Source organism: Okeania sp. SIO2B3 (assembly GCF_010672525.1).
Classification (GTDB): Bacteria; Cyanobacteriota; Cyanobacteriia; order Cyanobacteriales; family Microcoleaceae; genus Okeania.
Map to the genome: position 1 here is coordinate 1 of NZ_JAAHGH010000010.1, position 57671 is coordinate 57671.

The 57671-nt window shown below is 36.0% G+C and carries 43 protein-coding genes and 2 pseudogenes (1 of these 45 running past the window's edge); 18 read left to right on the forward strand and 27 right to left on the reverse strand.

Annotated elements, in window-relative coordinates; genetic code table 11:
* Nucleotides 1-383 precede the first annotated feature (383 nt).
* Nucleotides 384-536, reverse strand: coding sequence for a hypothetical protein (locus tag F6K15_RS11660; RefSeq protein ID WP_293060937.1), 153 nt, complete (start codon nucleotides 534-536; stop codon nucleotides 384-386).
* A 25-nt stretch (nucleotides 537-561) separates the two neighbouring features.
* On the opposite strand from F6K15_RS11660, the gene F6K15_RS11665 reads away from it, so the two are divergent.
* Both F6K15_RS11665 and F6K15_RS11670 read left to right on the forward strand, forming a co-directional pair.
* Nucleotides 562-711, forward strand: coding sequence for a hypothetical protein (locus F6K15_RS11665; RefSeq protein WP_293060939.1), 150 nt, complete (start codon nucleotides 562-564; stop codon nucleotides 709-711).
* 96 nt (nucleotides 712-807) lie between these two features.
* On the forward strand, nucleotides 808-966 hold the full coding sequence (locus F6K15_RS11670; RefSeq protein WP_293060941.1) for a hypothetical protein: 159 nt from the start codon (nucleotides 808-810) through the stop codon (nucleotides 964-966).
* A 280-nt stretch (nucleotides 967-1246) separates the two neighbouring features.
* On the opposite strand, the gene F6K15_RS11675 is transcribed toward F6K15_RS11670, so the two are convergent.
* The 9 genes from F6K15_RS11675 to F6K15_RS11715 form a co-directional block, all read right to left on the reverse strand.
* Entirely contained in the window at nucleotides 1247-1468 is a 222-nt protein-coding gene (locus F6K15_RS11675; RefSeq protein WP_293060942.1) for a hypothetical protein, read from the reverse strand.
* Between the two features lie 113 nt (nucleotides 1469-1581).
* Complete coding sequence (locus tag F6K15_RS11680) at nucleotides 1582-2052, reverse strand: hypothetical protein (RefSeq protein ID WP_293060943.1); 471 nt, start codon at nucleotides 2050-2052, stop codon at nucleotides 1582-1584.
* A gap of 143 nt (nucleotides 2053-2195) precedes the next feature.
* A complete protein-coding gene (locus tag F6K15_RS11685) occupies nucleotides 2196-2810 on the reverse strand; it encodes a hypothetical protein (RefSeq protein WP_293060944.1) in 615 nt (204 codons plus the stop codon).
* A 444-nt stretch (nucleotides 2811-3254) separates the two neighbouring features.
* Entirely contained in the window at nucleotides 3255-4661 is a 1407-nt protein-coding gene (locus F6K15_RS11690) for a cell wall metabolism sensor histidine kinase WalK (RefSeq protein ID WP_293060946.1), read from the reverse strand.
* Nucleotides 4662-4858: 197 nt separating this feature from the next.
* A complete protein-coding gene (locus tag F6K15_RS11695; protein WP_293060947.1) occupies nucleotides 4859-5536 on the reverse strand; it encodes a response regulator transcription factor in 678 nt (225 codons plus the stop codon).
* A 317-nt stretch (nucleotides 5537-5853) separates the two neighbouring features.
* On the reverse strand, nucleotides 5854-6642 hold the full coding sequence (locus F6K15_RS11700; protein ID WP_293060949.1) for a DUF3598 family protein: 789 nt from the start codon (nucleotides 6640-6642) through the stop codon (nucleotides 5854-5856).
* A gap of 409 nt (nucleotides 6643-7051) precedes the next feature.
* Entirely contained in the window at nucleotides 7052-7441 is a 390-nt protein-coding gene (locus tag F6K15_RS11705) for a DUF2752 domain-containing protein (RefSeq protein WP_293060950.1), read from the reverse strand.
* 295 nt (nucleotides 7442-7736) lie between these two features.
* Complete coding sequence (locus F6K15_RS11710) at nucleotides 7737-8627, reverse strand: alpha/beta hydrolase (RefSeq protein WP_293060951.1); 891 nt, start codon at nucleotides 8625-8627, stop codon at nucleotides 7737-7739.
* 494 nt (nucleotides 8628-9121) lie between these two features.
* The gene (locus F6K15_RS11715) at nucleotides 9122-10156 is read right to left on the reverse strand and encodes an SMP-30/gluconolactonase/LRE family protein (RefSeq protein ID WP_293060952.1); all 1035 of its coding nucleotides are present in this window, start codon (nucleotides 10154-10156) and stop codon (nucleotides 9122-9124) included.
* Between the two features lie 619 nt (nucleotides 10157-10775).
* Here F6K15_RS11715 and F6K15_RS11720 point away from each other — a divergent pair.
* Nucleotides 10776-12155 carry an aminopeptidase P family protein gene (locus F6K15_RS11720; protein ID WP_293060954.1) on the forward strand — a complete coding sequence of 460 codons (1380 nt, stop codon included), beginning with the start codon at nucleotides 10776-10778 and terminating at the stop codon, nucleotides 12153-12155.
* Between the two features lie 558 nt (nucleotides 12156-12713).
* On the opposite strand, the gene F6K15_RS11725 is transcribed toward F6K15_RS11720, so the two are convergent.
* A complete protein-coding gene (locus tag F6K15_RS11725; protein WP_293060956.1) occupies nucleotides 12714-14336 on the reverse strand; it encodes a DUF642 domain-containing protein in 1623 nt (540 codons plus the stop codon).
* A gap of 149 nt (nucleotides 14337-14485) precedes the next feature.
* Nucleotides 14486-14710: pseudogene (locus F6K15_RS11730) on the reverse strand (DDE transposase family protein); the annotation flags it as partial.
* Nucleotides 14711-15013: 303 nt separating this feature from the next.
* Between F6K15_RS11730 and F6K15_RS11735 the strand changes: the two are divergent.
* Complete coding sequence (locus tag F6K15_RS11735) at nucleotides 15014-18625, forward strand: response regulator (RefSeq protein WP_293060958.1); 3612 nt, start codon at nucleotides 15014-15016, stop codon at nucleotides 18623-18625.
* An 882-nt stretch (nucleotides 18626-19507) separates the two neighbouring features.
* Here F6K15_RS11735 and F6K15_RS11740 read toward each other — a convergent pair.
* Nucleotides 19508-20830, reverse strand: coding sequence for a pentapeptide repeat-containing protein (locus F6K15_RS11740; protein WP_293060960.1), 1323 nt, complete (start codon nucleotides 20828-20830; stop codon nucleotides 19508-19510).
* 850 nt (nucleotides 20831-21680) lie between these two features.
* The gene (locus F6K15_RS11745) at nucleotides 21681-22502 is read right to left on the reverse strand and encodes a pentapeptide repeat-containing protein (protein ID WP_293060961.1); all 822 of its coding nucleotides are present in this window, start codon (nucleotides 22500-22502) and stop codon (nucleotides 21681-21683) included.
* Between the two features lie 712 nt (nucleotides 22503-23214).
* Here F6K15_RS11745 and F6K15_RS11750 point away from each other — a divergent pair.
* Nucleotides 23215-23738, forward strand: a pseudogene (locus F6K15_RS11750) (RNA-guided endonuclease InsQ/TnpB family protein); the annotation flags it as partial.
* Nucleotides 23739-23785: 47 nt separating this feature from the next.
* On the opposite strand, the gene F6K15_RS11755 reads toward F6K15_RS11750, so the two are convergent.
* The 3 genes from F6K15_RS11755 to F6K15_RS11765 form a co-directional block, all read right to left on the reverse strand.
* Complete coding sequence (locus tag F6K15_RS11755; protein WP_293060963.1) at nucleotides 23786-24961, reverse strand: pentapeptide repeat-containing protein; 1176 nt, start codon at nucleotides 24959-24961, stop codon at nucleotides 23786-23788.
* 643 nt (nucleotides 24962-25604) lie between these two features.
* Complete coding sequence (locus F6K15_RS11760; protein WP_293060964.1) at nucleotides 25605-26996, reverse strand: hypothetical protein; 1392 nt, start codon at nucleotides 26994-26996, stop codon at nucleotides 25605-25607.
* 702 nt (nucleotides 26997-27698) lie between these two features.
* Nucleotides 27699-28454, reverse strand: a complete 756-nt coding sequence (locus tag F6K15_RS11765; RefSeq protein ID WP_293060966.1) for a WecB/TagA/CpsF family glycosyltransferase — start codon at nucleotides 28452-28454, stop codon at nucleotides 27699-27701.
* A 221-nt stretch (nucleotides 28455-28675) separates the two neighbouring features.
* Here F6K15_RS11765 and F6K15_RS11770 point away from each other — a divergent pair, with 221 nt between their 5' ends.
* The 3 genes from F6K15_RS11770 to F6K15_RS11780 all read left to right on the forward strand — a co-directional run bounded on the left by F6K15_RS11770 (nucleotide 28676) and on the right by F6K15_RS11780 (nucleotide 33659).
* On the forward strand, nucleotides 28676-30259 hold the full coding sequence (locus tag F6K15_RS11770; protein WP_293060968.1) for a serine/threonine-protein kinase: 1584 nt from the start codon (nucleotides 28676-28678) through the stop codon (nucleotides 30257-30259).
* A gap of 1243 nt (nucleotides 30260-31502) precedes the next feature.
* The gene (locus F6K15_RS11775; protein WP_293060970.1) at nucleotides 31503-31820 is read left to right on the forward strand and encodes a DUF6825 family protein; all 318 of its coding nucleotides are present in this window, start codon (nucleotides 31503-31505) and stop codon (nucleotides 31818-31820) included.
* A 78-nt stretch (nucleotides 31821-31898) separates the two neighbouring features.
* Nucleotides 31899-33659 carry an ABC1 kinase family protein gene (locus F6K15_RS11780; protein ID WP_375341061.1) on the forward strand — a complete coding sequence of 587 codons (1761 nt, stop codon included), beginning with the start codon at nucleotides 31899-31901 and terminating at the stop codon, nucleotides 33657-33659.
* 82 nt (nucleotides 33660-33741) lie between these two features.
* Here F6K15_RS11780 and F6K15_RS11785 read toward each other — a convergent pair whose 3' ends face one another.
* The 4 genes from F6K15_RS11785 to F6K15_RS11800 form a co-directional block, all read right to left on the reverse strand.
* Nucleotides 33742-34998 carry a transposase gene (locus F6K15_RS11785; RefSeq protein WP_293060971.1) on the reverse strand — a complete coding sequence of 419 codons (1257 nt, stop codon included), beginning with the start codon at nucleotides 34996-34998 and terminating at the stop codon, nucleotides 33742-33744.
* 188 nt (nucleotides 34999-35186) lie between these two features.
* Entirely contained in the window at nucleotides 35187-37094 is a 1908-nt protein-coding gene (locus F6K15_RS11790; protein WP_293060972.1) for a bifunctional serine/threonine-protein kinase/formylglycine-generating enzyme family protein, read from the reverse strand.
* A gap of 583 nt (nucleotides 37095-37677) precedes the next feature.
* Complete coding sequence (locus F6K15_RS11795; RefSeq protein WP_293060974.1) at nucleotides 37678-38148, reverse strand: transposase; 471 nt, start codon at nucleotides 38146-38148, stop codon at nucleotides 37678-37680.
* Between the two features lie 344 nt (nucleotides 38149-38492).
* A complete protein-coding gene (locus F6K15_RS11800) occupies nucleotides 38493-38714 on the reverse strand; it encodes a hypothetical protein (protein ID WP_293060976.1) in 222 nt (73 codons plus the stop codon).
* A 273-nt stretch (nucleotides 38715-38987) separates the two neighbouring features.
* Here F6K15_RS11800 and glgX point away from each other — a divergent pair, with 273 nt between their 5' ends.
* From glgX to F6K15_RS11820, 4 genes are all read left to right on the forward strand, one after another.
* Nucleotides 38988-41111: a glycogen debranching protein GlgX gene (gene glgX / locus F6K15_RS11805; protein ID WP_293060978.1), complete on the forward strand. Its 2124-nt coding sequence runs from the start codon at nucleotides 38988-38990 to the stop codon at nucleotides 41109-41111.
* A gap of 462 nt (nucleotides 41112-41573) precedes the next feature.
* Complete coding sequence (locus F6K15_RS11810) at nucleotides 41574-42203, forward strand: hypothetical protein (protein WP_293060980.1); 630 nt, start codon at nucleotides 41574-41576, stop codon at nucleotides 42201-42203.
* 72 nt (nucleotides 42204-42275) lie between these two features.
* Nucleotides 42276-43163, forward strand: a complete 888-nt coding sequence (locus tag F6K15_RS11815) for a VWA domain-containing protein (RefSeq protein WP_293060982.1) — start codon at nucleotides 42276-42278, stop codon at nucleotides 43161-43163.
* A gap of 430 nt (nucleotides 43164-43593) precedes the next feature.
* Nucleotides 43594-44910, forward strand: a complete 1317-nt coding sequence (locus tag F6K15_RS11820) for a transposase (RefSeq protein WP_293060984.1) — start codon at nucleotides 43594-43596, stop codon at nucleotides 44908-44910.
* A 232-nt stretch (nucleotides 44911-45142) separates the two neighbouring features.
* Here F6K15_RS11820 and F6K15_RS11825 read toward each other — a convergent pair whose 3' ends face one another.
* Entirely contained in the window at nucleotides 45143-45685 is a 543-nt protein-coding gene (locus tag F6K15_RS11825; protein WP_293060986.1) for a DNA-binding protein, read from the reverse strand.
* Between the two features lie 170 nt (nucleotides 45686-45855).
* Between F6K15_RS11825 and treZ the strand changes: the two genes are divergently transcribed.
* The 4 genes from treZ to treY all read left to right on the forward strand — a co-directional run bounded on the left by treZ (nucleotide 45856) and on the right by treY (nucleotide 52958).
* Nucleotides 45856-47712 (forward strand): malto-oligosyltrehalose trehalohydrolase, encoded by a 1857-nt coding sequence (gene treZ, locus F6K15_RS11830; RefSeq protein WP_293060988.1) that lies wholly within the window; start codon nucleotides 45856-45858, stop codon nucleotides 47710-47712.
* A 221-nt stretch (nucleotides 47713-47933) separates the two neighbouring features.
* Nucleotides 47934-48200: a helix-turn-helix domain-containing protein gene (locus tag F6K15_RS11835; protein WP_293060990.1), complete on the forward strand. Its 267-nt coding sequence runs from the start codon at nucleotides 47934-47936 to the stop codon at nucleotides 48198-48200.
* Between the two features lie 164 nt (nucleotides 48201-48364).
* A complete protein-coding gene (locus tag F6K15_RS11840) occupies nucleotides 48365-49234 on the forward strand; it encodes a hypothetical protein (RefSeq protein ID WP_293060991.1) in 870 nt (289 codons plus the stop codon).
* An 865-nt stretch (nucleotides 49235-50099) separates the two neighbouring features.
* On the forward strand, nucleotides 50100-52958 hold the full coding sequence (gene treY / locus F6K15_RS11845; RefSeq protein WP_293060992.1) for a malto-oligosyltrehalose synthase: 2859 nt from the start codon (nucleotides 50100-50102) through the stop codon (nucleotides 52956-52958).
* Between the two features lie 442 nt (nucleotides 52959-53400).
* Here treY and F6K15_RS11850 read toward each other — a convergent pair whose 3' ends face one another.
* From F6K15_RS11850 to F6K15_RS11870, 5 genes are all read right to left on the reverse strand, one after another.
* A complete protein-coding gene (locus tag F6K15_RS11850) occupies nucleotides 53401-53850 on the reverse strand; it encodes a hypothetical protein (RefSeq protein ID WP_293060994.1) in 450 nt (149 codons plus the stop codon).
* Between the two features lie 141 nt (nucleotides 53851-53991).
* Nucleotides 53992-54555: a bifunctional adenosylcobinamide kinase/adenosylcobinamide-phosphate guanylyltransferase gene (gene cobU / locus F6K15_RS11855; RefSeq protein WP_293060995.1), complete on the reverse strand. Its 564-nt coding sequence runs from the start codon at nucleotides 54553-54555 to the stop codon at nucleotides 53992-53994.
* A gap of 308 nt (nucleotides 54556-54863) precedes the next feature.
* The gene (locus F6K15_RS38310; protein WP_363267793.1) at nucleotides 54864-55043 is read right to left on the reverse strand and encodes a transposase; all 180 of its coding nucleotides are present in this window, start codon (nucleotides 55041-55043) and stop codon (nucleotides 54864-54866) included.
* On the reverse strand, nucleotides 55024-55395 hold the full coding sequence (locus tag F6K15_RS11865) for a transposase (RefSeq protein ID WP_293060999.1): 372 nt from the start codon (nucleotides 55393-55395) through the stop codon (nucleotides 55024-55026). The genes F6K15_RS38310 and F6K15_RS11865 overlap by 20 nt, the downstream gene beginning before the upstream one ends.
* 174 nt (nucleotides 55396-55569) lie before the next feature.
* The gene (locus tag F6K15_RS11870) at nucleotides 55570-55887 is read right to left on the reverse strand and encodes a helix-turn-helix domain-containing protein (RefSeq protein ID WP_293061001.1); all 318 of its coding nucleotides are present in this window, start codon (nucleotides 55885-55887) and stop codon (nucleotides 55570-55572) included.
* A gap of 169 nt (nucleotides 55888-56056) precedes the next feature.
* Between F6K15_RS11870 and F6K15_RS11875 the strand changes: the two genes are divergently transcribed.
* Together F6K15_RS11875 and F6K15_RS11880 are read left to right on the forward strand one after the other, a co-directional pair.
* Nucleotides 56057-56974, forward strand: a complete 918-nt coding sequence (locus F6K15_RS11875; RefSeq protein ID WP_293061003.1) for a glycosyltransferase family 2 protein — start codon at nucleotides 56057-56059, stop codon at nucleotides 56972-56974.
* 242 nt (nucleotides 56975-57216) lie between these two features.
* A protein-coding gene (locus tag F6K15_RS11880) for a glycosyltransferase family 2 protein (protein ID WP_293061005.1) crosses the window boundary here: on the forward strand, nucleotides 57217-57671 show its start. Its footprint extends 496 nt past the window's final position; only the first 455 of its 951 coding nucleotides appear in the window; its start codon is at nucleotides 57217-57219; the stop codon falls past the right edge of the window.

Here is a 57671-nt window from a genome sequence, read left to right on the forward strand (position 1 = left end):
CATGACTTATTAATAAATATTAATTCTATCAAAGCAATTCAAAGATTTTACAAAGAACAAGAAACTGAAATTATTCAATTATTAGTTGATGAAAAATTTGTAAACTCTGTTCGGGAATTTCCTGAGAGCTGATTTATAAACTGAGTTAAAACTCCTTTCTAGCATGGGTTTGCGGAAAATTATGCCCTAGGGGCTTAGATAGTGTCGAACCCTTACACTGTAAAGCATTTATCCTCTTAATATTTACTTTATAAATCAGCTCTGAGATGGGCTATGAATATGACTTAGAAAATAAAATTTTAAAATTAAACTTTGAAACACGAACTCAAATTGGTAAAAGACTGGAATATCATTTTTTCAACAACATATAAACCGCCTGATGACTAACTAATTGTTTGGGCATTTTGCCAGGAACGGGTGAAATTGTCTGGGTGAAATTCCCAAGAAACTTCCACGCCTGGAAGTTGCGGTAAGGGGTAGCTCCCCAAGTCGCCTGGTCCAGCACTTTTACAAATTAAGGCTGTTAAATTAGCCACAATCCAAAGCAAAGATGCTCTAATTTTGGCTGCTCAGTCTGGAGTTAATGTAGACTTACCAAGTGCTGGAACATCTCAAAAAGCTCAAGGATTTAAAACTTTAATTGCCTTTAAAGTTATTTCTTTAGCCCTTAGAAGATTATGGCCAATGCTTAAAAAGGCCAATTGTGCTTAAAAGGCGATCGCTACAATTGACCCGGAAGGTTTAGGAGGTAAGTATAATTTTGTCTCCTTTTCTTCCCAGAGTGAAGATAATATTCAATGTGTAGATGTGGAATTATCAGCAGCTCAAATTCAGCAACTTGAGAAAGTAAGTCAAATTGAACTCGGTTTTCCTCATGATTTCTTTAACGCAGATATGCCCAGAAACTTTGTTTACAATGGTACATTTGACAAAATTGAAAATCATCGTTATTCACAATTAAAATAGATATTTTGGGAAAAGAGGGAGTAGGTAACAGGGAACCCATATGGGATTTATTTAAAAATATAGGGGGAGTGTAGGGAGGATGGGGAGTAAAGGATATGGTCTGACCCTACGCTGCATTAATCACAAATCACGCACTGATACATCCTCCTTTCGGGCCACACTTACTCCCCATGCTGAAAACTTAGGCAATGCCAGATTTTTCTTTCTGCTTTTCCTAGGTCATGCTGTGCCAACAGTTCCCGCTGCCTTCTTCCTTCTGCGATAACAAGTTTTTGAGCGGTTAGCGATCGCCTTTTAATTCGGGTTTTTCGTTTTCTTCAAGAGTTAAAGAATTAAACGCACCACCATTATATTTACCACTGCCACTGACTCGCAGGTATGCTATAGGAAATGTTGCTAACATCAAAAGTAATAACCCGACACAAATTGAGACATATTTGTGCAAATTTTGCCTTTGTCGTACAGTCAGAACTTTTTGTTTGTATTCACTAGCTTGTAACATTGTGTTGTACCTCCAAACAATCATTCAATTCAAAAGTCAAAATTCAAAAGTAATCTTTCTCGACATTCCCCTCCTGGGAGGGGTTAGGGGTGGGTTTCCATCTCCCCATCTCCCTATTTAGGCATTAATGGCAGATATGGAAATAGAGGATGCCAATTCATTACTGTTGCAGCAACAAGAAATGTAAACAGGAAGAAAAAGATAGTTGAAAACTGAACCTGTTCATGTTTCCAAAGTTGACTAAGGAGGAACCAGCTAAATAACCAAGCGATTAACATTACTGTTTCTTTCCCTGAGTAACTACCAATTTCACCGTATAAGGGGTCGGGGTTGTGACTACCAGGAATCCAATCACCTAAACTCCAAACTTTTGTTTCCCAAACTTTAAATAGACTGCAAAAATGCTGGTTAACCATTAATGCAAAACAACTGAAAGCTGCACTCACAAGTGCTGCTGCTGCGGGTCCGGATACAGTTGGATTAGATTTTGCTCCGGTTGCCAAACCTTGAGGAAATTGTTTTAGTTGATTCCAAAATTTGACGTAAAATGGTAAATCCTGAAATTCATGATCGAAAATTTGCATTAGTGTTCTCCTAATTTGGATGAATATACTGCTACGGGCAAGCTAGAAGTCAAAAGTCAAAAGTCAAAAGTAATCTCTGACTTACTTTCAGCATTATGATTTTTTCTCCTCCTGTCTCCTGACTCCTGTCTCCTGACTCCTCTTTACAAAGAGTGCATTCTGGCAACATTTAAACCACTTACCAAACCGCCAATACCAAAGAACATCATTGCCATCAATGCTAAACAAGTTCCGGTAAGAACAGGACGATTTTGTGGCTCTAAAATTGAGTCGCCATATTTCCACAAAACCCAGGTACAGGCAGCACCTAAAGGAAGGGTAAACAGAACAGTGAATTCATGATATTCCATAAATAGGTAATGTACTAAAGGGGTATTTTCCCGCAACCAAGCTCTTGCACCGTTGGCAGGAGCACGATAGCGCATATATACCCAATTTCCTGAAGCAATAGCGAAAAATGACAAACAGGTTGACCAAAAGGTAAGGGTACGCATTTGAGGGAGAATTTTCCGAACTCCTCGTAATAGGGGAAATGCTAGATGTCCTGCATAAGAGATAACAACTGTTGCTAATAGGGCGGCAAAACCATGTATTGCTCCCATATAACGTTGCCACGGACTCGGACTCAACAAGTTCACTAGAGGTAGAAACATAAATAACCCTGCTGAGAGGAAACTCAACCCATAAACACAGGTGGTGGCAATATCCATAGGTCGAGGAAGTGGTGATTCTTGAGAGTGTTGAGACTGTGTAATCATAGAATCTTTCTTGACGCTAATTTAGACTTGATTCTTAGATTAGTTATCAAAAGTAAAAAACTAGGGAAAATATCGTGTTATTATTATTTTTTTAAGGTTTGAGATTTTAAGTAAAAAACTGCAACAAAACTTATAATATCAAAACTTATAATATCAAAACTTATAATATCAAATCCGTTGGCTTTGGAGTAATATAATTCTGTCGATCTTCATACAATAGGTAAGGGCGAATGCCATTTGCGTTCCGCAAAGCTCCGCTTTATATGTCGCGGAGCGTTAACGGAGTTATGCGACAGCAAAACGCCCCTACATATGGTGTTTTCAAGGGTTTTGTATGCGTAAGTCCTGTAAATCTCAAAAGTGCTGTAGGATAGATATTTTAAGGGGCTAAAGCCCAACTACAAACAAAACTCTTGATTCCATCTTCTCCACTCCCTCACTCCCCTACTCCCTTACTCCCCTACTCCTTAAAATTGGAAGTTTTACCCAAAAACAACTTCCTACACCAATTTTACTGGTTACTTCAATTTTGCCTCCATGAACCTGAATTAAGGTTTGAGCGATCGCCATGCCTAACCCTGTTCCTTCTTGTCGTTCAATTCTAGCACGATCGCTCCTCCACAAACGTTCAAATATTTGGGGTAACTCTTCTGGAGCAATGCCAATTCCTGTATCTTCTACTGCAATAATTGCTGTTTCATGATCGGCAAACAAAGAAACTGTGACTTTCCCCTCTTTAGGGGTATATTGCATGGCATTGTCAATTAAATTAGAAAATACCCGTTGTAGTTGCTGTCCATCTCCCAAAACCCAGATATCTGAATCAAGATTTGAATTAAGCTCAATATCTTTTTGTTCTGCTTCACTACGAGCAAATTCAATAGTGTCTTCGAGAATTTCATCTAAGGGAAGGGGAATTTTTTCCAGACTCATCAACGCAACTGAACCATCTAGACGTGCTAATAACAATAAATCTTCTACCAAATGTGTCATGCGATAACTAGCATCAGCAATAGCATCTACTTTATTTTTATCTGCTGGATCGATACGTTCGGGATGGCTTTGTAATACAGAAATGGAACTTTTAATTACCGTCAGCGGACTCCTTAATTCGTGAGACGCATCAGCGGTAAATTGTTTCAGTATCTCAAAACTTTGGGCAATGGGTTGTAAAGATTTGTTGGTTAACCAAATTGCACCCCATGCAGTTAAGCTGACTGCCACCACCCCACCAATTATTAATCCCCATCGCAGTCTTTCTAACTGAATATCCAACACTTCAGTAACATGACTAGCGCGGATATAACCCGATAGTCTTTCACTCTCGCTTTTAGGGAGCGTGTAAAATACTGGCAGAACCAAACTACGAATTTTATTTCGTTCTAGAATATTACCGGAACGCTCTAAATTATCTGATAGAGACCAGGTGACATCCAGATCGCCTTCTCGAATTATCAATTTTTGCTTTTCATCGAACCATTCTACCCCTTGAGCATAATAAAATAGACGGTGTTTGGAAACTGCAAGAGTTTCGTGGCGGTTGTATCCTGCCATTAGGTCGGCAAGCTTTGGATAAGTTTTTGGATAATTACTTTGGTAATGTTCTTCTGGTAGTTGGTCTTTGTCATATTCTCCCTCTTCGTGTTCATTAGATTCATGTTTAACAATTTCCAAGGTTTGAGATGCTGCTTCTGCTAATTGGAGTAAGTAGTCATTAAATTGTTGGTTGAGGTCATAAGTTACCCAACGTTCCACGACTAAAAATGATATGCCTAAAGTTGTTATCATTATCCCCAAATAGAAGCGCATCAGACGCCATCGCACCGTTCTTAACTGTTTAAAATTAGACATTTTTACCATTTTGAAAAAAGAATGTTACGAATAATAAGCGCGATCTAAAGACTTTACAGGAGATGTCCCATTAACAAAAAAGAGAATTTCCTAGCTCAAAAATGGTCTTGAAGCCATTCATTCTGACTCCTGGCTCCTGACTCCTGACTCCTAAGAAATATCCTAGCTATTTGTAGGAAAAATTTATCAATTTGGTATTAGACATTAGGATTAAGTCGATAACCGACACCATAAATATTTTCAATAAAATTAGCAGGTGCCCCCGCATTTTTCAATTTTGAGCGCAACCCACGCACATGAGCTTTAATGGTTTCTTCTTCTGGCGGGTCTTCAAATTCCCAGAGGTTATCCAGAATAGCACGACGACTGAGAATGCGACTAGTACTGCGGAGTAATAATTCTAGCAAAGCATATTCTTTGGGAGTCAGTTGTAATAATTGGTGGTTATACTTGACTTCATAATGATTAGGGTCGAAACGGAGTCGTTCCCATTCTAAAATAGGAGGTAGTGTTGTTTCTTTACGTCGTAACAATGCTCGAATTCTGGCTAATAACTCTTTGAGGTCAAAGGGTTTGACAACATAATCATCCGCTCCTATATCTAATCCTAAAACTCGGTCATCCCTAGTATCTTTACCTGTCAGCATTAAAATTAACGTCCGGTCTCCCGAATTTCGTAACTGTTGGCAAAGAGTAATTCCATCTAATTTAGGTAAAATTAGGTCGAGGACAATTAAATCGTAAGTAAAAGTTTTGGCCAGTTCTAAACCTTCTGTTCCATCTTGAGCAGTTTCCACAACATAATTGCGATCGCGCAATGCCTCCGATAGTGCATCGGCAACTTGTTTATCATCTTCAACTAAAAGAATTTTCATATTGGCGTTGCTGAATTAGTGTATGGTATTAATCTTAATTGTTTAGTGCTGTAGATTGCTGAAGCGCATTTAGATTATTGGTGCGGGGGCGGGTTCACCAGGTCCTGGGTAAAACCATTAACTTAACGCGGAACCCGCCCCTACTATTGCTATTGCACCATTTTAGATGTGCCACTCCACTACTGGACTAGAAATAATATCAAATCCGTTTGCTTGCTAGTGTTATAAGAAACCTGGTTTAAATGGGGTAGCAGAGGTACTGATAACTGATAACTGATAACTGATAACTGAAAAGACCTACCACTATTTTTTTTAGTTTAATTTTTTCGGTCAAAAACTTCATAAATTAACTGAATAAATTTACCATCTTGATTATATTTAATTGTCATTCGTTTATACTTATTTTCTATCACCATCTTACCTACTACAAGTTCAAATTCTTCTCCTATGTTTACCTTTTCAGGAACATTAATAACTATACCATCAGGCAGAAAAAATGTTTGATTTTTACCTGCAGTTGGATCTAACTCAAGTTCTGTAAGTTCTGGTTCTTGAGAAATTTGTAAATCAGGAATCATAGACTGTTTTTGTCCCACCCAATTTCCCGATATATTCTTTAATTCTGCTCCTGGTTTTTGGTCTGGATAACTATTAAGATGTTCGCGAATTTGTGTAAATCCTGCTAGTTCTCCATTCTCTCCATACATAGAAGCAACGCTAGTCCGAAAATTTTGATGCTGGAAAAATAATTCACAACCAAAACGATTCCCTATTTTTAATTGTAGACACATCCAAGTTTTGGCTTCTTTACTGAAAGATAATGTCCTCATTGATTCAAATGCTGGATGAATAATTCCATCTGGTTGATTAGCAATTTCTTTCTCAATTTGCCATTGTTTTTCTTCGGTACTACCATCAGCATAAGTGTAATTATTGTGGTGAGTAATTATTGTTTTATCCTGATTAGCTGAGAATTTTCTGATACCTTGAAAAGATTTTATAACTTCTAAATCTGGAGAATATCTAGTCCAAATACCATACCAAGCTGTTCCTTCTGGGGTATGATTTCCGAATAGGTTAGTCCAATTTTGTTCTTGTAGATTCATTGCTAATTAATTGTTTTATTTGACTAGAAAAATTATATCAAATAGCAAATTACTTCTAGCAAATTACTTCCCTTGAAATAATTTTATTAATAAAGAATATTCAGTATTTAATCATTGATGAAGCTTCTCCAATGCAATTAAGCTGAAGTAGTGGGAGCAGTGCCATAAGTATCAGGAGCTAAGATTGCAATATCAACCCTCAACCATTACTATTCACCACTAATTAATACAGAAAAACCCATTTTCAAATATGGCAATAAAAAAATGGGAGGCTTTAGACCACGATTTTTCGGTAAAGTTTTTTAACCAGCTAAATTATTCGTAGCATTCTTTTTTATATTTCATCTTCACTATCTCTCCATCTCCCCACATTCTCCTCCTGGGAGGGGTTAGGGGTGGGTCTCCACACTTAACTAATAACCTCAAATAACCAATTTCCCAGGGTGGAATGAATCAAAAAATTATAAATTTCTCCTGTTTTCCACAACTCTTGTAGTCGTGTTCCATGATAACCAAATAAAACTAGAAAACAAAAAATTTGAAAATGATGATTTTGAATTAAAGGTACATAAAATGTTCGGATTTTCCGATTATTTATTAATTCTAAAACAATATGTAAAATTGCAATAACAAACGCAGCAAAAAATATAGGCCCAAATAAATGATAAGCGATCGCCTGACTAAAATTTCCTCGTGCAACTGCCGTTAGGGAGCGGGTCAACCCCCATCCAGGGCAAGGAATACCTACATAACGTAACAGTGGACATCCGATAAAAGGTATTTTCAGCCCAAAATTCAAAAAGTAGCTGCCAATAATAGGAAGAAGAGCGATCGCCAGATAAACATATCGCTTAAAGTTGGTAACATCATACCAACTGCTGAATTAACTACTGAAAATTCACTCAGATATAACATTTGTTTTGATTGATTAAGGTTAACAACACTGCCTCAGTTTTTTCTGGTTTTTCCAGCCATTTTGGCAGTTAATTAGGTGGTAGTCGAAATTAATAGTAAAGAAATATTAATTGGGAATTGGGAGTTGTTAAAAACCCTCAATATGGCCTTGATCAAGACTGTTCACTACCACCTAATTGTTAATCACCTAATAAATCATTTTTTATGAAAAAAGCTTCAATATTTTCATAAACTTTCAGATTTTGACTATAACTAAATTTTCCATGTCCACCCCCTGAAATAGTTAATAATTGATTCGGTACATTAGCTTGATTAAGTGCTTCGTGAAATTTCACGGCATGATTATATGGCACACTTAAATCAGCATCGCCGTGAACAGTGAAAATTGGTGGGAGTTGAGAATGTACATAATTAATAGGAGAAATATTCTTGGCAATTTCCAAGCGATCGCTCTGGTTGCCCATCCATTCCAGAGCATAATCTCGAACATTAGGCCCCTCAAGTAAATCTTTAACATCTGTAATGCCATACCAATTGACGACTGCAGCTACTTTCAATTCCTGATCAGCAGAGGTAGGTAACATAGCAGTTGTCATAGCTAAATGGCCTCCAGCAGAAAAACCACTAACAATGATTTTTTCAGGATCGAAATTATACTTCTGGGCATTTTTTGTCGTCCAACCTAAAGCAGACTGACAGTCTGTTACTGCTGCGGGTGCTAAGGACTGTGCTGCCAAACGATACCCCACATTCACAATGGAAAAACCCATTTTCAAATATGGCAATAAAAAAAGTAGTTCCACTTCTTTTGGACGGTCTACCCATCCTCCACCATGAATAAAAATAACTACTGGGTGAGGTTTGTTTTTGAGAGACTGGTAAATATCTAATTTTAAATCGTAATTATTGACAGTCAAATATGTAATCTGTTTATGAATACGATAGTTGTTAAAAAATGCCACGATTTCAGCAGCAGAATTTGACCATATTTTCCAAGTAATTCTTGGTAAAAAGTTATAGCCGAGAAATATTGCTTGATATGATGTTTTAGATAGATAATTATTTAACATCTCTGAAAAAGAGGGAGTAGGGAGTAGGGGGAAAATAATTGATAATTTCTGTACAATTGATTTTATTTTTGATGATCACCAGATGTTTATTTAACATTAATCTGGCTGTGAATATTTAATTTTTCTAAGGGTAGATAGTAATCAAATATAGCATTGCTATTCAGAAATGGTTTAAATATAGCATTAATACTTATGAATTGGTATCATAAAACATAAGATTATTCCCTCTCTGCTAGATATAGCAACTGCCAGGTTGATATTTGACAATTAGTGCGAGCATCTTGCTCGCGTCATAAATCATCATAATTACCCGATGTCCTAACTATAGTGGCGACTGCTATAACTAATTGCCTAGATAATGAAACATCTTTTTCCTTCTTCCACCAAGTTTAATACCAATTCACTTTAGAGATGTGACAAATAGTTTTATCCTATAAGATTTGAAATAATCTCCTGAAATTACTGTAGTGTCAAAGTTTTGAGCCTGTAAAATCTTACTTTTGACTTTTGAATTCTGACTTTTGAATTCCCTGAAAGGGTCTAACTCCGGCAATTTTAAGAGTAATTCGATAGAGACTTTTACTAGCTGTTAAATAAAGAGTTTTATAATCATTATTTCCCCATGCTAAATTAGCAACTTTTTCTGGTACGGTAATAATTCCTAATAACTTTCCTGATGGAGTAAAAACCCAAACTCCTCCGGGCCCAGTGCTATAAACATTTCCTTGCAAATCTACTTTCATTCCATCAGGTACACCTCGTTTATTTGAGTCTTTTAATTCAGCAAAAATCATTCCATTTTCTAGAGTTCCATCGGACTTAATATCAAAAACACGAATATGACTTTTTTCAGAATCATTAACATAAAGTTTAGTTTCATCAGGTGATAAAGCAATACCATTAGGACGAGTAAAATCATCAACTAATAAAGTTAAATTACCATCTGGTGCAATCTTATAAACACCATAAAAACCTAATTCTTCCTGTTCTGATTTAATTCCATAAGGAGGGTCTGTAAAATAAATACTGCCATCTGATTTAACAACTAAATCATTAGGACTATTCAGAAGTTTACCGTTATATTCATCAGCAAGTGTAATTATTTTGCCATCTTTTTCAGTTCTCGATACCCGACGATTATTATGTTCGCCAGTAATTAATCTTCCTTGTAAATCAAGTGTATTACCATTAGCCTTCCCAGAAGGACGACGAAATACTTTGACTTCTTGATTAGGTTGCCATTGATAAATTGTATTTTCTGGAATATCACTAAATAGTAAAAAACCGTCAGGATGCCAGACAGGTCCCTCGATAAATTTGAAACCTTCTACTACTTTTTCTACTTGTGCATTTTCCCCAATAATATCCTGTAAATTTTCTACTGAGTTAGCTTCAGCTAATTGGAAATAATTATTTTGATAGACAAGATTATTATTATTTTTAGCTTCAGATATACTATCATTAAATATAGTAACTACTGTTGTTAATAAGAAGATTGACGTAATCATTAAAATTTTTATAATTGACATTTTTGATTTCTAGTTGATTTTGCTTTTTGCTGTATTGACTAGGGGGAAATATCAGAGAATTGACCTTTCCTAGTAATAATATAGTGGCGTGACACCCCTAAAAAGTAATAGTAGGGGCGGGTTCCGCGTTAAATTAATGGTGTTCAAATTATCTTATTAACCCGCCCCCACCCCAAGAATATAATGCTTGCTCAACATTAAATTTAGATAAACCCGCCCCATCCCCCTGTGTCAGTCCAGTAGTATAGTAAATTTTTAACCTGCTACAATAGTAAATTAGATATTTTTTCAAATTATCTATCATTTGTGATACCCATCATCAAAAATCATACTTCAAAAAGGAAATTAGAAAATTTTGCCAATAATTGACTTCTCTGACCTCCTAAAAACTATTTATTTATATCATTCTTGGCTTTCTCTTAATTTATTCTTCCTTCTTCCTTTTGAAGCTGGTACAATAGTAAATTTGAAGCTGGTACAATAGTAAATTAGAGATTTTTTCAAATTATCTATCATTTGTGATACCAATCATCAAAAATCATACCGCAAAAAGGAAACTAGAAAATTTTGATTTATATCCTTCTTCCTTCTTCCTTCTTACTCTATATAAATAACTATCATGCACATTCCTAACTTACAAACTTCTCTAGCAACAACACTTCGTAACCGAAGACAAAAATTAGCCAAATTAATCAATTTTCCCGTCATACTTTGGTCAGGAATTCCTAGTCCCCGCAACTTTCCAGCTAATACTTTTCCCTTCCGTCCTAGCAGTCATTTTCTCTATTTTGCCGGACTACCTATTGAAGATGCTGCTATACATTTAGATGGAGAAAAATTAGAACTATTTATGGATAATGCACCACCTAGTAGTCAACTTTGGCATGGAGAAGTACCCACACGCGATCGCCTAGCTGAAATTATTGGTGCTGATGCAGCTTTTCCTATGCAAGAATTGAAATCTCGCGCCACAAATGCTGCAACTATTTATGTGCAAAATTATCCTACTCAAAACACACAATTTCAGACTCTAAATAGACATATTTCTCCACCTAATAAACCCAAAGAAATTGACTTAGAATTAACAAAAGCTATTATCTCTTTAAGACTTAGTCACGATGCCACAGCTTTAACAGAAATCAAACAAGCAGTAGCAGTAACTGTAGAAGCTCATAAAGCTGGAATGGCAAGCACCAAAAATGCTAAATTCGAGTCTAATATCCGAGCCGCAATGGAGAGTATTATTATCTCCCATAATATGACTTGTGCTTATACAAGTATTGTGACTGTACATGGAGAAGTTTTGCACAATGGACAATATCATCACCCCCTACAAACAGGAGATTTACTATTAGCAGATGTGGGAGCAGAAACAAATTTAGGTTGGGCAAGTGATGTGACTCGAACTTGGCCTGTTTATGGTAAATTTTCTCCCACCCAACGAGATATTTATGATGTAGTTTTAGCTGCCCATGATACTTGTATTACTCAAATAAAACCTGGTATTGAATATTTAGATATTCATCTATTAGCAGCTCAAATTATTGCAGAAGGATTAGTCAATTTAGGAATTTTAAAAGGTCAAGCAGAAGACTTAGTAGAAATGGATGCTCATGCCTTATTTTTTCCTCATGGAATCGGTCATATATTAGGTTTAGATGTTCACGATATGGAAGATTTAGGAGATTTAGCTGGATACGAAATAGGTAGGGAGCGTAGTAGTCGTTTTGGTTTAGGTTTTCTACGATTAAATCGTCCATTAATTCCCGGAATGTTAGTCACAATTGAACCTGGTTTTTATCAAGTACCAGGCATTTTAAATGACAAAGAAATGCGTCAAAAATATCAAGATATTGTGAATTGGGAAAAGCTAGAAAAATTTGATGATGTTCGAGGTATTAGAATTGAGGATGATGTTTTAGTAACTCCAAATGGTGCTGATGTTTTGACTCAAGAATTGCCTAGCGATATTGATTCAATTGAAAGTTTGGTAAGATAATTGGATATTTTTGAGACTAATATAGAAATTCTTATAGAACCCCTGAGTGGTATCTTTGCACGAGATATGTGCTTTTGCTCCCAGTACTCAGTCCTGGTGAAGTCAGGAAATTCAGGAACGAGAATAGGGAAAACCTGTAGGGGCGAATGGCCATTCGCCCCCTACGAATCCTGAGGACTCCGTCATTTATTTATAAGTATTCAACCGGACATGATATCACATGACTAAAGTTCCAAGAGCGATCGCACTTTTTTGGACATTAAAAGTAAGAAGCGATCGCCTAGTTTTAATCTGGGCGATCGCTTTTCTAGTTGACTTTATTGTTTATCGTTTGTTCTAAATGTTATCCATTGATTTTTGAGAAACAAGACACACCAGAGGTAAAAAGTAGTATAGCTATAAGCATTCAGCATTTCCTACGGAATGCTCCGCAAACATCATTCAGCTAGATTCAAAACTTTTAACTGTAATGTTTTGAAGTTTCTTAGCTTTCCTAATCTTAATACCTAGTGCATAAATTTATCCCAAAAAAAACTTGGGATAAATAACACTCAAAACCTAGTTCTCTAACAAACTCACTGCATCAATGTAAGTACCAGCAGCATCAGATATCTCATCAAGATTGTCAAAACTTAAGGTAGTGGTGGTGCTAGTAGCTTTGAGGTTATCATAGGTATAGGTTTGCCATTCGGTTTCCGTTGCTGTTTTATTTAGATTCGCAACTACAGTATCTCCCCAATACACATTCAACTTGTTCTCAGAAGCATTAGGGTTAGCTTTGAATGCAAAGGAAAGTGTGTAGGTCTTACCCACCTCAGTAGTAATATCTTGAGCAATTTTGGTAGTTGAATAACTGTCAAGTTCTACAACTTGTGACCCATCTTTGGGAGCGGTTATACCTCTCTTATTAATTTCGATCGCATACCCCTGAACTTTTTCCCACCCTGGAATTGATTGTTCAAAACTATAGAAACCTTCTAATTCAGGTTCTTCAAAGCTGCCATTCTCTACCAAGTTTTCCTTCTCGACTTCTCCTCCATTACAAGTTGCTATTTTGCTTAAGCTAACTTGATTCAATATCGGACCATAAGTTGCATTTGGGCCGTAGTTAATGAATGACAACCAAGCATTAGTTTCCTTCTCGACCTTAATTTGGCGCTTAACAGTTACAAATTCTTCCTTTTGGCCGTCTGCAATAAATTTCTCATCGAAAACATCTCCCAATTGGACTGTGTACCTACTTAAGTAGGATTTAGGAGTACCACCCATCTCAAAGGAGAGTTCATAGATCCCTGGAGTCAAGGTGAATTTCTCTTTGGTGGAGATAGTTGATATTCCACCTCCACTTAAATCAATATAAGTTCCTGGCCCATAGTAATCGTACAAAGAAGTACTATCTTCTTTTTGGCCTAGGATATCGATAAAGCCTCCATTTGAACTCACCTTCAAGCTCCCTACTTTCCAATTTGCCAAATTATTGACCGTTAATTTCAAAGGTTCTTGGTCAAAGGTTTCCTTAAAAATAACTTCAGGTTCAACTGATGTAGTGTCGCAACAAAGGTTAGATTGATTAGGCGGAGGACAAATACTCGAATCAGGAAGTTTGTTGAAACTTACTTTATTCAATATCGGGCCGAAAGTTCCATCTGGACCATAGTTAATGAATGACAACCAAGCATTAGTATCGGTATCAACCTTAATTTGGCGGCTAATAGTGCTAAATATTCTATCATCGCCGTCTACAAGAAAATCCTCATGGAAAATATTCCCTACTTCAACTGCGTACCTACTTATATAGCCAGGACTGCCACCGATCTCAAAGGAAAGTTGATAAGTACCAGGGGTCAAGATGAATGTTCTTTTAGTGTTAATTGTTGAAATTCCACCTCCACTCAAATCTAGATAATGGCCTAGTCCATAGTAACCATAGAGATTATAACCATTCTGATTTGCGTCTTTGGGTTCATCTTGACCTTGGATATCGGCGATCGCTTTTTCTACATCCCAGTTTGTCAAACTTGAATTTCCTAACTTGAGGGGGTCTTCATCAAAGCTATCCTCAAAAATAACTGTGCCGCTGCAATTAGTTGCAGCTATAGCAACAGATGTCACTGAAGGCATAAAGTTCCAGCAGGAAAATGTCAGTAGTGCTGACATCAACCACGATAGTATTTGTTTCATTCTTTAGTTGTTAGAATGTTTTCAATTGTTAGAATATCATCAAACAAACAAGCGGTCAATATTCAAAACATTTTTTTTATTGCTCTGTTGTCCATGTAATACCAAATCCGGTATCAAAACCAGCTTTTTTGTTCTTCCTCTCTAACCTCCAAATAATATAGCGTCAAAATTATCTCTTCCGGCTTGCTTAAAGACTTTTTTCTTCCTCCTCCTGCCTTGATTAATCTTTTTTCTTGAGTGGCGATCGCCTGTCTTTGTTTTTCTTCAATTTTTTGAGCATTTTCTATTAACTTTATTAGTTGTTTATCTGTAATACCAATAATCCTTTTTGTTTCTTTTGGATGATTATAAATATATTCTAATACATTATTAATTTGAGGACAGGATATATATAATTGGTCACTACAATTTTACCTAAATCCTTACTTTTGGAGAGGTCTGTTCCATGCTCCCAAAATTCAAATATATTTTTACCTGCAACTGAAATAAGATGGCTATAGTATAATACAAAATTATATCATGTCAGGTTGAACAGTTATAAATAAATAACGACGGAGTCCTCAGGAGTCAGGAGGGAATAAAGAAGAAGGAAGAGGAATAACTGGAGTTGAAGGAGAAAGTTTTTTTATCACTAATTATCCAGACATGATATTAGTTATTATTTAGGATTCTTTTCCATGAAAATAAAACCTATCAAGCCATTAAATCAAAATACAAATTTTTTGAAAAAAACACCTTTAAGAATCATCCTAATTATTCCATTTTTCTTGGAGTTATTGATTGTATTTGGATTAACAGGATGGTTATCTTTTAGGAATGGACAGAGAGCTATTAATGACCTAGCTAGTAAGTTTCGTGAAGAAATTTCTGCCCACATCGATCATGAAATAGAGGACTATTTAAAAATTCCTCATCTGATTAATCAATTAAATGCTTATGCTATCCAAGAAAACAATCTGAGTCTATTTCCAGTACAAGGTCAAAGTCTTTTTTGGCAACAAATGAAATTATTTAAATCAGTTATCTGGATTTATTGTGGTAGTCCCCAAAAAGGTGAATTTGTAGGAGTAACAAGACTAGGAACAAATAATAAATTACGGTTAGCTATTAGTAATGAATTGACGGATTTTTTTCGTTATGAATATCCTTTAGATAGCCAAGGTAACGTTCAAAATTTAGTTAAACAAAGTTCTAAAAAATATGATTCCCGGAGTCGTCCATGGTATAAGGCAGCTGTTAAAGCAGGTAAAGCTACATGGAGTGAAATATACCTAGACTTTAGCACCGAAGTCTCTATAATTACTGCTGCTTTACCAATATACGACCCGCAAAATAATCTTAAAGCAGTCTGTGGTGTTGATATTTACTTCTCTCAAGAATTAAGTCAATTCCTAAAAAGCATAGAAATTGGTGAAATTGGAGGAGCTTTTATTTTAGATACAGAAGGTATATTAATAGCAAGTTCCATGGAAACAGAAGCATCGCAAGAAACAGATGAACTGGGAATACAAAAGGCAGTAGATAGTAATAGTAATTTAATCAAATCAACAGCACAATATTTGACAGAACAATACAGAGACTTGAGTAACATTGACACTACAAAACAACTTGAATTTATGCTCAATGGCGAGCGAATATTTATGCAAGTTTCACCTTATGCTGATAATTATGGTCTCAATTGGTTGACAGTAGTAGTCATCCCAGAAAAACAATTTATGGGGCAAATAAACGCCAATACTCGTTCCACTATTCAACTATGTTTTTTAGCATTGGGAATAGCTGTAGGTTTGGGACTATTAATAGTACGTTGGATAACTAAACCAATCAAAAAATTATCAACAGCAGCTAGCGAAATTTCTCATGGAAAATTAGGTCAAAATGTGCCAATTAAAGGAGTGAAAGAGTTAGTTATGTTAGCTAAATCTTTTAATCAAATGACTGAACAATTAGAAGAGTCATTTAATCATCTAGAAACAAAAAATCAGGAGTTGCAACACTTAGATCAACTCAAAGATGAATTTTTAGCAAATACATCCCACGAACTCCGTACACCTTTAAATGGAATGATTGGTATAGCAGAATCTATGATTGATGGTGCTACTGGGTCTATTTCAGAACTGCAAAAAAACAATCTATTAATGGTTGTTGGAAGTGGATATCGTCTCACAAATTTAGTCAATGATATTCTGGATTTTTCCAAACTACGACACCATGATATTCAACTACAATTAGGTTCAGTAGGAATGCGAGAGATTACAGAAGTAGTTATCGCTTTTTGTCGTATTCTGGTGCAAGGCAAAGATTTGCAACTTATTAATGCCATTCCCCGAAACTTCCCACCTGCAACAGCAGATGAAAATCGCGTTCAGCAAATTTTGCATAATTTGGTGGGAAATGCAATCAAATTTACAGAGTGCGGTATTGTGAGAGTCTCAGCAGAATTAATTGATGTTGATAACCGCCAAAAAATAGCAGTCACTGTCTCTGACAATGGCATTGGTATTCCTGAAGATAAACAGAAGGCAATTTTTCAATCCTTTGAGCAAGGAGATGGATCTACAGAACGTCAATATGGTGGTACAGGTTTAGGTTTACCAATTACTAAAAAATTAGTTGAATTACACGGTGGCACTATTTCAGTAAAATCAACTTCTGGTATTGGATCTGATTTTACTTTTACTCTGGATATTTCTGAAAAACCAGCAGAAAGTAGTCAAGTTGAATCTTCTCTCAAAAGGCAAATGTCTTTTTTGGATGCTTCTCATTTAGCAGCATCTGTTTCAGATGAAACCTATTCAGAATCAGAAATAAATCAAGTTCAAACATCTGATGTTACTCCACTAAATAACCAACAAAAAGAAGGTGAATTCCAAATTCTCATTGTTGATGATGAACCTGTGAATTTAATGGTATTAACTAATCAACTTTCTTTGCATAATTATGAAGTTATTCAAGCTAATAGTGGACAGAAAGCTTTAAACATTCTTGATGAAGGTTTTCTACCCGATCTAATTTTATTAGATGTAATGATGCCTGGTATGACTGGTTATGAAGTTACACAAAAAATTAGGAAAAAATGGCCACTTCATCAACTACCAATAATGATGTTAACTGCTAAAAATAGAATTTCAGATTTAGTAGTTGGATTAGAAGCAGGTGCTAATGATTATTTATCTAAACCATTCCACAAAGAAGAATTACTAGCTCGAATTAAGACACATATTAATATTAAAAAACTCCGCACAGAAAAAGCACATATTCGCCAAACTTTTGGTCGTTATGTGACAGATGAAGTAGTTTCAAATCTTTTAGAAACACCAGAAGGTTTAAAACTAGGGGGTGAACGGAAAAAAATTACAATTCTCACTTCCGATATCCGGGGTTTTACCAGCACTTCTGAACGATTACCACCAGAAGAAGTTGTGACTATTATTAACTTTTATCTTTCTTCTATGGCAGATATTATTACCTCTTTTCATGGTACTATTGATGAATTTATGGGTGATGGGATTTTAGTTTTATTTGGTGCTCCAACAACCAGAGAAAACGATCCAGAAAGAGCAGTTGCTTGTGCTTTAGCTATGCAGTTGGCAATGGAATCTGTGAATCAACAAATACAAGCTTGGGGTTTAGCTCCTTTAGAAATGGGAATTGGTATTAATACTGGGGAGGTTGTAGTTGGAAATATTGGTTCCGAGAAACGCACAAAATATGGTGTAGTTGGAAATCAAGTTAATTTGACTTATCGGATTGAATCTTATTCTACTGGTGGTGAAATTCTCATCTCTGAAACTACACTTCAAGAAGTAGGAGAATCACTTTTGAGAATTGATGGGCGAAAATTAGTGCAACCAAAAGGAGTCAAACAACCTATTAATATTTATAATATTACTGGGATTGCTGGAGAGTATAACTTATTCTTAAAAGAAGAGGAACAAATATTTTTAGACCTGACTGAAGAAATACCTACCCAATATACAATTTTGGAAGGTAAGCACGTTGCAGAAAATTTATTTTTAGGTAGTTTAGTTAAACTTTCTAGTAAAGGAGCATTGGTAAAATCTGCTTCACAAGAAACAAGTTCTATACCTTCTGTATTTACTAATATTAAACTCAATTTATTCCCTGCAACTAATTCAGAAACACTGACAGAAGATATTTATGCTAAAGTTTTGGATAAATCTGTAGAAAATGGTTATTTTTATATCCAATTTACTTCTAAACCACCAGAAGTAACAGCTTTACTAAATGCTCAATATCGTTGCTTGAGATTTTCATCAACTTCTTAATAATATAAAATCAGGATAATTCAGACTAATTAATCGAAAACTCATCCTCGTCTATACAGAAAAAATATCCCTATTATTCCAACTAACTATTTGATTATAAGTAGAGCTTGCTGATTAAATATCAAAGCATTGACTGATATTGGTGTTAGCATTTTTTGGTCTAAAAAAATGCGCCTGTTTTCAGCTTTATGCAGCTCAAAAAACTAGTATTTTGGGATGATTATGGCAGAAAAATCACTCTTACAATTTTTCCGACTACTTCCTCTATAATTCCCCGTTCCTCCTGTCTTCCCCTCCCCTCCTGGGAGCAGGGCTAATTCTTTGTCGTAGCGAGAATATTTACAACCCTATATTTTTTTGAGTTCCTGTGCTTCCCCCTCTTCCCCCTCTCCCCCCTCTTCCTTTTTTCTAGGCGTGACAATAAATAGACCCTGCCTCCTAGGAGGGGTCCGCTGGTGGGTTGTCTCCAGTATAGCTGTCTCCTACCCCTACTAAAAGACTTTCCATACGCAAACCCTAAGTAGAGCTTGCTGATTAAATCTAAAAGCATTTACAGATAAAGGTAAGTGCCTTTTTAGAACGAAAAAAAGTGCAACTTTTTAAGCTTGAGTGACCAAAAAGTTAGGATTAAAGACTCACTACGGCAACAAATAAAGGGATAAAGGCGTTGGTGAAAACAAGTATGATATCTTGTCCGGATAAGAGCGCGAACAAAAAACTTCCTCCTTCTACTACTTTTTCTTCTTCTTTCTTCCCCTCCTGGGAGGGGCGCGCGGGTGGGTTGACTCCTGACTTCTGACTTCCCCTCCACGGTCGGGACCCGCGGGTGGGTTGACTCCTAAGTAATGCGCGATTAATATCATACCCGCGCTTCACCAACACCTAATATTTATCCTGAAAAATAGCTCCACGTTTAACTAACTCCTGCTTCATTTCTTCAGTAATTCCTAAATTTTCACCAAATATAGCACCTTTTAATTCTGCACCTTTTAGGTTAATTTCTCTTAAATCAGCTTTCAATAACTTGGTATTTTTTAAGTTAGCATCCATCAGATTTGCCATTTTCAATTTTGCATTTGATAATTCTGCATCACACAGTTGGACTTTTAGCAATTTAGCTTCATTTAATAAAGCACCTGCCAAGATAGCATTAAATAATAAAGTGTTGCTCAAGTTAGCACCTTGCATATTAGAATTAGACAAATTGGCTTTGATCAAATTAACATCTGTCAGATTAGTATTAGTTAATTTACTATTGCTGAGATTAGTATTACTGAGGTTAGCATATCTGAAATTAGCATCTGCTAAATTAGCATCTGCTAAATTAGCATTTCCCATATTAGCGCCTTTAAGGTCAGCACCTTCAAGATCAACACCATTTAAAGTTCTACCATAAGCGCCATGATTTACAATATCCCAAACAAGATACCACTTATCATCTAATTCTGTTTTATGATTAATTTTTACTCCCCTGAAATTAACATGATTTAAGTTAGCATTCATCAACTTTGCATAATTAAGATTAGCATCACTTAAATTAGCACCTTCTAGGTTAGCACCTTCTAGATTAGCACCTTCTAGATTAGCTCGATGTAATTGACCTCTGACAAGATTAATTTTAGATAAATTAGCACCTTTTAAATTAGAATCTTTAAGGTTAACATCTGTCAAATTAGCATAACTAAAATTAGCATCTGTGAGATTAGCTTCACTGATGTTTGCTTCATCAAGTTGAGCATGACTAAAATTAGCATCTGTGAGATTAGTATTTCTGAGATTAGTACGAATTAAATTAGCATTAGTTAAATTGGCTTGAATTAATTGTGCATCTGTAATCTCACTACGCCAGAGATTAGCACTCTCTAGGTTAGCACTGTTGAGGTTAGCACCTCTCAAACTTACCCCTCTAAGGTCTGCACTCTTTAAATTAATATTATTCAGGTTGGCAAACCACATTATTGCCCCACTCAGATTAGCATGACTCAGATCGCTATTACTAAAATTAGTTCTTTTCAGGTTTGCACAAAGTAGATAAGCATCCCTGAGAATAGCTTCAGTGAAATTAATATCATTTAGATCGCAAAGACTCAGGTCAGCAAACTCAAGATTTATACCAGTAAAATTGTTAGTCAATTTTTGATTGCTAGTTTGAGCTGTATCATTAATTAGTTTCTGCAGTTTATCAAGTGATTTTTGATTAGCCATATAAAGTTATTCTTTAACAATATATAATAGGATGTTATTTAAAAGCGATCGCTGTAATTAATTTAGTCAAGTATAATTATGAATAATTACACTATGACTAATATAATTATAATCTAGCAAACTTTCTCATGGTTAATTTGTACCATTTCATCTGTACTCTCAAAAATTACTAAAAAATCATCAGCTAGGATAAACAGAAGCATCTGAGAAAGAATACAAAATCAATAAGATTGATAATTATTAATTAGATGATTTGGCGTTGGTGATTTGAGATATGATATCATGTTCGGATAAGAGCGCTATAGAACTCCATTCCGCACTCCGCGATGATGTTGATGCAACGCTTCGCGTTAACGTTTGCGATAGCATTCTGACAGGAAAGTTGTGCGCCAGCAAACAAAAAACTTTCTCCTTCTACTCGTGGTTTCTTCTTCTTTCTTCCCTCCTGACTCCTGACTCCTTTCTTCCCCTACTGGGAGGGGCGCGCGGGTGGGTTGACTCCTAAATAGGGCTTGCTGATTAAATCTAAAAGCATTGAAATTTCAAGACAAGTGCCTTTTTGGAGTCGAATTGCAGTGCGCCTGTTTCAGTCTAAAACGCTCATGCATGGAGCGTATTTTAGGCGCATAGTTGGGCAGAAAAATCATTCTTACAATTCTTACTTCTACCTCCTCGTTCATTCCCATTCTCCTGTCTTCCCCTCCCCTCCACGGTCGGGCACCGCGGGTGGGTTGTCTCCAGTATAGCTGTCTCCCACCCCTACTAAAAGACTAGTGAAGCGCAAACCCTAAATAATTAAGATTAATATCATACACGCGCTTCAGCAACGCCAATGATTTTTTTTCTGATTCTAATTATCCTCAAAAAACGCTCCACGATTAATTAAATCTTGCTTCATTTCATCAGATAAACCAGAATCATGCCATAACCTAGCATTCTCTACTTTTGTATTCTGAAAATTAGCTCCTTTTAAATTTGTTAATGCTAATCCAGCTTGACTTAGATCGGCATTAGTTAAATTAGTATTACTCAAATCTGCATCACTTAAATTGGCATTACTCAAATTAGCTTCACTCAAATTTGCCCCACTCAAATTTGCCCCACTCAAATTAGCTAAAGCTAGACTAACACGACGCAAATTTGCCTCAGTTAGATCAGCATTACTTAACAATGCTCCACTCAAATCTGCTCCACCTAAATTCACTTTTCCAAGATTAGCTTCACTCAAATCTGCATCACTTAAATCTGCACCCCGTAGATAAGCTTCATACAAGTTTGCACCACTCAAGTCAACACCACATAAATTAACTCCTAATAACTTAGCTCCTGCAAAATCTAAGGCAGGGTTTATACCAGCGATATTTGCTAACTCCAGTAAATTTTCTGTATCAGCTTCAACTACACTCTTGATTATTATTCTAAACTCTGAAAAATCACAACCTGCAGTAGTTGCAGACAATATCAAAGTTTGTAATTCCTCTGAAGATTTGTATTGCAACGACTCAGAAGTTAAATTAGAGTCAAATTTTTGCGATCGCAACCAAAGCACCAATTTTCTTTCTAGCACAGCGAGTCGATTGGGGCTAATATTATGAGGCCATAATCCTTCAATAGCAGTCATAGAATCAACAATTTTCTCAGCTATATTTTTAATTGTTATAGCAGTTTTCACTACCGGAAAATCATTTGAGAGTCAGGAGTCAGAACTCAGAAGTCAGGAGTCATAACTCAGGAGATAGATAGGGCTTGCTGATTAAATCTAAGAGTTTTTATAGATAAAGGTTTTAGCCTTTTAAAGTGCGAGGTTTTATGTGGTAATGGTTCAATTTAGGAGCGGATTTTGGTCAAGATTTGGGCAGAAAAATTAAGGAACAAAACTTAGCTCCTACCTCCTCGCTCCCGAGCCATTTCTCCCCTCCTGGGAGGGGCCCGCGGGTGGGTTGTCTCCTGTCTCCTACCCCTACTAAAAGACTTTTAAGCGCAAACCCTAGATAAATAAGGCGTTGCATATTTGTGGGATAAATTAGAGTGTGAGGGGTGGAGGGCGTTATACCATTTCTCAAAAGCTTTTCTACATTTTATGACGGCGTTGCTGAATACTGGGATGATTGAGGCCGACACGGGGACACGAGGACAGGTCAACACGGGGATTATAGTTGATTCTCTCTGATAAAATCATCCCGCAACTATGCAATGCCTTATTGACCATAGGAGTAGACGAGTAGGAAAGAAGTAAACATCAGCAACGCTTATTCTTTTATCTGAAATGGAGCGAGAGGACTTCCAGTATAATCACCGATTTACCAGGAGATGAATCACGACTAAACAAACAATAAGCACCCCATTGAGATAGAATTATGATACAATGTGGACATGATAATACTAAGCTAGCTCATCATTTGTGTTACCAAGCTGGAATGATATTCGTTGAAGACCTAGACTTGAGAATCTGGGCCAAAGGAATGTTATAGTCATTCTGAATAAGACTGGAACACTTTTTCAGCTGAAACTCTTTCTAGGCAAGAAACCCTTGTCTCAATCTTAACTGGGATGACTATAGGTAAACATACTTTAGATGCAGGGTTCGGTCAGTTTTTCAAGTCTCTTGGCTTGGGTATGCAGGAAACGAGGGGTTGATTTTGGCCAGGTAGACTACAGATATACCAGTTAAATTTGTCCGAACTGTGGAGCGCATACAGGTAAAAAAGACCTGTCTGAGCGCGGAACATAAATGCCCTGAATGTCACTACTCAATCAATCGTGATGTGGCAGCAGCAAAAGTGATTTGTCATCGAGGTGTCACTGCGACCAATGCATATGGTAGCAGAAATTGACCCTCGTTGGCGTACTGTCGGTGGTTGCAAACAATCTAGATAAGTGCCACTCATGCAGTAACCCTAAATCGTGAGGTTTGGGTTTCTCCCATTATAATCTTTGATTTAACGGGAGAGAATGTCAATCTGAAATCTCAAACAATGCCCCTCGTTCTACCCATTCATGCTTTTGATGTTCAGAAATACCTATATTTTGAGCAAATATTGTCTTCTCTAAAATAGCATCTTTTAAATCTGTCCGTTTTAAATTAGCTCCGCGTAAATTGGCCCTACTTAAATTAACTCCACTGAGGTCAGCATTTTGTAAAGAAGCATTACTTAAATCCACATTGACTAATTTAGCACTGGGCAGATAAGCACTACTCAAGTCAGCACCACTGAGGTTAGCATTGGTTAAATCAGCACGAGGTAATTTTGTCCGCAAATCTGCATCTTTGAGATAAGCTTCTACAAGTTTAGCATCTCGTAAATTAGCATTACAGAGATTAGCTTGGCTTAAATTCGCACCATTAAGATTAGCTCCACTTAAGTCAGCAAGGGTTAAGTTAGCGCCACTGAGATTAGTCTTTTGTAAGTCTGCGCCAACAAAATTAGTATATTGGAGGTCTATCTTACTTAGATCGCTACCTGCAAAATCTGTGGTAGAGTTTAGAGCTACAGTTTGAGCAATTTCTGTAAAATTATTGCCCAGTTGCTTTGATAATAATTCTTTGGCGATCGCTATCTGTTGTTGTCTACATTCTTCTGCCTTTCTAGCATCCTCCATTGATTGGTATACTAACCGGAGATTAAACAAGGCATCCCCTTGGCTAGTATAATTATCTATTTTCTTCGCAAAAGCTAACTGCTGTTGATAACATTCTTTGGCCTGGGCAAATTCTCCCGAACCATGATAAGCTATCCCTAAACTGGAGTAGGCTTGTTCACAACCAAATTCGTCTTGCATTTCTTGAGCGATCGTCAAACGTTTTTGTTGGTATACAACTGCTTGTGAATAATTCTCTAGAGCATAATAAGCATTTCCTAAATTACCTAAGGCTTTTCCTTCTCCTTCTCGGTCTTGAATTTCTCTAGCAATATTTAAGTGTCGCTGATAATATTCTATGGCTGAGTGATAATCTAATAATGCGTCATAAGCAACACCAATATTTCCTAGAACTGCGGCTTGTTTTCGGCGATCGGAAATTTCTTGGTAGATAGCTAATGCTTGTTGCCAAGATTCCAAAGCTGCTTCAAATTTATGATTTTGATATTGATAAATCCCTTGTTTGAGCAGTTTGTCTGCTATTTCACTCATATTTTTACCGAATAATTAATAATTAATAATTAAATAATTCGCGCCTTGAAGCCTCCCCTTGATCGGGGAAAAAGCGGTCGAGGGATGGCGAGGTCTCGGAGCTGTCCGACCATCGACCAAGACAGCGGTCGTTTGCTTTTGCTTCGCAAAACTGGCGTAACGCAACGCTGACGCGAAACGCGACAGCGGAACGGAGTTCTATCTTCGCAGCTTCCCGTAGGGTGGGATGGCGAGGTCTCGGAGCTGTCCGACCATCGACCAAGAGAAGAAATAATATTTCCTTATATTCAATTCCGTAACGGTTTTAACCTTCTTGTAATTATCCATTATCCATTATCAATTAATGAAAGTTTTTTTACAGTTCCTTAAAAACACTATATTACCTAGTTTAATTTCTTTTTTAGTTCTACAATTTCTACAATATAGTATGCGAAAGAGTTGATTACACTAAATCCTGTTATCAAAAATACTAGCTTGTCATCTCCTCCACACCTTATTTTCTCATCTATAGCAATCCTAAATGATTTGTGAGAATTTTTATAATAGTTAAGATTGACGAAAAACTTTGAAAATTATGACTCCTAATTCCTGACTACCACAGAAATATTACAATTGGAATCGGATTGCTATATTACTGGTATTATTAATGTTTATTCCAGTGAATACAATTGCCTTTTTTTACCCCACTAATTGCCTGTTTACGACTCTCAAATAATTCTAAAACTCCATCAATAATCATTTTCACTAAATCTTGGTTACAGCCATCAATAAAATCTTCAGGAGAAATAATTTTTTGAAATAATTCCTTAATTCTTTCCCTTTGTTTTTTTACTTCTTCAAATCCTATATATCTAACTATAAATGTACTCAAGGGTGAGTTTCTCATATCATAAGCTGCATTTTGACATCGCCCATCTGCCAACAAAGTTAATACTTCACGTTCTAAACTATTTTTAGGTTGATAAGGATTATGAATATCTGGTAAAAAACTCTCCAAATGAGCAGGGTCGAATCCTTGAGTTGGCAACTCTCCAATCATTGTTGAAAGAGGTATATTCAAGCCTAATCGCATAGATAATGCCTCAATAAAACCTAGAGTGAAAATTTTACTTCCCAGATAAATTTTAGCAATTTCTAGATTTTTCTTCGCCTGATTAACCAAACTTCTGTAAGTTTTTTCATTGGGTTCTCCATCGAATTTGCGAAAAATTAAATTGGGATTTAAAGATTTAATAAAACCTTCAGTTTTTTCTAAGGCAATTCGGTACTCAGAAATAGTGTATGAATTACCATTAATGAGATTGTGGTTAGTTTCTGGCAATAAATTCCAGGTATTATCTAGAAAAATTGAACTAGGTGAACCAAAACCAATAACATCTCGATTAGAGAGTCTAACTGATTTTTTTATTGTTTGATATAGTTCAGCATCAGTTAAATTAAGATTCCACTTAATATTAGTTTCTCTAAGTCTTTGATAGAGACGTTCAGTAGCAGTTAAGTCATCTTCTGAAATAGGTTGAAATGGAATACTCGCTTCAATACAAGCAGCGATTTTCAACAGATGTTTAGGTGTCAAAAATGTTTCCATTGCTTTGGTCGCAACAACAGCGCTCATAAATTCATTTTGCCCACCGAAAGGTAACAAAGCCTGACCACTAACAAAACCAAAAACAGATGTTATTATTTCAAAAGTTCGGTCTTTTGGTAATTCATTTTTTTCCCTGATTTTTAACTTTCCTTGTACCTCTTTAATATAAGGAGTAATATAATAACTGAGATTAAAATTCACACTATGATCTATTTGTAGATAGACTACATCATGGAATAAAGCAGCTAATACTTCAATCGCATCTTGTGAACCTCCCACTTCAAATATATGATCTGGAGTATGAAAATAACGCCAGGGACTCATCATTGGTTGGACAACTAACTCGGCAATTTCAGCAAGTTTTTCTGATTGAACTTCTACCTGTAATTTCCCAGTTGCCCATTTTAGTTTTTCTAAGCATCGTTGATATTCATATTCAAAATTCATGATTTTTTTACTCCTAGTTGATGAATAAAATTTTGTACTTTACTAAGTTTTACTTCTTCAGAGCGATCGCTAGATTTTTTATATATGGCTGTTATATCACAGTTTTTTTATTTAGCTTTAGGAAATAGCATTATTGATACTAACTTCACCAAAATTATATGACATAAACTGTACAGTTTGTTTGATTTTTTTGCCTGCCTTTACCTATCTAAATTTTTTATATGCTTTGCAGATAACTTACTACCAATTTTATGTAAGACTGCATAGAATGAAGTTTTAGGTTTTAGGTTTGATACCAATTTTATGTGAGGCTCCACAGAATTATGAAATTTATTAACTTGTCTGTCTCAATTTACACTCAACTCTGATTAAAATATTATTCTATGCAACTTAGAAATGAATTTGGTATTAATTATTAAAAACTTGACCAATAAAGATCAAATACTTAAGGCTTCAGAATAGACAAAAATAACAACTAATTTTAATACCAAATACCCTCATCTCTTTTGCCTATTCTCTATTCCTCACTTTCTAAAATTGAGAAATTTGTACTTCATAAAAGTGATAAATTCCACAAAATTTCAATCAGACTTTCTTGCTCCTGATGAAAATTATCCCTAGAAGTGAAAATTAATAGTTGACTTTTAACTACAAATTAGGTTAAATTATCAACTATAAATATTATCATGGCCTTAATCATTACTAAAATTTCACGTCCATTAAAGTCTTCAAAGCAAAATGTGGTAAAGCCAACATTCGTCGCCAGCGCCAAGGTTCTTGATAAAGTCGATACAACCACTCCAAGGAATTGTCACAAAACCAAGCAGGCGCTCTTTCCTTCACTCCAGCCCATATATCCAAACTACCGCCAATACCAATCCAGACTGCTTGAGGACAAATATGTTTATGTTCTGCAATCCACAACTCCTGACGAGGTACTCCTAAACCTACAAATATTAGTTTCGGCTGCAATTGTGCTAAAGTATTGAGCAATTCTGTCTCTTCTGCCGGAGATAAATAACCATGCTGACAAGCGACCGCTAACTGTGACACTTTTTGTTGCCAAATGTCTGCAGCTTTCATAGCTACCCCTGGTTTTCCTCCATAGAAAAATACCAAGTTGTCTGGATTCTGTCTTGGTACTTGCCACAAAAGACTCTCTGCTAATTCAATACCAGGACAACGCTGTACAGATTTACCCTTAAGCCTTAAGTATAGAACAACACCAGCCCCATCAGGAACTACCAATTCAGCTCGACTGATTATCTCAGCCAAGACGTGATTTTTCTCTCCCTGCATCACCATTTCAGCATTGAGTGTCACTACATGAGTTCCCAGTCCCTTCTCTAATCGAGAAAGTAAATAACCAGAGTAGTCATCAATACAATGTATTGGTAAACCTAGGACAAAATTTTTTTTAGGTAGACTAAGTGCGGACTCAGAATTTTTTTCACTCATATTTATATTGATTTATTTTCTTGTTTTACCATCCTCAAATACTTACTAATTTAGATTAGCTAATTCCGCTCTTTCCGGCTAGTGCTTAACCACTTTCTTTCACCCCGATCCATATCAAGATTTTCCAATTTGAGAAACTTCATCTATAATCAATCAAGCAGAATCAACTACAAAATATTGTTGTATTCTCATAAGTAACGCTTTTGTGAAAATTAGTGTTTATGAATCTTAAACCAGGAGTTGTCCTTCAAAAAGGAAAATATACTATTGATAGTATCTTAGGCCAAGGAGGCTTTGGTATAACCTACCGAGCTATTCATCATCAACTCAATCAAATTGTTGTCCTGAAAACCCTGAATGAAAGTCTACGCCATCATCAAGATTTTGCTAAATTTCAGCATCAATTTATAGCTGAGGTTAATCTTCTAGCAAACTCGAGACATCCTAACATGGTTAGAGTGTGGGACTTTTTTGAGGAAGATCAGCTTTTCTTCATGGTAATGGACTATATTCCTGGTCAAAATTTGGCTGATTTAATACAGTCTGGCCATAAACTTCATCCCAACGAAGCTATTGATTATGTACATCAAATTGCTTCAGCTCTATCAGTAGTTCACAAAAATGGTTTTTTACATCGGGACATACAACCTAAGAATATTATTAGGCAAGCAGGAACTAATACAGTGATACTCACTGATTTTGGCATTACCTGTGACTTAACTACTGGAATTAGGCAAACTTATGCTAATTTATTTTCTGTGGGATATGCACCACCTGAACAGTGCGATCTAGAACAAAAGTTAACCCCCGCAGCAGATATTTATGCTTTAACTGCTACATTATACTATTTACTTACTGGTAAAGCTCCTACTCCTGCAGCTTTAAGGCTCAGTGATGAAGCTATTCCTCAAACACTTATAGTGTCTACAACTGAATTAAGATTACTTGAAACGAATCTTCCGAAAAATATTGAGAATGCGATTATCAAAGGATTGGAAATAGACCTTCAAAAACGACCTCAAACTTTGGAAAGTTGGTTTGCACTACTGTTTGATAAGTCAGATATTTCAGAGGTAAATAAACAACAAGACCAGGCAAAAGAAAGATGTTGTGAAGTTAATAGTAATTATGGCTTAATAGATACTAACTTTAAGTCAAAGATGAATAATCAAATGGCAAATAATCTGATCGATCAATCAAAAATTAAGAATAATTATAAAAATAATATAGCTCCAATTCATATTTTAAAAAATTGTTCTTTGGAAAATAATTTCAATTGGATTAATCAACTTTCTTTGCAATTGACGATTTTTTTAGTGTTTCTATTTACAGCAGCAACTTTTGGGTGGATAGGTTTTGAGATTACCCTTCGTTATAGTTATGCAAAAACTAACAAAAAAACAGTATCTTTGACGACAAGTAATTTACTAGAAACTCTGAAAAATGAGTACGACTATACTTTCAGAGACCGCGATCCATCTACTCCTCTTTTTGATTCTCCTTCGGTAAAAACTTACTCTACAACTCCACCAAAATTGAACAAATTACCTAAACCTTATGTTGACCGAGATGCAGTTTTTCCTAATAGTTTGTCTGACTTTAATGGGGATAATTATGAGTCAAATCAGCCATATTATTCTTCTGATTTAAAAACTCAAATACCTAGCCACAATTATTCTGTCAATGAAGAAATTGATTTTCTAGAAAAATTAGACTACCCTTCTGACTATCAATCTAAACCTCTTGAGTATAACTATCAAAAATATCAACAACAAAATCAATATCCTGATGACTACTACTATTAATTTGATTTTTTACAGATAAATTAAATTTTTGCATAAATGTTTTGAGCATTCTTTTCTCACAATTATCTCACATTAATTGAGTCAAATTGAGTTAATACTAAAAATTATATACTACCTACCAGATATGATACTTGCTATAGTGAGCGATCGCTACTTTCAAATAAATATATAATATATAATAATTCAGCTAACAGCTAGTTATATCAATGATCAAAGATAATATTAAAAAAATCTGCATAGAAAGAGTTTCTCAAATCCTAGTTGCCATATATCTCTATCATTATTTCTGATTTTTTTCTTTCTTTATTTCTTCTTCATCCCTTCCTCTTCCCTACTGTTACTATTAGATAGACATCTCAAAAAATTCAAAATCAAGTCAATTATTTATCCCTGTTCTCTGTTCTCTGTTCCCTGTTCCCTGTTCCCTCTTTTCTAGAAATTTCTATTCTGGTATTAGCTAAATAGAATTGGTCTTTAGAGTAGATAAATATACTTGGATTCTATAACACTTTAATCTGGGGAAGATTTTCATTAACTATTGGAAATGGCCTGTATGATCATTGTACTCATAATATCATGTCCGTTTAATTAATAATAAAAAACTTTCCTCTTCTCTTCCTTCTTCTTCCCTCCTGACTCATTCCTTCCCCTATCCTCCCAGGAGGGGTTAGGGGTGGGTTGACTCCTGAGGACTCCGTAGTTATTTATAAGTATTCAACCGGACATAACATAACACATCTGTAAGTCCAGACTAGAAAAATCAAGCTAAGTAATATCTTGCTAACTGAAAGATTCGGATATTTATAAGATGATGTGATACAATACTTTACAATTATGAGAGTATTACAGCACTTTTCATATTGATGAACCACATCGTCACACACAATTATGAACCCTGTAGGGACTAACCATGGTTAGTCCCTCCTGTGGTCTACCGTGCAGGAAAAGCACTGCTGTAATCACCAACTGAGATAATTAGGTCTCAAAAATTGGAAAAGATTAACAAATAAAGTAAATAATTAGAAGGATTTTCAAAGGGTGGTGATTAAAATATTTTTATAGTAAATATATAGTAAATAAATCAAGCATAAAGTATTGAAATTTGCTTAACCATAAGTAGCATAATTGAAAAATTAATAGAAAACTTGTTAAGCAAATAAAAATAAAAACAGATTGGCCTTGCTTTTCCAGAAAATATCAATCAAAATTAATTAGTAAATTCTCAAGATAGACAACTTTAATTATGAGTAAATCACCACTTCATGCATTTTTCGTTGGTAGAGCTATTGCAGAAGGAGTTTACGAACAACTAGAAAATGTTGTTACCAATTCTCTTAGTGCACTAGGAAAATTTGATGCAGAGCAAAGAGAGAATTTACGAAGTTTCATTGAAGAAGCATTAGAAAGAGCAGACCGGGAAGCTCAAGCAGAAAATAATATCAGTAGCTCCAGCAACTTAAACGATCAACCCAAAGACCTACAAGCTATAATCGACGACTTAAGAGCTGAAGTAGCTCAAGTTAGATCGGAACTACAAAAATATCGTAGTGGTTCTGTCTAAAGACAATCCGACCACTAACTTTGTCCATTGCTATCAGCTAAACTTTAATCATATCATAAATTATTATATACTGCTACTGTGTCTGTTCTCCTTGATGACAACATCATTAACCGCAAGGGACAAGCTAACTATACAACTGGAGGCTCAATGACCAAAGTCTCCACAAAATCCTATAGTAATAAAGCTTATCGCTGGAATAGAGAAAATTATTCTCGCCAGCGTCGTTACATTGATATTTGGGCTTTTTTTCTCACCTGGCTAACCTGGCTATGGATAGACAAAAAAAATTGGAGCTACCGAGGAGGAGTAACAGAAGAAAAGAAAAATCTCAGACGCCGCAAACAAGCAATTTGGGTACGAGAGACAATGCTAGAATTAGGCCCCACCTTTATCAAGTTGGGACAACTATTCTCTACTCGTGCAGACTTATTTCCTGTTGAGTACGTCGAAGAACTTTCAAAACTCCAAGATAAAGTCCCCGCTTTCAACTACGAACAAGTAGAAACAATAATCTTAGAAGACCTGGGAAAAAAGACAGACGAACTATACCATAGCTTTGAACCAGTACCCCTAGCTGCGGCGAGTTTAGGTCAAGTTCATAGAGCGCAACTTCATTCTGGTGAAGATATAGTAGTCAAAATACAAAGACCAGGGCTGAAAAAACTATTCCAAATTGATTTAACTATTCTTAAAGGGGTAGCTCGTTATTTTCAAAGCCACCCCGAATGGGGTCGTGGCCGAGATTGGTTGGGTATCTATGAAGAATGTTGCCGAATTCTGTGGCTTGAGATAGATTATCTCAACGAAGGTCGCAATGCTGATACCTTTCGCCGTAACTTCCGAGAATGTAACTGGGTAAAAGTACCAAGAGTTTATTGGCGGTATTCAGCACCACGGGTACTTACATTAGAGTATGTTCCAGGTATCAAAATTAGTAATTATGAAGCTCTCGAAGCGTCAGGTCAAGACCGCAAAGCTTTGGCTAGAATGGGGGCTGAAGCTTACTTACGACAACTTTTGAATGATGGGTTTTTCCATGCCGATCCTCATCCGGGCAATATTGCTGTTAGTCCGGAAGGGGGATTAATTTTCTACGATTTTGGCATGATGGGGCAAATTAAGTCCAATATCCGGGAAAAACTTATGGGAACTCTTTATGGCATTGCTTCAAAAGATGCTGAAAGAGTGGTTGTCTCTCTCATAGACTTAGGAGCGTTAACTCCTACTGGAGATATGGGTCCTGTGAGGCGGTCGATCCAATATATGTTGGATAATTTTATGGATAAGCCCTTTGAGGCTCAGTCAATCACAGCTATTAGTGATGATTTGTATGAGGTTGCTTATGACCAACCTTTCCGTTTTCCGGCAACTTTTACTTTTGTGATGCGAGCTTTCTCTACTTTGGAGGGGGTTGGTAAGGGTTTGGACCCAGAGTTTAATTTTATGGAGGTGGCACAACCGTTTGCCATGGAGCTGATGTCTGATGGAAATTCTCAAAATACTATTTTTAATGAACTAGGTCGTCAAGCGGCTCAGGTTAGTTCTACTGCTTTGGGTTTGCCTCGTCGTATTGAGGATGCGATTGATAAGTTGGAGCAGGGGGATATTAGGGTTCGGGTTCGAGCTACGGAAACAGATAGGTTGGTTCGGCGGGTTAGTAATGTGCAAATGGGTACTAATTATGCCCTGCTTATTAGTGGTTTTACTTTGTCGGCGACTATTCTCTATGTTAATAATCAGCCTGGTCTAGCATTTGCTTTGATTTTAGTGGTTGTTGTGATGGGGTTTGCTTTTATACGATTGTTGAAGCGTATTAATAGATTGGACAAGATGATGTAGTTCATTTTTTCTATCTTTAATTATTTTTGCCCACCTATTGACATACTCCCGGCGCTGAATTAAAAATTACAGCGCGGGATTCTCACACATCTGTGATTCTTGATTCACCGACACCACTTACTGCTTCAGGTTGCCCATCTACAGCAGAGGTGGTAGTCTCCTCAAGCGTTCCCGAATAGTCGGAGGTTCCTGAATGCCCTTCAGTACCTTGATTCCACTCAATACCTATTATTTCTAATCCACGCTTCAAGATGTTTCGTGCTGCGTTAGTATCACGACATATTTCAACATGACAGCTAGGGCAAACATGAGTACGAGTTGACAAAGTTTTCTTGACTCTATGCCCACAATTAGAACAGTCTTGAGAAGTGAATTTGGGATTTACGGAGACAACCGCTTTGTCCCAAATTTTTCCATAATATTCTAGCCATTGAGTGAATTGATACCACGCTGCATCAGATATTGACTTTGCCAAATGATGGTTTTTGACCATGTTTTGTATCTTCAGGTCTTCATAGACGACAACATCGTTAGATGCCACTACGCACCGGGCTTGCTTAATGCTCCAGTCTTTACGCTGTCTACTTACCTTCAAATGACATTTCCCCAGTCTTTTCCTAGCTTTATGGTAATTGTTTGATTGAGGTTTCTTGCCCTTAACAAACTTTTTGCTTAATTGTCGTTGCCGACGTTTTAATTTTTTCTCTGACTTCCTTAAATATTGAGGATAAACAACTGCATTATCATTTTGGTCTTTGTAGAAATATTTCAATCCTAAGTCAATACCGATAAAATTCCCAGTATAATTTCCTGGTTCTTTCCTATCAGCATCTATACAAAATTGACAATAATAGCCATCTGCCCGTCTAACTATTCTCACCCGATTAATTTTTAATCTAAATAAATCTTCCCTTGTTTCTGAATCACAGTACAGAGAAAACTTACCAGATTGAAACTTATCAGTAAAAGTTATAAACATACAATCATCTGATAATTTCCAGCCAGATTGTTTATATTCTACAGACCGACAATGCTTTTTGAATTTAGGGTATCCCTTCTTTTTAACTCCTTCCTTACATCGACGATAAAAGTTACTAATCGAAGTCCAAGCTACTTCTACTGAGGCTTGTCTAGCTGATGAATTTAATTTGTTTGCAAAAGCAAATTCACTAGCTAACTCTTTGCTCAGTTTGTATAAACGCGACTTATCTACTCCTTGGTTGTCTATCCAGTATCTAACAGCTTTATTTCTAATAAACTGTGCTGTCCGGATAGCTTCGTCCAAGGATTTATATTGATTTGAAGTCCCGTTTAATAGCTTGGCCTCTCTTACTAACATTTTTATCTTTTTTATTTTTATACTATCATTGCTTCACAAAATGATTTTCGCTATTTTTGGGGAGATGCAAGATATTTATATTTTTTTTGGAGCTTTCAAGAATGATAAGGTAAAGATAGAAAATGGCATACAAGGATTCTGCCACGGATACACGGATGGATTGGACAAAGACAGAAAAGGGGAAGATCCTAGGAATGAAAGACAGGCGAGATGACGCGAAAACCAAAATTTCTGAAGCAGAGGTCGATATTGCAGTTGTAGCGCTTGGCACTCCGGCAATCCCTAGAATAGCTCTCCCAGCTACCGCCACGGAGAACTCTTTTATTAGTATCTCCTCCGGTTTCCCAAGCACCTCCATCCGTAGGCGCTCCATTATAATTACTATGCCAAATATCCTGACACCATTCCCAGACATTGCCGTGCATATCATATAAACCAAGAGCATTAGGTGGAAAACTTCCCACATCAGTTGTTTGTTTTCGAGATTTACCTTTAGGAGCATTGCCATAAGGGATAAAAGCATTGCAGTTAAGCAACTCAGGCATTACAGTTTCTCCAAAATAGAAAGGAGTAGTTGTACCTGAACGACAAGCATATTCCCACTGACTTTCACTTGGCAAGGCGTAAGTTTTCCTAGTTTTCAGAGATAACTTTGTACAAAACTCTCTAACATTATGCCAGTTCACCTTTTGTACTGGTTGTACTGGGCGGTTTCCTCCTCTTAAGCGAGAAGGATTTTCACCCATAATAGCTAAATATTGTTCTTGAGTAATAGAGTATTTGCTCATATAAAAAGGTTGGAGAGTAACTTGATGTTGCGGACTTTCATTAGAGTCTCTTTCAGCTTCATCTTCTGGCGAACCTATGAGAAAAATTCCCCCAGGAATATAAACCATTTCTAATTTAATTCCATTACCTAAATCTTCTATTTTTTGCCTAGCACTTCCCTGGGTACGGTTAATAATATTGCCTGAGTTATCGACAGTAACAACATCAAAAGTAAATAGCTCTCCTTTGTCTGATTCTGCTGTTGATGGTTGAGATATTTGTGGTGGAGAAGTAAATTGTTGTTGTAGTTGAGTGGTAGGATCAATAATTGATGGTTGAGATATTTGCGATGGAAAAGTAGACTGTTTTTTTATTTGAGATTTAGGTAAAATAAGAAATAAAATTTCTCCTGTATTTTTCAACCTTTTGTTAGTTGCTCCAAGAATCATTTTATCCAAGATTTTTCCAACTTCATCACTCACACTCGACTTTAAATAATCTCGCCATATCCACTCACTTTCACTCACATCAAATAAATTAAAAGGCTCTACTCCAGTTAATAAATGAATACAAGTTACACCCAAACTATAAATATCGCTAGAAAAAGTTGCTTTTCCTACTGCTTGTTCTGGTGCAACATATCCCGCAGAACCTATAACAGTTCCTGTTTTTCCTAAAGCAGTCATAGTGGCATATTTAGCTGCCCCGAAATCTACCAATATAATATTATTCTCTGGCGAGATAGAAGCTTGAACTGGATTAATTTTCTCTGGCGAGCTAGAAGCTCGCACTGGATAAAATTGATTATTATTCTTTCTCCTAATAATATTCTCTGGTTTAATATCTCGGTGAATTACCTGCTGAGAATGAATAAATTCCAACACGGGCAATAAACTTTTTAACAACTCCAAAATTTGACTTTCATCAAAAGCTCCCGATTCTTCTAATTCCTGTTGTAAATTTTGCCCGTCTATAAACTCTTGTACTAAATACTGTCGATTATCCTGAGTAAAATATGCCAAAAGTTCGGGAATTTGTGGATGTCTACCTAAACCATCTAAACGTTCAGCTTCTTGAGCAAATAATTCAGCAGCTTTTTCTAAAGTTTTAGTTCCTTGTGCTTGAGGAAAAAATTGTTTAATTACGCAAAAAGGTTTTGAAGGTTTGTATTCATCTACTGCTTGAAAAGTTCTGCCAAAACCTCCTTGCCCAATAATTTTTAGAGCGCGATAACGTTCGGCTAAAACTAATTTTTCACCACAGCTTTGACAGAATTTTGTTTGTGGGGGGTTAGGTTTTAAACAGTCAGGATTTAAACATTGAGTCATATCAGTTATCGGTTATCAGCTATCCAGTGCGAGCATCTTGCTCGCCTATTTAATAATAATACCAAACCTGTTAGGAATTGAATTATGTTCTGGGAATTGAAATTATGTTCTGGAAAAATTGAATTATCTTCTGGGAAAATTGAAATTATATTCTGGAAATTGAAATTGTGTTCTGGAAATTGAAATTATATTCTGGAAATTGAAATTATGTTCTGGAAATTGAAATTATCTTCTGGGAAATTGAAATTATGTTCTGGAAATTTGAATTATGTTCTGGGAATTGAAATTATCTTCTGGGAATTGAAATTATTTTCTAGGAATTGAAATTATGTTCTGGGAAAATTGAATTATTTTCTAGGAATTGAAATTATGTTCTGGGAAATTGAATTATTTTCTAGGAATTGAAATTATGTTCTGGGAAATTGAATTATTTTCTGGGGAATTGAATTATCTTCTGGGAAATTGAAATTATATTCTGGGAATTGAAATTATATTCTGGGAATTGAAATTATATTCTGGAAATTGAAATTATATTCTGGCGAGCAAGATGCTCGCCCTCGGTAGCTCGCCCTGGATAGGAATTTTAATTATTCTGAAAATATGGGGATGAATTTCTGTCTAATTCCCAGAAAAAAGGATATTCTTCTGGTTTATTTACTAATTCAGCTTTAACCTGGTTTTGTCTGATGTATTTCCAGACATCTATCATTTCTTTTTGACTTTTAATTAATCTCTCATGTCGGCCATCTTGCCAAACTTTACCAATGTGTTTCATAACTTTAGGAATTTCCTTGGCACTATAGCCTTTAATACTATGCAGAATACTTCCAATTGACCAATATTCTGATTCTTGTTTGGGAAAAGGTATGATTAAACAATGTACATGATCTGGCATAATTACGACGCTCAAAATTTGATATCTTTGTTTGTGAAAAAATAAGAATGAATTTAAAACAATTTCCCGTGCTTCTGGGGTTAATTCTGATCTTTCCCAGGTGACAAATGTGATGAAATAAGTAGGTTCTATAAATTGAAATTTAGGAGATTTTTTCATAATTTTGATGATGATTTTTTCTACCCAGTGCGAGCATCTTGCTCGCGTATTAATAATACAAAATTGATATAAATTTAATTATATTCTGGGAATTTGATGGTGATTTTTGCCTCCCAGTGCGAGCATCTTACTCGCGTATTAATAATACAAAATTGATATAAATTTAATTATATCCTGGGAATTTGATGGTGATTTTTTGCCACCCAACACGAGCATCTTGCTCGCGCGTTTAATAATACAAAATTGATATAAATTTAATTATATTCTGGTAATTTAATGGTAATTTTTTGCCTCCCAGTGCGAGCATCTTGCTCGCGTATTAATAATACAAAATTGATATAAATTTAATTATATTCTGGGAATTTGATGGTGATTTTTTGCCTCCCATCACGAGCATCTTGCTCGCGTATTAATAATACAAAATCGGTAGAATTTTTAATTATATCCTGGGAATTTGATGGTGATTTTTTCCACCCAGCACGAGCATCTTGCTCGCGTATTAATAATACAAAATCGGTAGAAATTTTAATTATATCCTGGGAATTTGATGGTGATTTTTTTGCCACCCAGTGCGAGCATCTTGCTCGCGTATTAATAATACAAAACCAGGCGACAATTTTGATAATGTTCTGACAATTTTAATAATATTCTGACAATTTTAATAATGTTCTGACAATTTTAATAATGTTCTGACAATTTTAATAATGTTCTGACAATTTTAATAATATTCTGGCGAGCTAGAAGCTCGCACTGGATAGCTCACCCTGGATAGCTCCCCCCGTTTCCTGTTATAAAATATAAAAAAATACCTCTAATTCTGGAGAATTCTCAATTTATCTATGTATGTACCACTTTGGCCTGGAAAACCATATCCTCTAGGAGCATCCTGGGATGGTAAAGGCACTAACTTCGCTATATTCTCTGAAAATGCTACTAAGGTTGAACTTTGCCTATTTGATAAGCAAAATAAAGAAACACGCTTCACTCTGACAGAAGTTAGTAACTTTGTCTGGCATAGCTATGTACCAGGTATAGGTCCAGGTCAAAGATATGGATTTCGAGTACATGGCCCTTACGAACCATCCGAAGGTCATCGTTTTAATCCCAATAAACTACTAATTGACCCTTATGCAAAAGCAATTGATGGAGATATACTCTATGGTCAAGAAATATTTGCCTATTCTTGGGATGACCCAGAAAAAGATTTAGCCTGCACCTTAGATGATGATGCTCATCTAATGCCAAAGGCTGTAGTAATTGATGAAAGTTTTGATTGGGGAAATGACCAATTATTAAATATTGCCAACCACGAAACAATAATTTATGAAATTCATCTCAGAGGGTTTACTAAACTGCATCCTGACATTCCAGAAAATCTGAGGGGTACTTATGCAGGGTTAGCACATCCAACAGCGATCGCTTATCTCCAATCTCTAGGTATTACGGCAGTAGAGTTAATGCCTGTACATCATTTTCTCCGATACCCAGGACATTTAGTTGATAAGGAATTATCTAATTATTGGGGTTATGACTCTATTAATTATTTTGCTCCCTACAGTGGTTATAGTTCTAGTGGTAAAGCAGGGGAGCAAGTTCGAGAATTTAAACAAATGGTCAAGGCTTTACATAAAGCTGGTATTGAGGTGATATTGGATGTGGTTTATAACCATACTGGAGAAGGTAATCATTTCGGTCCGACTTTATCTTTCAAAGGTATTGATAATGCTGCTTATTATCGTCTAGTAGAAGATGACCCCCGCTACTATATGGATTTTACTGGTTGTGGTAATTCTCTCAATGTTCGTCATCCCCAGGTATTGAAGTTAATTATGGATAGTCTGCGCTACTGGGTGACGGAAATGCACGTTGATGGTTTTAGATTCGATCTAGCTTCTGCTTTGGCGCGAGAATTATATGAAGTGGATAGTTTGGCAGCTTTCTTTGATATTGTGCATCAAGACCCAGTTATTTCCAATGTGAAATTAATTGCTGAACCTTGGGATGTTGGGGAAGGCGGTTATCAAGTTGGGAATTTTCCTCTATTGTGGTCGGAATGGAATGGTAAATATAGAGATGCAGTTAGAGATTTTTGGCGAGGAGAAGAGGAAACATTAGCTGAATTTGCTTATCGTTTTACGGGTAGTTCTGACTTATATGCTTCTAATGGTAGGTTGCCTCATGCGAGTATTAATTTTGTAACTGCTCATGATGGTTTTACTCTGAATGATTTAGTTACTTATAACGAAAAACATAACGAGGCAAATGGGGAAGATAATAATGATGGAGAAGAACATAATCGTTCTTGGAATTCTGGAGAGGAAGGGGAAACTGACGACCAAGAAGTGTTGGATTTAAGGAACCGTCAAAGGCGTAATTTTTTGGTGACTTTAATGTTGTCTCAGGGCGTACCAATGTTATTAGGAGGAGATGAATTTGGGCGGACGCAAAAAGGTAATAATAATGCCTATTGTCAGGATAATAAAATTTCTTGGTTGGATTGGAATTTACAGGTAGAAAATTCAGATTTATTAGATTTTACTCGACAGTTAATTTATTTCCGTTGTCAACATCCGGTATTTCATAGACGTAAGTGGTTTCAAGGTCGTGCTATTCATGGTTCGGATGTGAATGATATAGGTTGGTATAATCCTGATGGTGGAGAAATGACTGAGGAACAATGGAATATTGATTTTGCTAAGGCTGTTGGTATCTTTTTAAATGGCGAAGAAATTCCTGCTAGTGGTGAGCGTGGGGAAAGGATTATTGATGATTGTTTTATGATATTTTTTAATGCTCATTATGAATTGATAGAATTTACAATTCCTCCTAAGTTTCAAGATAGAAGTTGGGTAGTTATTGTTGATACGAGTAAGTCTCGTTTTGTGGAAAATGGTAAGCAATATCAAGGTGAAGTTCCTATTCCTGTGATGGAACGTTCAATTGTTGTTTTACGGCGTTTGTAAGTATTTAGGTATTAGCAGTCAGCTCTCAGATTTTTAAGGAATGAAAAATTATTTGTAAGCATTTAGGTATTAGCTATCATCTCTCAGTTCTTTAATAAATAGGGTGCATCTGAATATTTGTAAAAATACTTTTTTTCTATTGCCTGTTGCTTATTGCTTTTTCCTTGAAAACTATAAATTTTTGGCTTTATTCAAAATTTAGATGCACCCAATGAATGAAAAAATAATTCGTTAAACTTCCTGTTAAAATTTGATTCATTATAGGTTATCTGGAATTGGTAATTTATCGAGTGATATATAAGTATTGCCATTAACAAATCAACAAAGTATGGCAGAACCAAGAATTCAAGCTTAGGTATTGTATATCTATGCTATTTCAGGACTAAAGGATAAAGAGTAGACCTTTCTATTCGTGTTCAATAAAAGAAATTAAATAAAATAAATATCTGGTACTTCAATAAAATGGCAAGAAACTATTTACAAGCTTTAGCTAAAGCACTTTCTAAACTAGCTGGTCCTTTGGGAAGTCCCATTGAATTTTTCCTTAGTCTCTATCAAGATCAAGAAACACAAAAGCGCAAAGCTGAATTAGATGAAATGATTCTTAAAGGACAAAATCTAAGTCGTGAAGTTCTTGAAGAGATATTTATAGCTAAAAGCGATATCAAGGAATTAAGGGAACAATTTATCGTGGGAATGCAATTTTGTATTTCTCTTCTATCTAAAAATAAGGAATTATTGTCTAGTGGGGATTTAGAAGAAAATCTTCTTTTTCTAATAGATTCACATAAGGAAAAGCTTGAAGCAAGCGGGTTTATTACAGATGAAGTTTTAGCTGATGAACTTTATAAATGTTATCAGGAAAATTCGCGACTTTTTTTAGCACATATTTCTGCTGATTTTCCTGCGGGAGAACTTCCCAGTTATGATGAAGTTTTAGCTGATGAACTTTATAAATGTTATGAGAAAGATGCCAGACTTTTTTTAGCACATATTTCTGCTGATTTTCCTGTGGGAGAACTTCGCAATTATGAAGCTGTACCAGTTATTATTTCTGATTTTTTAACAAGGTGTTCTGGTCAGGGATTATAACAACAAGCTAAAATATTTAATGCTTTAAGTAAAAAAAATCCAGGTAGTCAACCTTTAAAAGTAAAAAGCTTGATGCTTCAAGAACAAGTGATTTTTAAAGAGAAAATTGCTATTCTTAGTCCTGAAATTTATGTTCAACTAGAATCACAAAGAAAATGGGCTGATGCATTAGCTCAAATGAAAATTACTTCTCCTCAAACTATTATGACTGGTGGTAATAGTGATTCAGGAGACTCCGTGTCAAATTTATTTAACTTATTACAAATAGAACATTTAACTGGACTTCCAGACCGCCTTCAGCTTAACCAAGGAACATCCACACCATCACTTTCCACGGCATCAACAAAAACTTATCTTTCCCCAGACTCAGAAAAGAAAAGTTTACGAGCAAAATCTGCTGAACTTAAGATTCCAGTTGTCCTAGTAGTAGATACATCTACTTCCATGTCTGGTGAACGTATAGATTCCTTAAATGCTGGAATTTCTACTTTTAAACAACAATTTGAACCGAGCAGCAAAATATCCCAATCTGTGAAATTAGCCATCATAACTTCTAATAGTAATGGGCGAGGAATTCAAGATTTTGTAAATATCGATGAATTTGCCCCATCTCCCTTCAAAGCTGAAGGAGAAACTATGATGGGTAAGGGAATTAATTTAGCATTACAAGAAATAGAAAATTATCTGGCATCTCAAAAACCTTGGTTATTTTATATTATAGGCCCCGCAACGAACAACAATTGGCAACTAACGGATAAGGATTGGCAAAAATCCACGCAACGTGCTTGGAAAGCTGTAGAGGAAAATAAACTCAATTTTTTTGTAGTCAATGTTCAGGGAGTAGATAGCATTAACCTGATAAAATTTGGCTCTCCTAAAACATCTCCCAAGTTATTCAATGAATTTCAGGAATTGTTCCACTGGATTGCTGAAATTCTCAAAAAAAGTTTCCAGGAGTGAAGAAGAAGGTGCTGCTACTTCAACTAGCTCGATAGGAGTCTCCCGCTATAATCTGCGATTTAACGGTGAGAGGAATATCAGGACAATGAAAGTATGAAGTTGTCCAATAATTAGGGTTTGCTGAAAAAGTCTTATGGGTGAAGGTAGGAGACAGGAGACAGGAGACAGGAGACAGGAGAAATTATAGACGAGGTAGTCGTAAAAATTGTCCCTTGATTGTTCTGCCATAATCATCCCAAAATACTAGCTTGTTGAGCTTGAGCGACCGAAAAGCTTGCACTTTTTTTCGAAAAAAAAAGGCTAGAATCTATATCAGTCAATGCTTTAATATTTAATCAGCAAGCCCTAATTGTTATCGCATTCTTTTGTGCTAAAAGTTATTATTTGTTTCACCATTAAGCTAGAATTAAAGTAGTTAGTGAAAAAGCTAGTGAAGCAAGTAATAACGGCAAAACTGAAGTTACATTTATCCTCAGAGCAAAAAAAGCTTTTGAGGGAAGTTTCATTGGCTTATAGAGATGCGCTAAATGATTCTTCTGAAATAGCATTCACTAATGGAAAAGTATCAAGTGCAAATAAGCTGCAAAAGCTTGTTTATCAGGATATTAGAACTAAATTTGGTTTACCTTCTCAGATGAGTTGCAATGTCCCAAGACAAGTAGCTGCAACTTATAAAGGTTTGTGGACTAAAGTTAAACAAAATGCGAACCATATTCAATTGGGCCAGACTAAAAAGCGATATAAAGGGTTGGACAAACCACCTAAGTATGCATCCAGAACTTGCAATTTAAACTACAAACGAGATTACTCTTTTGTGAAGCAAGGGGTGAGTTTGATTACCTTACAAGGTCGAATTAAAGTATTTTACTCTGGGTACAACAAGCACGTTGAACTAATCAAATCGGGTGAAGATGCAGTTAAGTTTGGAGGAGCAAAAATTTATTACGCTCGTTCAAATAAGACTTACTACTTATTAGTTTCTTTAGAATTAAAAATACCAGACATTGAACCTGATGCAATTAATTGCGTAGTCGGTGTTGATGTAGGACAACGGTATCATGCAGTTACTACAGACACCGCAAATCAAGCTCATTTCTATCCAGGAAAACAGTGTAATCATAAAGCTACTCGTTATCAAAAAGTGAGAAAATCTTTACAGCAAAAAGGCACTCGTTCTGCTAAGAAACGTTTGGTTTCATTATCAGGAAAAGAAAGACGGTTTATTGCCGATAGAAATCACTGTTTATCCAAACAAATTGCTACTCCTAACACACTAATCGGACTGGAAAACTTAACCAATATTCGGGAGCGGACTCAACCTCGTAAGATTGGAAAAAAAGCATCAACTAAACAACGAAAAGCTAATCATAAACAAGCGAAATGGTCCTTTGCAGAATTACACTTATTTATCGACTATAAGTCTGTTTTAAATAATTCCTTAGCTATTAAAGTTGATGCTGATTATACCTCCCAAGCTTGTCCTCATTGCGGGCATACCAGCAGAGGTAATCGTCCAAATAAAGGGCTAATTTTCCACTGTGAATCTTGCGGTTTTGAACTCCATGCCGACTTAATTGGTGCAAGGAATATAGCAATGCGAGCGCTGCTTTTTCGGCAAGACTGGGAAAGTACGGGGCTTTTGTCAGCAGCCCCTGATGGTTCGTCGGCTGAAGCCAAAGCTGCACGCCTTTCGAGGTTTGCAGAAATGCGGTGGACGGCAGAATCAAGCCAACATCATAATCTTTGATTTGATGTTTGGTAGTTGACTTCTGCCTATTACAGAATTGGTAGAAAATGAAGATTGATTGTTAGACACTATTGTCTCAGGGCGAATAGCCATTCACCCCTACAGTGGTTTACCAAAATGAAAACCGTTGTAATATTTTTATCTTTCCTCAAGAGGATTTCTAGTTAAGGATGAGCGATCGCCACACCTTTCCCAAAATTCACCCAAAACCACTATATATAGTAGTCAAAAACTATAACGTTGCAGATATACAGTGTTTAGCCTTTCGACTTTTTTGTTTTGCCCGCTGCTGAACCACTTCTGGAGGCGGACCATAATCTCCGTTACTGAAATATACTCGCTCTACTATATTTCCCGGTTCTACTTCAATCCACAGACGGGCACCTCCAGCTTGACTTGTATTAGGTTTATGAGGTTGATACACTACTTGGCAAGGTCCATGAATTTTCACAGCGTGGCAATAATCTTTTTTACCTCCTACTTTTACGGCGACTGCTGTATGAGAAGTTCCATGGTCTCGGTTATAGTCTATGGTCTTTCGCAAAACATGAATAAAAGTATTGGCTGTGCGTTGATTTTTGTTCCAAGTTGGTTCTGGACCTCGACGACCAGGTGTAATTTCTGGCATTCCCCTCTGATTTAGGGGAATCTGCCAAAGTCTTTTGACTTTACGCGCACCAATAACACGACCAGTATTTAGTAGAAAACGCAATCTACCCGTAGAGATATTTAGAAGAAAAGCTGCTTCAGTTGTACTAACTAATGAGACAGTCATAACTATAACGTTGTAGTTTTGAATAATTTACATGAAAAGGACAAATTAGAATTTTTTTTCAAAAAAGTAATTTTATTTTAAGAGGTTAATAAATTAACAGACGAAATTGTAGTCTAAAATTAGACAACATTAATTATAAAAAATTCAACGCCCTAAGAGTCTATAAATTTATGAGAGTTGGTAGCTATTATTCAGCAGAAACAAATAAATGCCTATTTACTATTTGGGCACCTCTTCGAGAAAAGTTAGCTGTACATATTGTACATCCCCAAGAAAAATTAATAGGTCTGCAAAAAGATGAATGGGGATATTGGCAAGGAGAAGCAAAAGACATTGACCAGGAAACTCTCTACTTTTATCAATTAGATGGAGAAACTGACCGACCAGACCCCGCCTCTAACTGGCAACCTCAAGGAGTACATGGTCCTTCAAAAATATTAGACCATCAACAATTTACCTGGAATGATACTTCTTGGCAAGGTATCCCTTTGGCAGAAATGATTATCTATGAACTTCATGTGGGCACTTTTACCCCCGAAGGAACTTTTGCAGCAATTATTCCTAAGTTGCCAGAATTAAAAGATTTAGGGATAAACGTTATAGAAATAATGCCCGTAGCCCAATTTCCAGGCGATCGCAACTGGGGCTATGATGGAGTTTATCTTTATGGTGTCCAAGATTCTTATGGTGGGCCGGATGGTCTAAAGCAACTTGTTAATGCTTGTCATCAGGCAGGCATTTCTGTAATTTTGGACGTTGTTTATAATCATTTTGGTCCAGAAGGAAATTATCTCTGGGATTATGGTCCCTATTTTACGGATAAGTATCATACTCCTTGGGGAAATGCTGTTAATTTTGATGATGCATATAGTAATGAAGTCCGTAATTTCTTTATTGAAAATACTTTGTATTGGTTAGATAAATATCATATTGATGGTTTACGTTTAGATGCTGTTCATGCCATTTATGACATGAGTGCCGAACCTTTTTTACAACAGTTAGCTGACCGGGTAGAAGAGTTTAGTAAAAATGGTAGTTGGAAACGTTATTTAATTGCGGAAAGTGATTTGAATGATGTGCGAGTTTTACGTTCAAAAGAGAATGGAGGTTTTGGTCACGATGCTCAATGGTGTGATGATTTTCACCACTCTCTGCATAGTCTTTTAACTGGAGAAAGTTCTGGATATTATTCTGATTTTAAGAGTATAGAATCTCTGAAAAAGTCTTATAAAGAAGGATATGTTTATACAGGAGAATATTCACCTCATCGTCAGAGAAATCATGGTAATTCAACCCTGGGTTTTGCCGGAGAAAAATTTGTAGTTTGTATTCAAAATCACGACCAAATAGGTAATAGATTAATTGGAGAAAGATTATCAGCTTTAGTAGATTTTGAAGGATTAAAATTAGCAGCAGGAGCAGTTTTAATTTCTCCATTTGTACCAATGTTATTTATGGGAGAAGAGTATGGAGAAGAAAATCCTTTTTTGTATTTTGTTAGTCATGGAGACCCTAACTTAGTTGAAGCAGTGAGAAAAGGTAGGGCAGAAGAATTTAAGTCTTTTAACTGGTCTGGAGAAGTGCCAGATCCTCAAGGTGAGAAAGTATTTATGGATTCTAAATTAAATTGGGAAAAGTCTAGGGAAGGTAAATATAGAGTTTTACGTTCTTTTTATCAACGGTTAATTGAGCTACGGAAAAAAATTCCAGTATTAGCTAAACTTGATACCTCCCAAATAGAAGTACAAAGTTTGGCAGATAAAAATGTCTTATTGCTTCACAGATGGGGAGAAAAAAGTAGTGTATTGAGTCTGATGAATTTTGAAAAGCATTCTGTCACATTTGAACCTCAACTGCCCACAGGAAATTGGCAAAAGATGATTAATTCCTCAGATCGAGAATGGATGGGAGAAGGTGCTGTTTTACCTGAAAAATTATTATTATCTGGACAAACCGTGACAATTAATCCTTTAAGCTTTGCTCTTTATAAGACTCGATCAGAGTATTCCCCAGAGAATATACATTAGACTTCTCCGGAAAAGAGGGAGTAGGGAGTAGGGGGAAAGAATTGATGATTTTTGCGTGATAATTGATTTGATTTTTGATTATCGTAGATGTCTATTTTTAATTCTCCATTTTAGCTAAATCCTCGAGAAGCCTCGCGCCATAATCTCTGATTTGGCGACCAGATGAATCGGCGGTAAATTAATGGGGTGAGTACGCCCCATTAATCTACAAATATTGCTTTTTGCTCAAGACTTCGATTGTTGATGTTATCATAACAATGATCGAATTAATGTTGATAGTAATGCGGACGGCTTATCAGTACAAATTAAAGCCTAATAATGAACTTGTGTCTACCATAGAACTATGGCTGGACTTGTTGCGTCGGCAGTACAACTATCGATTGGGTGAGCTGTTTTCGTGGTGGTCAGAAAATCGCTGTCCGGTTAATGCTTGCCCTTTAATAACGCCAATTCCTCAACTAAGAAATAACCCGGATTATTATTCGTAAGAATTAAGATTTAGTCAATACTAAAGATAAATTTCGGGAGTACAAACTAATTCATTGTCTATTGTTGAGTCTTAATTTAATATAATACTTAAAAACTAATGATAAATTTCCCAAAAAACGTTTTTTCTGAGTCTTTTCCAATTTTTCAAAAATTACCTCCTTCCATGACTTCCATAAGGGAAAGAAAAGTTCTTAAGTATTTCGCTCGTTGCCTTTACTCTGGTACGGGAGAAATAGTCGATCTTGGTTCAGGAGTAGCAGGAACAGTATATCCCTTTGCTTTGGGATTATCAAAAAATCAACAAGTATTAGAGAAAAATTCTAGAATTTATGCCTATGATGCTTTTACAACTCCAAAACAAAAAGTTGCAGCTAGAGGAGGACAAATTTATTTCCAAAATACTAGAGGATCTCAAAAACAAGACTCCTACTTACACATATTTCAAAAAAACTGTAAGACTTTGATTGACTATGTTAATGTTTGTGATGGAGATATTACTGCATTGTCATGGCGACATAAACCCATTGAAATTATTCACATTGATATAGCAAAAAAATTAAAAGTATGGCAACACATTGTCAAAGAATTTTTTCCTGATTTTTGTGTCAATCAAACTATTGTTGTTAATCAAGATTTTTCTAGATCGAGACTTCCTTGGTTAATTTATTCTACTGGTATAATTCTGCCCTATATTGAACTTTTCGACCATGTGATTGATGGTGTTACATATTTTAAAATAGTTCAAGAAATACCATCAGTTCTTCTTAGTAAACTCGCAGAAGATGATTTTAGTATTGCTGAGAAGATAGATGCAGTTAATAAAATTACTGAGGTACTTGATGATTGTATTTTTGTAGGCAATGTTAACAAGGATTTAATGAAAGGACTTATGGATCTGGCAATTGCTTATATTTATTATTATTTTGGCAACAAACAAACATCTTGTACCTTGGCAGAATCACTAAAGAATAATCCTACTCTTGTCAGACATGCCTCGGGGTTCTTTCGGGAATTAGGCGTTTCTCTTAATTGAAGTTTAACTACGTATCAATTTTTAACTAGGGCTTGCTGAAAAAGTCTTTTTTTCAGATGAGGATCCAGAATTTCCTACGGAATGCTTCCCTACTGGATGTTACGCAAACGCAAATAGAATCGGTGAAGTCAGGAGGAATGGGAATTATAAAAGAGGTAATCAGAAAAATCTTGGGACGATTTTTCTTCCCCTATCTAGCTCAAAATGCGCTCCTTTTTGAGCTATTGGAGCTGAAAACCAGGTACTTTTTCTAGACCTAAAAAGGCTAAAACTTATATCAGTAAATGCTTTGAGATTTAATCAGCAAGCCCTAACTATATTTGGACTACATGAAAAATAAATATACAGTTTAATATTTCAAAAAAATTTATCTGTTAAACGTAAAATTTTGAACTTTTAAGAACTAATTAATCAACACTTATAGCAGTTTTCATGTTTCATACGAATACAGAAATTTTGGCTGAAAGGCAGCAGGGGCTGAAGTTTTGTAGTCAACATGAGTGAAAACTGCTATAATTATATCTATTTAACTATGGGAATTCCCATGACAACATCTATAGAATTTAATCTACTTACAGAAGTTTCCGAAGCTATGAGGTACAGTTATTTTTATTCTTTTCTGTTCCCTGTTCCCAGCTCCGGTGTTCCCTCAAACCTAAAATTTTGTACCTCATAACAACGGAAAACGCTGTATATTTTTGACTTTGGAAGTAGATTAAGTCGTAGTTTCATATTTAGCCAAACTAGGAAATTTTCATATTTATGCTTTTTTTTAATGTTTGAAAAACAGATAAATATCTGTTAAACGTGAAATTATGAACTTTTAATAGTCAATTAATCACCACTTAATTATCTCTATTTAACTATGCGAATTCCCATAACGACATATAGAATTCAATTTACTCCTAATTTTGGCTTTGATGCAGCTAAAGTTATAGTTCCATACTTAGCTGAACTAGGAATTTCTGATCTTTATGCTTCTCCTATATTTAAAGCAAAAACAGGTAGTGAACATGGATATGACGTAGTCAATCCTAATATACTTAATCCTGAACTAGGAGGCCAAGAAAAATTTACCGAACTAGCAGCAGAAATCAAAAGTAATGAAATGGGATGGCTACAAGATATTGTGCCTAATCACATGGCATTTGGCAGTCAAAATCATATTCTAGTAGATGTCTTAGAAAATGGTTTTGACTCTCAATATCGTGACTATTTTGATATTGATTGGAATCATCCTTATGAAGGTATTCGAGGCAGGGTTTTAGCACCTTTTTTGGGTAAATTTTATGGAGACTGTCTAGAAAATGGAGAGTTACAACTTCAGTATGGTCAAAATGGATTAACTGTTAACTATTACGACCATAAGTTTCCCATTAGAATTGATTCTTATACTCAAGTTTTAACCTACAATATCGGCAAATTAAGAAATAAATTAGGCAGAAAAAATCAGGATTTTGTTAAATTACAGGGAGTTCTCTATAGTTTAAAATATATTCCTTCTGGAGCGGAGGGGAGAGAAAGGTATGACCAAATTAGCTTCATCAAAGGGATGTTGTGGGAATTATGGAATGAAAATCCACGTATTAAAGAATTCATTGAAGAAAATATAGAGACTTTTAACGGGGTTCCGGGAAAGCCAGAAAGTTTTGACTTATTAGATAAATTATTATCCGAGCAATACTTTCGTTTATCTTTCTGGAAAGTGGGTAATGAAGAGTTAAACTACCGAAGATTTTTTACAGTAAATGATTTAATCTCAGTCAGAGTAGAAGATGAACAAGTATTTAATACTACCCATGCTCTAATCTTAGAAATGTTAAAAGAGGAAAAATTTACAGGTCTCAGAATCGATCATATTGATGGACTGTACGATCCTGCTCAGTATTTAAACAGACTAAGAGAAAAAGCAAATGCTCCTTATATCGTTGTCGAAAAAATTCTTGAACCCAGGGAAGATTTACCTGTTAATTGGCCTGTTCAAGGAACTACAGGTTATGATTTTTTAAACTATGTTAATGGTATTTTTTGTGACCATTTTAACGAGGAAGAATTCGACCAGATTTATTCTCGGTTTATTAAAGGTACTTCTAACTATGGGCAGCTAGCTGATGAAAATCAAAGGCTGATTATTAACAAACATTTAGCTGGAGATATTGATAATTTAGCTCACTTACTTAAAGATATTTCTAGTAAATATCGATATGCCAGCGATTTTACTATTTTTGGTTTGAAAGCTGCTTTAGTAGAAGTTATGTCAGTATTTCCAGTGTACCGAACTTATGTTAGTAAAGAAGGAGTTAGTAAGGCAGATCGAGAATGTATTCAGAGAGTAATTGCTAAAACGAAAGAGAAAATTCCTTTCTTTATCAATGAACTTTTAAATGAATTGAGTTTTATTGAAAAGTTTTTGTTATTAGAATTTGATGAGCATTTAAACCAGGAAGATAAAGATAAATGGCTACACTTTGTGATGCGGTTACAACAATTTACCGGACCTTTGATGGCAAAGGGTGTAGAAGATACTGTTTTATATGTTTATAATCGACTTATTTCTCTCAATGAAGTTGGTTCAACTCCTAGTAAATTTGGAGTTTCAGTTGAAGATTTTCATGGATTTAATCAACATCGTATTGCCTATTGGCCTCATACTATGAGTGGAACTTCTACTCATGATACAAAACGTGGGGAAGATGTCAGAACGCGAATTAATGTACTCTCAGAAATTCCTGAAGAATGGGAAAGTTATTTACAGAAATGGCAGGAAATTAATGCTCCTAAAAAAGATTGTGTAGGAGGTTTAGATGTTCCTGCGCCTAATGATGAATACTTTTTATATCAGACTTTGTTAGGTGCTTTTCCTGTTGATGAAAGTGAATATTCAACTTTTGTCGAAAGGATTAAAGAATATATTATTAAAGCAATACGAGAGGCTAAAGTTAATACAGGTTGGTTAAGACCGGATGATGATTACGAAAGCTCATTGATTAAGTTTGTAGAACATCTACTTAATAAATCAGAAGATAATGAATTTTTACCAGCTTTCCGACCTCTACAACGTAAGGTTCAATATTACGGTGTTTTTAATTCTTTATCTCAGGCTTTTTTGAAACTTACTTCTCCTGGAGTTCCTGATATTTATCAAGGTACAGAATTGTGGGATTTGAGTCTTGTTGACCCTGATAACCGTCGTTCAGTTGATTTTGAAAAAAGAGCAGAGTTTCTGAAGGAAATTAAGACAAAAATAGAGTCCGATATTTTAGGATTGATTGAAGAACTTTTGCAAACTCCAGAAACTGGTAAGATTAAAATGTTTTTAATTTACCAAGCTTTGCAGGCACGCCGAGAGTATTTGGATTTATTTCAACGAGGAGATTACCAAAAGTTAATTGTTATGGGTAGTTTGAAAAATCATATAGTTGCTTTCTCAAGAAAATGGGGAGATAGTACGGCGATTATTATAGCTCCCAGATTATTAACTAAATTGGTTAATGAAGGAGAAAATCCTTTAGGAGAACAAGTATGGCGTGAGACTCGAATTTGTTTACCTTCTGGTTCTTCTTTGGTTTGGAAAAATGTAATTACTCAACAAAAACTTAAAGAAGAGAAAGAGGATACTTTATGGATTAGAAATGTACTGAATCATTTCCCTGTAGCATTATTAATTAATGAGCAAGGTGAAACAAATAATGATTCTGAACCAAAAGTAGATTCTCACAATTAAGTATACTTTGGTTTTCATTATAAAATTTAGCCCGCCAGAAAACTTTCAGAAGGCGGGATTATTTTTCGCCAAAATACTTGCTCAAGATACTTTTCTTGGTGCGCTACCAGGTGCACCGTGAGACGACGCGGGGTCGCACCGCTATCTTGGTCTCATGGATATGGTTAGGAAACCCATCCATCCCACCCTTCGGGAAGCTCCGCTAACGACCGCTTTGTCAAAGGGACACCTCCTGTAAAGTAGGGGCGGACTGGGGAAGCTCTACATTAGCAAATGGCCAGAAAGCTCCTACTTCACTTATCATTTAAACACATTCTTTTTTCATGCATGGTATAAACTCCTTTGATTAGACATCTCCTCCAAAAGAGGGAATAGGCAGTAGAGAGAAATAATTAATAATTTATGGATAATAATTGATTTGATTTTTTATTATTGGAGATGTCTATTTAGAATAGCGAGTATCGGCAGTAATATTTTCCTCTTTATTGAATAATCGCTCACAAATACCTAATAAATATGATTTATTATTGATGGGCGATCGCGGCAATGGCTTTTCATTATCAGGCCAACTAGGTAAATCGAAACATGGACAACAATCTGGGGGCATTCCTTTGACACGAGATGGGATAGGCATTAAACAACGGGCACAATCACTAATGTCCCACTCTGGAGATAATAATTCTGCAATTGTTTGATGTGTCCCCTCTAAAAAACAATCTCCTGATTCAGAAGATAAAATTTGTTGCCAGCATGATTCAAAATCTTGACTGTAGCGATCGCCTAAAAGTACAGCTTGAGGTTTTATAGCTACTTTACCATTTCTGATTAATACTTTCTTGCCTAACTGAAACCAATAGGCAATATATTGTTTGACTTGATTGTGGGATGCCATAATTTTTAGCTCCGATATTTTCCGTTTCATAGAACTTCAAAGCTAATAAATAGCCTCGTTCATCTTCCTTGATTCTAACTTTTCCATTGTTAAAATTGGGGAGTGAACCTAATATTTTATTTCTTTAGAATAAATTAAGAATTAAATGTTCAAAGGTGTGCCTAAAACACTAAGATTCAAAACATGACCTCCTGTAACCAGATAAACAGACTGAGAAATTACTCCAACTCGACGAATCAGATGACCAAGGCGATCGCGAAATAGCCGTCCGATCGGAAATGAAGGAACTATTCCCCAACCTGTTTCTTCACCCACTAAAATCACATCGCCACTAGCTTTTAATAAAGCTTCAATTAAAACTTCTAAAGTTTCATTCCAAGCTGTTTCATCTTGTGACAAAATATTAGCCAACCAAGTACCTAAAGAATCTACCAAAATACAGCAGTCTTCATGTGCATAAGTAGTCAAAGTTTCTGATAGTTCCACGGGTATTTCTAAGGTAGTCCAATCACGAGGGCGACGGTTTTGATGTTGTTCAATTCGAGTTTGCCACTCTAGATCGTTACTATCAACTTGAGAGGTAGCGATATAAATTACTTGTTTGTGAGAACTAATAGCTAAATTTTCAGCCCACTCACTTTTACCAGAGCGAGCAGGACCTGTGACCAAAATTAGTTTCTTAGAAGTGACTTGAGGAGAATTCATGGAGATGCAAAAAGATGATCCAGTGTAAACTGAAAATAAAGGATATTGACATCCTCCCCGGCCTAAAGGCACAGAGATTCCTAGCGAGCCGTAACTCCTGGGCGGGTTGACGTCTGACAGGCTGCTGCACCCACCCCTCTTGCTCCCCTCCCGGGAGGGGATGGGGGTGGGTTAAACTTGCCTCCACGTCCTTTGAATCCACAGCTAGAGCAAGTTTGAGATGTGGGTTCAAGGGCGACTAATTACTCTGAAATCGCGACCATATTTTTCTGCTTTTCCTTCTAGGAATGTTCTGAAAGTTCTCCAGCCTAAATCTGAAATTGCTCTAGATAATTTACGGTCTCTTGGTGCGCGTTCCGCAAGGGAGCTGGCGTCGTCGCGGGGTCGCACCGCTTTTTTACCATACCAGAAACGTTTAAATCTTCTAAAACAACTGTTTGGTTTTCACGAATTATTTTAGTAGATAATTTATGTAGAAAATCTGTCAAGCGTATCTTTCAGCTTGGCATGGAATTTAGCTAATCTAACCCGTACTTTTTCATACCTTTTAGACCCCTTAGTTTTATGAGATAATGACTTACTTAACTTTCTTAACTTCTTAATTCGTTTCTTCAGTGGCTTAAGACCATCAACTTTTGTACCGTCGCTCAATGTAGCAAAGGTTTTGATACCTAAATCTATACCTACTGAATTATCAGTTTGAGGTAAGATTTCTGGTTGTATTTCTATTACAAAACTTAAGAAATATCTAGTAGGGGCGATTTGCGTTTGCGCAGCATTCCGCAGGAAATCGCCCCTACAATCTTTAATTACTGTTGCTGATGATGGAGGAGCAGGCAACTCTCTTGATCGAACAATTTTCAGCTTTCCAATCTTGGCTAAATAGACTTTATGTTGACCAACTTTAAACCCTCATGCATGTAAACCTAGCAGTTTGCGCGTGACTTTTTACTTTTAAATCTAGGAGGTTTAATAGGTCTACCTTTCTGTTGACCTTTAGTCGATTTAAAAAAGTTAGAGCAACGCCTGGTTTAAATCATTTAAAGATTGCTGCAATGGTATAGCAGAAACTTCTGATAGCCATTCTCTGTTTTCAGCCTTCTTAGCTTTAGTGATCAACTGTTTTTGCAGATCGGAATTAGTGGGTTTCTTTTCTCCTAATTTATGCTTTTGTTGGCAACAAGCTAGGCTATCATTCCAAACAACACGTTCGCGTTTGCGGTAGCATGACCATAGGAAAGCGTTGCGCCAGCAAACACAACCAAATAGCTTGGCTAATCGGTATTTTTGTCCCGGTGTTGGATAGATGCGATACTTAAATCTAGCTTTCATAATTCCTATCTAAACTAACAACATGATAACATATTTATCAAAGAAAAAACAATTTAAAAGTCGCCCTAGAAGGGCGAGGCTTTATACCCAATTTTATGGTAAATTAGTAAATAGTAAATTAGGCCAAAATCTGAGAAAACTCCAATAGTAAAAATAGTAACAATTAACTATGGCCAAAATATCTGCTATTATCTGTACTCATAATCGGGACAATTACTTAGGAGCTGCCATAGATAGCCTGCTTGGACAAGATTTTCCTGGTAGCTTTGAAGTAGTAGTAGTAGACAATGCTTCAACCGACCGCACCCGTGAAGTAGTAGAAGCAAGATATCCCAGTCCCAATCTGAAATATGTATATGAGCCAGTCACAGGATTATCTGTGGCCAGAAATACAGGGGCAAAAGCAGCCAGTGCGGAAATTTTAGCTTATCTTGATGATGATGCTGTTGCTAGTTCCCAATGGTTAAGGGTATTGCAAGAAGCTTTTCAAAGTAATGAAAAACTAGCGATCGCTGGTGGCAAAGTGACTTTAATTTGGCCAGAAGGAATTAGCCCCCCTAAATGGCTTTCTCCAGAATTATCAGGAAACCTGGGTTACTATGACCTTGGTGATTCTGTAGTTTATATTAATCAGCCTGGTTTAACTCCTAGAGGTTTAAATTATTCCATTCGTCGTACATTTCTTGAACAAATTGATGGCTTTGATACTAATTTAGGTCGAGTGGGCAAAAAGCTATTATCTAATGAAGAATTACATACCACAGAATTAGCAATCAAGGAAGGTTGGCAAGTAGCTTATTTACCTGAAGCTTTGGTTGCTCATAATGTAGCTCCTGAAAGGGTTAGACCTGCCTGGTTTATTGAAAGAGGTTGGTGGCAAGGCATTAGCGAATGTTATCGTGAACAACTAGCTGGTCAGGCAGGTCTTAGACAACTAAGAAAGGGGGGCGATAGAATGATTAGGGGTGTGTACAAGTCTCTAAAAAATATAACAGACCCGGCCAAACGTTTTGATAATTTTGTCTATGCTTATGCTCAAATAGGCTATCTAGGTGCAGCTATTCAAGGCATGATATCTATGAAGTAGGGGTAGGTTTTAGGTGGTAGGTGATAGGTTGTGGGTTGTAGGTTGTAGGTGGTAGGTTGTAGGTGGTAGGTTGTAGGTAAAAAAAGTTGCTCGCCCTGCCGAAATGCTAACCTAAGGCCACTCAATATCAAATCCTACCGACCTCAAGGTTAACCTAGGGCAACTCAATCCAAAACTCCTAGTGCCTTCAAAATATAGCGATAATAAAATTAAGGTAAATCCTGTTTATAAAATTCTTAACTATGACATCATCTAAGGTACCAGTTTCAGTCCTCATCCCGGCTAAGAATGAAGAAAAAAATTTACCCGCTTGTCTAGATAGTGTTGCAAGAGCAGATGAGATATTTGTGGTAGATTCTCAAAGCAGCGATCGCTCTGGGGAAATTGTAGAAAGTTATGGAGCAAATTTAGTACAGTTCCATTTTAATGGTCAATGGCCAAAAAAGAAAAATTGGTCTTTAGAAAATTTGCCATTTCGGAATGAGTGGGTACTTATTGTTGATTGTGACGAACGTATTACTCCTGAGCAATGGGATGAAATTGCTGTAGCGATTCAAGACCAAAATTACAATGGTTACTACCTTAATAGAAGGGTATTTTTTCTAGGTAAATGGATTCGTTATGGCGGTAAATATCCTGATTGGAATCTGCGTTTATTTAAGTATAAAGAAGGTCGCTACGAGAATTTAGGAACTGA

Bases quoted from the DNA above. Each gene is read 5' to 3' on its own strand.
- F6K15_RS11675 (WP_293060942.1), bottom strand. From the start codon at position 1,468: ATGTTACAAGCTAGTGAATACAAACAAAAAGTTCTGACTGTACGACAA.
- F6K15_RS11680 (WP_293060943.1), bottom strand. From the start codon at position 2,052: ATGCAAATTTTCGATCATGAATTTCAGGATTTACCATTTTACGTCAAA.
- F6K15_RS11685 (WP_293060944.1), bottom strand. From the start codon at position 2,810: ATGATTACACAGTCTCAACACTCTCAAGAATCACCACTTCCTCGACCT.
- F6K15_RS11690 (WP_293060946.1), bottom strand. From the start codon at position 4,661: ATGTCTAATTTTAAACAGTTAAGAACGGTGCGATGGCGTCTGATGCGC.
- F6K15_RS11695 (WP_293060947.1), bottom strand. From the start codon at position 5,536: ATGAAAATTCTTTTAGTTGAAGATGATAAACAAGTTGCCGATGCACTA.
- F6K15_RS11700 (WP_293060949.1), bottom strand. From the start codon at position 6,642: ATGAATCTACAAGAACAAAATTGGACTAACCTATTCGGAAATCATACC.
- F6K15_RS11710 (WP_293060951.1), bottom strand. From the start codon at position 8,627: ATGTTAAATAATTATCTATCTAAAACATCATATCAAGCAATATTTCTC.
- F6K15_RS11715 (WP_293060952.1), bottom strand. From the start codon at position 10,156: ATGTCAATTATAAAAATTTTAATGATTACGTCAATCTTCTTATTAACA.
- F6K15_RS11720 (WP_293060954.1), top strand. From the start codon at position 10,776: ATGCACATTCCTAACTTACAAACTTCTCTAGCAACAACACTTCGTAAC.
- F6K15_RS11725 (WP_293060956.1), bottom strand. From the start codon at position 14,336: ATGAAACAAATACTATCGTGGTTGATGTCAGCACTACTGACATTTTCC.
- F6K15_RS11735 (WP_293060958.1), top strand. From the start codon at position 15,014: ATGAAAATAAAACCTATCAAGCCATTAAATCAAAATACAAATTTTTTG.
- F6K15_RS11740 (WP_293060960.1), bottom strand. From the start codon at position 20,830: ATGGCTAATCAAAAATCACTTGATAAACTGCAGAAACTAATTAATGAT.
- F6K15_RS11755 (WP_293060963.1), bottom strand. From the start codon at position 24,961: ATGAGTGAAATAGCAGACAAACTGCTCAAACAAGGGATTTATCAATAT.
- F6K15_RS11760 (WP_293060964.1), bottom strand. From the start codon at position 26,996: ATGAATTTTGAATATGAATATCAACGATGCTTAGAAAAACTAAAATGG.
- F6K15_RS11765 (WP_293060966.1), bottom strand. From the start codon at position 28,454: ATGAGTGAAAAAAATTCTGAGTCCGCACTTAGTCTACCTAAAAAAAAT.
- F6K15_RS11770 (WP_293060968.1), top strand. From the start codon at position 28,676: ATGAATCTTAAACCAGGAGTTGTCCTTCAAAAAGGAAAATATACTATT.
- F6K15_RS11775 (WP_293060970.1), top strand. From the start codon at position 31,503: ATGAGTAAATCACCACTTCATGCATTTTTCGTTGGTAGAGCTATTGCA.
- F6K15_RS11785 (WP_293060971.1), bottom strand. From the start codon at position 34,998: ATGTTAGTAAGAGAGGCCAAGCTATTAAACGGGACTTCAAATCAATAT.
- F6K15_RS11790 (WP_293060972.1), bottom strand. From the start codon at position 37,094: ATGACTCAATGTTTAAATCCTGACTGTTTAAAACCTAACCCCCCACAA.
- F6K15_RS11795 (WP_293060974.1), bottom strand. From the start codon at position 38,148: ATGAAAAAATCTCCTAAATTTCAATTTATAGAACCTACTTATTTCATC.
- glgX (WP_293060978.1), top strand. From the start codon at position 38,988: ATGTATGTACCACTTTGGCCTGGAAAACCATATCCTCTAGGAGCATCC.
- F6K15_RS11810 (WP_293060980.1), top strand. From the start codon at position 41,574: ATGGCAAGAAACTATTTACAAGCTTTAGCTAAAGCACTTTCTAAACTA.
- F6K15_RS11815 (WP_293060982.1), top strand. From the start codon at position 42,276: ATGCTTCAAGAACAAGTGATTTTTAAAGAGAAAATTGCTATTCTTAGT.
- F6K15_RS11825 (WP_293060986.1), bottom strand. From the start codon at position 45,685: ATGACTGTCTCATTAGTTAGTACAACTGAAGCAGCTTTTCTTCTAAAT.
- treZ (WP_293060988.1), top strand. From the start codon at position 45,856: ATGAGAGTTGGTAGCTATTATTCAGCAGAAACAAATAAATGCCTATTT.
- F6K15_RS11840 (WP_293060991.1), top strand. From the start codon at position 48,365: ATGACTTCCATAAGGGAAAGAAAAGTTCTTAAGTATTTCGCTCGTTGC.
- treY (WP_293060992.1), top strand. From the start codon at position 50,100: ATGCGAATTCCCATAACGACATATAGAATTCAATTTACTCCTAATTTT.
- F6K15_RS11850 (WP_293060994.1), bottom strand. From the start codon at position 53,850: ATGGCATCCCACAATCAAGTCAAACAATATATTGCCTATTGGTTTCAG.
- cobU (WP_293060995.1), bottom strand. From the start codon at position 54,555: ATGAATTCTCCTCAAGTCACTTCTAAGAAACTAATTTTGGTCACAGGT.
- F6K15_RS11870 (WP_293061001.1), bottom strand. From the start codon at position 55,887: ATGAAAGCTAGATTTAAGTATCGCATCTATCCAACACCGGGACAAAAA.
- F6K15_RS11875 (WP_293061003.1), top strand. From the start codon at position 56,057: ATGGCCAAAATATCTGCTATTATCTGTACTCATAATCGGGACAATTAC.